Raw genomic sequence first — 51,785 nt, 5'->3', positions numbered from 1 at the left:
TTAAACATACGGATCGGACTCTCCGCAGTACGTCCATTGGTGTGGCAGTACTTCTCGAGCAGTTCATCATAAATGAAACTGAAGTCTATTAGATCGTTGATCTTTCGAAGTAAATTGTCTTTGGGAATGATCAAATCATACAATCCTGAGTAGGCACTGAATTGAATCTTTTGTTGATGAGCTAACATTGGGCACCTTTTAAAACCTACTTTTAAGGTACAAAAAAAGAGCAGATAACCATAGTTCTTCTGCTCTTTTTGGACTCCAAATATTTAAAAGGACTTTTTCAGTGCCCTCAACGCTTGTTGCATCCCCTTTTTTTAAGCCCCCATCGTCTCCGACATCATTAGTTAGTTTTCCTTTTGGAAGGTCTCGAAATGAGAAGGGAATAAGTAGGGCTAAAGTTGGGAATGAATAGGGGGTTACTTTACCCTTGCCTTACCCTTGGTTTAGGGTTGCTTTACCCCTAGGGTAAGTCAAGGGTAAAGCAACCCTAAGGCAACCCTAAACCAAGGGTAAAGCAACCCCCTATTTTAGCACTACTTATTCCCAACTCATTAGCTACTCGTTCTTTTTGTCTTATACTGTCTCTTGTACTGATATTACTTGTTGATTTAGGCTAATTCCAACTAGCTTGAAGCTAGTTATTCCTGATTTTGTTTGTTTACCGAGGAAAACATTCCTGAAACCATTTGATTTTGAAAAATACTTTCCTGAAATCAGTTGTGACAAACCATTTGACGTAAGCGTTGTTCTTATATAAAAGAAACATAACATTATGGAGCATCCTATGGAAATGAATACCCTGAGTGAGATTTTAGAGAAATTGAGACTTAAAGGCCTTGACAAAGAAATAAAAATGACTGACCACGGCAAAATGCAAAGTGATCTGAAAATTTATAGTCCAGAAGATTTAACCATTATCAAAACATATCGTTTTGAAGGGGATTCCGATCCCGCAGACAATTCTGTTCTTTATTTGCTAGAAGATAAGGATGGACAAATCGGATATATCATGGACGCCTACGGAATGTATAGTTCACAGGAGAATACGGGGTTTGATGATTTCCTCAAAAAGATACCTACGGCCGATAGAGATTTACAAGAACTGTTTAGCTAAACAGTTCTTGTATTATATTTTAATAATCTACATGGTAATCCTTGGCAAAAGCCTCGCCAGCCCATGCCCGCTTACTTGTCCAGGCTACTGGTTTGGCAGTCCAGAAGTCATGACTAGCTGGCAATCCCAATGGTAAAAAAGACAATGTAGCCATGTATAAACTTCCAGTTGAAGTATAATAATCTGCTATTTCAGATTGGTGACCACAAAAACCTAGTTGCAACCAGTCATTTTTATCAAAAGTACCTGGTGTTCCGTACATGTTCTGCTTCACTTTAGTCAATGCACAACGTACCTGAGCGGGTTTAATGGATTCAGGTAGTTTTTCCATCAATGCAACCTGACTTAATGCCTGGAATGCACCAGTCCGGTAAGTAATAGATCGACCAATTGCAGGATAGGTTCCCTCCGGAGAAATCATTCGCTCCTGCCCTACGGCATAACGTTGCATACGTTTTAAAGCAAGATCATAGACTTTCTGTTCGACCAATTTTTTATCAGCCATCACCGCCAGGGTATCCACCATCATGGGGTGGATCACAAAAGAATTATAGTAATCGAAGGCAAGGTTCGGGCCATCGCCATACCAGCCGTCACCTTTATACCATTCATTCAATTTTTTAGGCCCTTCATTTAGGCGTTCGGCATCATAATCTTCTCCAACGGAAAGCAGGAAGGCTTCTGTAATCGAACCGAATAACAGCCAGTTGCTTTTAAATGGTTTTCTGTTTCTTAATGATTTAAAGGCGCTAATGATCCTTTGTTTAGTTTCTGCTTCAAGCGGTTCCCATAATGCTTTTGGCGCTCTTAAAAAAGATTGCGCCAGGTAAGCAGCATCAACAATTGGTTGATAGTCTTTGGCGAAGTTTAAGGCATCTGGGCTGCCAGGTGCAAAACATTTATTCAAGCCATTAACGGCGTCGGCTCTTAATTTTTTTCTTGCTATCCCTTCTGCACTCTCATCATCGGGCAAGGCCAACCATGGGGCAATGCCGGCATAAGTACGACCTACTGCTTCAAGGTAAGTCACTGATAGCGAACGGGAATCGAAAGTAGGTGATTTTTCAACCGGCATATTTTTGATCAATGTACCATTGGCCAGATTACTGACTACAGGACTAGCAATTTTATTCAATAATTTCCACCAATACTCACGGTCGTTTATGGCATACCCTATCGATGTTTTTGACTTGTCTGTAGCGGCTAAAATATTTTTCGGACTCATTGCGCCAATAATTCCAGCCAATGAAAAAGCACCTATAAATTTTCTTCTTTCCATATAATTATGCTATAAATACCAGTTTTTGTAACGCATTAAAGCCTCTAAATAATAATAATCGGCATAAGTTAGAGGCACATCTACTTCTGACCTAAGCGGCAATGCACCTGTACTGTGCATCAGTAGAAAGCCTCCATTTTGGCCAGCCTTAGCACGATAAGCATCAGAGGATAGTGAAGTAATCATTTCCTCCGCAGCATCAATATAAACTTGAGCGTCTTTCTTTTCTGTATATTGTCCAAGCTCTAACAATGCTGAAGCAATCACAGCCGCAGCAGATGCATCCCTATAAGTATTTGGAATACCAGGGGCATCAAAATCCCAATAGGGAACTTTATCGGCAGGCATATTAGGGTGGTTCAATATAAAAGAGGCAATGTTTTTCGCCAGGTTTAAATATCGCTTTTCTTTTGTAAACCTGTACATCATAGTATAGCCATATAAGGCCCAGCCTTGCCCACGACTCCATGCCGAAGCATCGAATGCACCCTGGGCTGTCCCCCTCTTAACCACAGCCCCAGTTTTCATGTCATAATCTACCACATGGTACGAGCTATAATCTGGTCTGAAATGATTTTTCATTGAAGTATTGGCATGGTTGATCGCAATCTTTTTATACTTAGCATCGCCACCATGATCAGTTACCCAAGCCAGCAATTCCAAATTCATCAGGTTGTCGATAATCACAGGCCCTTTCCATTTTTTACTGGAATTCCAGGATTGAATTACTTTTGCATTGGGGCGGTAACGTGTAATTAATGAAGCCGCAGCCGTATCAATTGTTGGTCTATATTTCGGGCTTTTAGTAATGCGGTAAGCATTGCCAAAACTGCAAAACATCATAAAGCCCAGGTCATGATTGCCGGTATAGTGTTTTTCCTTTTCCAGTGTGGCCAACCTCAATTCCGCTTCTTTTAAAGTAGTCGGATCTTTGGTATATTCATAAATATAAAGCAATGACCCCGGGTAAAAACCACTGGTCCACCATTTGGTATCACTGGTTTCGACCTTATTGGTTTTAAGATTATAAGTTTTTGGCATTACCTGCGCCGGGACATTTTTAGCGAGCACTTTATATTGCTGTTCGGCAAATCTAAATTGCTCATCAATGAGCTCTTTCATCTGCACCTTGTTCCCGTTTGCCTGCTGCGCACTGGCCAAACCTGCGGTAGCCAGTAAGCAGACAGTAAACAATAGTTTTCTCATAGTTTCCTTGTGTGTTCTTGTATTCCTTTGTGTGTATTTTGTTTTGGGGCTTATGTTTTCGCTTTGTCGTAAACATTACCGCTATTGTCCGAGCTGTTTTTTGTTTCTAAAACGATGACAAAAGGCTGGTCTCCGCCTTGTTTTTTAAGGTGAATAAAATACTCGTTGGTATGGATCTCCTCGGTTGATAAACTTTGTGTAGGCGTAGCCAATGCGTACGCCTTCGTAATGCCCATTTTTGCAGGTAGCTTTACACGGTAAGCGCCTGAAACTGGGGCATTGAATACAACCATGTACAGTTTATTGCCTCCTGTCTTTTTGGTGAAATAACCCCAATCTTGTTTTTCTAATCCGGCGTACTGGCAGTTGTAAATGGCTTCTTTGTTGATTTTCATCCAATTGCCGATTTGTGTTGCCAACTGTTTTTCTTCTTTTCTAATGGCCCCATCACCTTGTGGACCAAAATTGAGCACGAAATTTCCTCCCAGAGAAACAGACTTGGCAGTCATTTCGATCAGTTCATTGGCAGTTTTGATGTGTCCTTTCCAGGCCTTGTTATAACCCCATTGGTTTTCCGGCACAGTCATTACACAGTCCCAATCGTTGCCATGCACATCTTCTATTTTGTTCGGTAATTTACGTTCCCAACCTTGCTCGTAATCGCCCATTAACACGTTATTCGCATCGAAATGGCGCTTGCCTTTTTCATCTGCACGGAAACGACTTCCAATGATGAGTCCTGGTCTGAGTTTACGCATTTCCGTTTCCAGTTGATCTGCAAATTCAGCCTGTTTTACCCATGATTTATCCCAGGTTCCATCAAACCATAAGCCTTTAGCCGTTGGATACATGGTAAGCAGTTCTATCAGCTGATTGCGGGTAAATTGTTTAAAGCCCTCAAAGGCAACGCTATCTTCTTTTGTTTTGATGTCATAACGCCATCCCGGATGGTTCCAATCCATTACAGAGAAGTAAAGGATTACATCTATTCCTGCCTTATCATAGGCATCAACCAAAGGTTTCATAATGTCTTTTTTCCATGGAGAATTGGCAACCGTATATGAGGTATATTTACTTGGCCATAAGCAAAAACCATCATGGTGTTTGGTCGTGATGGTTACATATTTTGCGCCCATCTGTTTGGCTGTCGTCGCCCATTCGTCTGCATTAAAATTTACAGGGTTAAACTTGTAAATTAGCGAATCGTAAGTAGATTTCGGGATACCATTCCATGAACGGATCCATTCGGCAGCACCGTTATATTGTTTGCCATTCCATTCTCCGCCCGGGATTGCATATAAGCCCCAGTGAATGAACTGCCCTAAACCATAGCCACGCCATTTTTGCATTACCTCATCGGTACGTTTACCAATACGGTGACTACCGTGTTTTAATTCGATTTTAGCCGCAACAGGTGTTGCTTGCTGCGCTTTTATAGAAGCCGGACTAAACCATAGCCCTGTGCATATGCATGCGAGTAAGATCCTTTTCATTATTGATTTCCGATTTTATTTATAGCTTTCTTTTTACCCTCTGTAAATTATCCAACATACTTAAACTCAAGATCAACAGGGCATCTAAAACAGCCAACACAATGATATACCATTGATAAGATTCCATGTTTTAAGTTTTAAGCAGGCATGTATAGACATGCCTGCGGTTTGTAATTCAGATCAGTTTTTATGAATTGTGCTTTTAATTATTGAATGGTTGATGACTTCATAATTCTTATACTGTTGTTTCCCTGATCAGCGATGATGAAGGCCCCCGTATAAGTATTGTATTTGATACCCCAAGGACTCGTGAATCTGGCAGTTGTAGCTGGGCCATCAATCTTTCCCGGGTCGCCGGTCACCCCATTGGTTACTGCAGTGGTAAAGGTTGCCGATCCCGCTAAATAACTAAAGGTAGAGGCTCCGTTTCCTGCGCCACTTGCGCCGACTTCGGTTGCCAGTTGCGAAATCATGTGTGCCTGGTCATTGGCTATAAAAACTTTACCTGCCTGGCTAATAAATAGCCCTGATGGATTATTATAATTATTGTCAAGGATACCCTTTAAGCCTGTTCTAGCCCCTGCCGGTGTAAATTTTATCAGCTGGCTTCCCGTAGATCCAAAAGTATTCCCAAATGCACCAACATATAACTGGGTTTTTGCAGGGTTTAAAGCAAGCGCTACTGGTGCATAAACTACACTGGTCGAAACAGTAGTTACTTTATTGTTGCTATTTAGTTCAATTTTTCGGATCCGGTTTCCACCATAATCACCCACATATAATATCCCCGCAGCTTCATCAAGTGCAAGTCCACTCGGTCTGTTCAAGGTGGCAGCTGTTCCATCGGCATCCAATGTGCCCGAGGTACCCGATCCAGCAATAGTAGTGACTGTGGCAACCATTGTAGCAGGGGAAATACTAACTTTCCTTACTTTATGTCCGCTGTTATCAGAAACATACAGCGTTGTTCCTGCGTCATCTAACGCTAATCCCCAAGGTTTATTAAAGGTTGCGCTTGTGCCTGTTCCATTCGCAGTTCCGGCTGTACCACTTCCTACAAGGACTGTAGTATTTCCAGTCTTGCTTACTCGTACAATTCTATTATTATTCTGATCACAGATGTAAATATTACCTCGTTTATCCATTGCTACATCGGTTGGGCTAGCAAGTGTTATAGCATTATTAAGGTTAATTGTACCAACCTGTAAATCTGTAGTGATTGGCTCAGCGTATTTTACAGGATTTAAGACTAATGGGAGATCTACCGTCTTCGCAGCAATACCAATGTTTTGTGCGGTAATTGATTTATTAGCAAAGTATGGATCATTAATAACTTCAAACTTCATCTCTCCCGAAAAAGGAATGCCAACGCTCAATTTACCCTCCTCATCGGTTGGTGCGGTAGTCACTTCTGTAAATGTAGTTTGTCCAGTACGCTTGTAGCTCACCTTAACACTAATACCTGGTAAAATCTGTGAATTGGCCTGATCAAATACTTTGACTTCAACAGGAGCCATTGGTGTAAGTGCTTTTGAAAGCAAAGTAATAACTCTATTTTTTTCGTAGGCTAACCTTGTAATAAATTGGTCTGGTAAATTATAAACATCATCCGAGGTATATACCCTCACTTCTCCGGAATAAGGGGCATTAAGGACTAGTTTCCCATTGACATCTGTAACTCCAGCTAGCCCAATATCTCTAAATTCTGTCTCCCCGGTTAGTTTCAATTGTACTGCGATGCTTACATTGGCTAATGGCGCTTGATTGTCTTTATCCAATACGGTAACTTCTAATGGTACGGTTAAGGGCTTTAATTCCGTTTTTAAGGCTACCGCAGCTCCCCTTACATTTTTAAGATTGGTTACAACGGTATCAGGGAAATACTTAATGGTATCGGCTACTGCCACTCTAACCTCATTTGGATAAGGAAGAGAAACCATCAATTTACCCGCAGGATCGGCATTTTCCGGGCCGGAAGAGAGCCATTCGGTTGTCTCCGGCACACGGCTACTGATAGAAAGCGCTAAACCGGGAATTGGAACCGCGGTCGTGCTATTGGTTACTTCAATACTTAAAGGTGCCATTCCATATTTTGGCGTGGTATGTAATGCTACGCTTCCACCATTTTCAGTTACAAACTCAAGTATTTGTTCTGCTTTATGGTAATAAGTAGTATCCACTTCTATTTTCAAAAAGTTTGGATAAGGAAGGCTATAACTACTAATCTGACCCTTTTCATCGGTGCGAACAGTATCAACCCTTACGTAATCGTCCTTTGGCGAGGTCTTACGACTAATGATCACCTTTACACCAACCACTGGAAGTTGGTCATCATCGTTAACCACAGCAATGTTAAGTGGCGCGGTTAACACCGAATGTTCCTGAAAAGCATCAGTGGTTAACTTTTTGCAGGCCATAAATACGACCAACAAAATGACAACCTGAACAGCGTAATAAAAATATCTTTTCATACTGGTTTGTTTTTGGTTTTAATGGCTGCAAGCGCTTTGCATTTGCAGCCAATGGTTCTTGTTTTTAACGCTATTTTATAAATTCAGACTCGAAGCTCTCTAGGAATACCTTTCCATCAAGCCCCCATTTATCGTTGATACTAACGCCATACCAGTAATAGATCTGCGGGGCAATGTCTGTGTTCTGAACTACCAAACTTGTTCTATTCGCCGGAGGTGGTGTACAGCTCCAACGTCCCATAGTGCTCCAGGCTGTTGTATTTGTAATCGTCATATCTTTTCCTACCGCGAGGGGGCTTTTATTAACAAAGAATTTACCGCTTCCCTCAGAACATGGCCAGTATCCGATTAAATTATTGTAGTATGGATCAGCGTTGGTCAATTCACCCTGACAGGCAAAATCGGCTATTGCGGCATCAGAAAGAGCTGTATTATAGATGGCAACATTACTTACAATCTCAGAGCATACTCCTATTGAGCTTGCTATGGCACCTGCTGTAAGACCACCAGTTGCATTACCGAAGGTTCTTCCAGTTATATCTGTTGGAGCCGCAGTCGGAGCGCCATCTACAAAAAATTGACCATAACGTTTCCCATCCTTTGTAAATATTTTAAAGGCTAAGGTGTACCATATATTTAGCTGAGAAGCTGAGGGCGCATAAAAATAAGTTAGGGTTCCATCTCCTAGTATAACTCTAAACTTCTGACTAGGCGATTCAACCATGAATTCCCAGCCGTTACAACTGCTATAAGCATGATTTATCTTTGAAAATAATACAGAATGTGATCCATTAGCCGTAGGTTTAGATTTTAGATAAACTTTAAACTGCACCGTAAAGTCGGCCGTTTTTCCCGGATTATAAATAGACGCGTCCGCAGCCGGTAATGTGGCTACAGTTTGCTTATTGGCTAGTGTGATTGCATCCGTAACAGGTAGAGATAGAATCTCTTCACCCTTAAAACCTGCACAATAATAAAGCGTAAAGATATTTCGCTCTCTTTTACTACCTGATGTAAAGCCCTTATTTAGCCCTCCATGGGAGGAAGTAATCACCACTAACCACTCCTCACTTGCATAATTTTTTCGGGTTTTAATGGTCTCCAATAACTCGCCGATATAACCGTCTGTTGTTAAAACAGCTGCTTTATATTCGGGCACATCAGCAGAGAACCCATAACTAAGTCCTGCTTTGTTCACGTCGTTAAAGTTAACGATCACCAGATCATCGGTTATTGATTTCAACTTTACTACTGCTGTATCCTTAGCGGCAAGATCGCTTGCAACTTGTACTGGTTCATCAGCATAAATAAACAGTTTATTGTTTAATGCTGCCCATGAGGTGATACCTACGGATTTCCTTACTTTTCCTGAAGACTGAAGTCTTTCTATCAAAGTAGGGTAAGCTGTATTACTGCCATCATGTTCGTGACCATCATCAACAGGAGGCACATCAAATGACTCATCTATGATTTGGTGCTTGCTTGTACCCACACCAGTCATAATATTTTTCCAATTTCCGGCATCGGTTGGTACAATATCCGAAAGGCCATCCCAACTGTACTTACTATTGGTTAGCATAGCGGTTATTTTTGGCGGGGCAATTGCTTTTACGTCAACACCAGTTGCTCCATCTACTACCACCAACAATACTTTTCTTCTCTTCTTAGTTACGTCCTGCTGTTCTTCATTTACGAAAGGCGGATCGTAGTATTTCTTGCAGCCCGGCAAACTAAACAGTACCAGCACCATTGCAATGGTTAAGGCTGTTAAGGAGCCCAGGCTAAGAGGAGATTTTTTTATATTTTTCATGACTATGAATTTATGTCTGCTTTTATTTACTTGGATCGAACAACCATACCTGTTCGGTTAACAATGGAAACTGTGCTGCAATCTTATTTTTGGAGACAGAACTAGGATATAAACCCCATTGTGTCATGAAAGGCTTCATATCTTTTTTAGTCCATTCAGAAAGTCGCTCATAAAAGAAATCCTTTTTATCCTGGTCATTGTTAGCTCCAAACCGGGCCATACGAGCCTGGGTGCAGAGATAGGTCATAAAATCATAACCATATCTTTCAAAGATCTGAATGAACATCCCCATGCGGGCATCACCACTAGCACTAGTAAACAGCTTTTTATCATCTGTATTAGCAATCGAAGCAAAAGCTATCGTTTCCGGCATTGCACGATAGATATTACTATGTTTATAGCCGTTCCTATTGGTGATCTTTAAAGAGAAAAAGTTGCAAGATACTTCACCTAGGTCAGGCCAGCTCCATGTAGAGGTCATTTGCATGTTATGCCCTAATTCGTGATAAGTACCCCAGTTAGCGCCAATCACCTGACTTAAAGTAACGGCCTGTTTAAAGTAGTTGTCATTGGCCAATGCCATTACAGGGTATCCTGAATGCTGGGCCACACCTGGAGCAAGCTGAAGTTCATGTACAATACGCCATGGAAGTGTAGGGTTCCTATTTCTCAAGTCAGTTGTCGTTTCAGATAAACCATACCATTCCCAATAGCTTTTCAGGATCTCCTGATCCCAGGCAGTCATTAGTGCTGTTGGACTTTCAATTGGAAATTTCGCCAATTTATTTACCGGCAGGGTAAATATCATGCGCTTGCTACGCAGTTCGAACCAAGGCACCTGGGTTTTAGCAATCATGGCTTTCCATTCGGCATCAGTAGTCTCGCCCAATACAAAGTCCGGAGATTTTACTGATCCTGAAAAGAACAAATCGACCTTACGACCAAGTGATCTTTCCGGATTAATCCAAATGGTTCCGCCATATAGATTCCTCACATAGTTTACTCCTGGAAATAATTGTACTCTTGTATAAATAATAGGAGGTCGTAGCATAGGATCGAAGCCGCCTACATTTTCGGTATGTGCACCGACCTGTACAGCTAATCCATAAGTATTAGCCGGCACCTTGATCGTAATCAATTCTCCCGGAGGCGCATACATTCCTGTACTGATAAATCCACCCGGAGCTACATTGATTCTCAAGTCTGATGATATAACCTGTACATAATCCAAATCTAGCGTTACCTTATACTCCTTAAGTCTTGGTTCTTCAATACCTACCATGCCAGGAAATACCCTTGCGGCATTGAACTGAGACTTGTCTACTTTAAACATTGATGTGTCTAATACCAGGTCTACCGTATCTGCCGGATGATTATTGTCCGTTGTTCCTTCGGGATACTGAATACCATAGTTTTTGGTACAGCTCATCATCACCCCCAAAAGGAGTAACATCCCAATGCTTTTAAAAAGTGTTGTTTGTTTCATCATTTTTCGGGGATTAAGGTTTAACATCATTATAAATAGGTATCCAGGTTTTTCCATCCAGCCCCATGTTTAGGCTTTTAATATTCATCCAGCCATAGATTACACTCGGAATATCAATTCCATTGGGGATTCTGGTATAAATATCTTCAGGAAGATCCACACAGAATTTTGGTGAATAATCACTGAATGCCGCCCACTCATATTTGTTTTTCAGTATGAAATCATTTTTGAAAGGACTTTGATCTTTGAAAAACCCACTAGATCCATCCGTTGCAGGCCAATACCCTATTAGGTTATTGTAATAAGGATGCTTGGGGCTCATTGCTCCTTTACAAGCATAAGCAAGGATCACATTATCAGGTATGGCGACATTAAAGATTTTGATGTCGGTAATCAGTTGTTTTGTTGTATTTCCAAACCCGGATCTGTATCCAGCCACCAGTTCTTCATTGTTATTTTGACTCGCCCTGGTGGTAATATCCTGCGCGGTTGCATAAGCTTTTACCCCATCTTGATAGATCATCACCCATCTTTTGTTGTTTTCGGTATAAATTTTAAACCCAAGGGTATACCATTCACCAACTTCAAGCGCAGGTTGATTGGAAACCATATATGATGCCGGCATACCGCCGAATCGCCAACCGCCGTTGATACCTGAATGAATAACCCACCATCCTGTAGTGGAGTTTGCTGGGCTACTTGTTTTAAAAAGAATAGGGGCATTACTTGAACCCGTAGACCTTCTGAGTACTTTAATTTTAAATTCAACCGTAAAGTCGCCTGTTGTACCAAAATTATATTTAGCCGCTTTATCAGCAGGAATATTTGCGGTAGAATCATTTGCCAATGGCACCGCTTTTCCTTCATAAGGTAATTCTGTTGTATTTGGCTTTGCGTAGTATTGGTATGAAAAACGAGGATTGTAAAAAATGGCAAAGCTGTTTAACAAAGGATTGCTAAATAAGGTCCCGTCATTTTGCCCCGGTGGCACATTCAGGCTCCCTCCACGGTTTGAAGCCACAACAACCAACCAGTTTTCCTTCTCGTAATTCGGGCGTTGCCTTAAGGCATTCATAGCCTCACCGACGTAAGCATCAACGGTTAACACCGCAGTGCTGTACTGAGGAATGCTAGCTGCATATCCGTATTGCTGGCCCGCACGCTCAACCCCATTAAACTCGGCCAACACTACGCTAGCCTGTTCATTTTTTAATTCGGCAAGGAGCGCTGTTTTTACCGCAGCATCGTCATTATTAAAGTTTTGGTTTACATCAGCATTGCTAACCAGGTTTTGACTAAAGGCGAGTGTAGCCGAAAATGCAGCGGTACGCAAATTTGCGTTGTTCTGTTTGATCTGCTTAAAGAACATGGGATAATTTGTCAGATTATTCCCGCTAAAATCTGCCTGCGTTACTTTATGCTTTATTTTATTTACCCCGGTAAGCATGTCGGCCCAGCTTGTTGAAGCGAGTCCATTAACATCACTTATTCCACTAAAAGTTTGCATGGCGTTTTCGCTGAGCTCAGTTAGCGTAGGCGCTTGAATCGTATTGATTGCCGAACCACGTGCCCCATCAATGATAATGTATAATACTTTTGGCACCCTGTTCCCTTGCTGCTCTAGTCCTTTCTCAGAAAGGTCCAGTTTATTGTCAAAGGCTTTATTACAGGACACGATGGTAAAGAGAACCAAAGCAATTAGCGACAGGTTCAATCTCCGTGTATGTTTTTGATATAGTCGAGTTGTAGTCATTTCTTTAAGTATTAATGGTTATGGACGTAAAATGAACCTTACAATGTTGCCAGCAGCTTTATTGTCGAATTTGGAGATATATCCAACCACCACTACAGCTGGGAAGCCTAGTGGCGATGTGGTTTCATAGATATCATTCACTATTCCTTCGAACATCCCGGTATTGTTATAACCTTCAGCCAGGGTCCCATTAGCATTCAAAATCATAAAGCCTTGTCTAACGACATCATTATACTTATTGAAAGTTCCACTAACCAGAATCTTTCCATCTGATAGCTGTGCAGCGAAGCCGATGCTTCCACCTTCCAGTTTACCCAGGCTAAAGGATTCATCAATCGTACCATTACTATTCATCATCGCTACGCCATTGGCTGGTTTTCCGTTGAACGTTTTAAATGCACCGCAAATCAAATACTTGCCCGTAGTTGAATTGTAACGAATGGCAACTATTGCACCATCTGCAACTGCCTGGAAGCTTGGATCGACCATGCCATTGTTGTCAACACGTACAATATTATTTGCACCAATTCCCTGAAATTTTGTAAAGGCTCCAACTATAACGACCTTACCGTCGCTCTGCATGGCAGCATCATAGAAATATCCGTTAGGTCGTTCATAGCTGGTTTTGGTTGCTGGGTTATAGTTATAAGTTAAATCCAATGCCCCACTAGGTTCCATTCGCAATAAATTTCCCATTTCCGTAAAGCCTAACACTTTGGTATCCCGGGTTGAACGCTCATAAAAATGCTCGTAATAACTACCAAAACCACCTACAGCAATCACCTTATTGTTATAACTAAACACTCTACTAACCGGCCCCATTAATGCTCCATTAAATGCGGCAACAGTATCGAAGCTATTTTTAGGTTGCAATGGGGTTAAATTAACCACCTCTACAATCGTCGAATCCAGTGAACCATTGGCGTTTAACCTGGTAATGTTTCCAATACTTTTCCGGTTATTGAAAGTGCTAAATGCACCACCCACCATGTACTGTCCGTTAGCTAGCCTAACCATAGAAGTTAAACCACCCCCGGCACCTGTGCCAAAAGCTGCCGTAGGGATGTATTGTCCATCAGGAGAAGTAAGCACAATACCACTAATTGGAATCTTTTTAGAAGTACTTTTTTCGTAATCTGTAAAATAGCCCATCAGCATCATATTGCCATTGTTTAATGGCATAATTTGATTGATGACTCCGTTTGTCCCGATCAGCGTTTTGAAGGTCGGATCTATCCCGGTTTTACCGGAAACGGTAAATTCCGGACCAAAGAAAATTTGCCCATCAATAACAATGGTAAGTCCACCAGAGCTGGCCCCCACAGGAACTTTCAGCTTAATGGCTTTATCCGTAACCTCGGTAACCGTTGCTTCGGTTTCATTCAAATAGCACTTAATTTTATCTTTATATGGTACCAAACCTGTGATCTGGTAAACTACATCAATACCACTAGCCCCGGAAGCAGGCTTAGGCAGCGAATTAGAAAAACGAATGCCTAATGGTTCTTTTCCTCCTGCATACGGATCGATTTGTAGATCACCGCTTTTTTTGCATGACGAGAATCCAACAAGCAGCATGATGCACAGGAAACACCACTTTTTAGTACTCATCATTTGATTTTTATTATTGATTTTATACAACATATTTTTATCTCCTATACAGTTAATTTCCGATACCATTTTCAGTCGCCAACGATACAAACCTTCTCGCACTGAATCCGAAATAATGATTGGTAAATTTGAGTGCATGAACAATTCCATTTGTTGGGTTAATGTCTGAAGAAGACACCAGCGTATTTATCCAAAAGCTTTTAGGCTTGGAAAGATCGGGGATGTAGGAAATCATGAGCTGACGATAACCGGCATACTTAATGGTAACCTGGTCTTCTTTAGGGCCATTCACGGCGTCGTGATACACCACACCAATGTTCATCGGCATATTGTTAAGCGCCAGATAGCCCTGTCCAGAATAGGTGTCGAGTGCTGCAGTATCCACTTGTCTAAAATCCTTTAAGCGGCTGGTTCCTTTAAAGACATACATGGACAATACCTCTTTCCAGACTTTTGGTTTAATATCTGAAAGTGTTTTTACGGTATCCTTGCCGGTAAAATAGAGATAGAAATTAAGCTCCCTGATGCTTGCGCCAATACAAGGATCTGGTGGGGCAAAAAAAGTAATGTTTTCATTTTTGAATACATCTTCCATTCCAGCCAGTTTAATTACTTGAGCAAGGGTATCAAAGTGCAATGGCTTTGATTCGAGGTACTGCATAATGTTGCCATCAAACTTGGCATTGGTTATTCCCGTGTCTAAATAATGTGCGTTCTTTTTACAGCCCACAGCAATACATAGTACTGCTGTCATGAGTACAACAAGTCCGGTAATGCGATTTATATTTTTATACATATCTGTTTTGTTTAATGATTAAACCTATTGCCAATAGTTGTTAAGTACCATGTATGGATTATTGGTTAGTGCTTTACTGGCAATTGGCCAGGTCCAGGCACCTGCAATAAATGCTGAGTAAGCCATTGGACGATAGGAATACTTTGGATCCATGATTTTTTTAGTACGCACCAAGTCATAATAATAATGTCCCTCACCCATTAGTTCCTTACAACGTTCCCAATAGATAGCGTCTTTAAGTTTACCGTCTCCCGGATTTGCAGGGAATAAGTCGGCTCCAGCTCTTGAGCGGATTCGGTTTAACAGATCTTGCGCAGCAGCATCTTGTCCACCCAACTCTGCCAGTGCTTCTGCATGGAGCAGGATTACATCTGCCAAACGGAAGATAATTGGGTTATCATCATCACCTTGTGTAGGTGCAGCGCGGTTAAAGAATTTATAGATAATGGCTTTACCGCTTTCATCGTAGATGTCGGCTATATCAAACCAAATATTTTTACGCTTATCGGTTCCTCCCTCCGGATATAATGTTTTCATGTAACCAGTACGGTATGCTAACTCACTAACTGTTCTATCGGTAGAGGTTAAGAAAGGCAAATGCGCCACACTATTAGAAAACTTATGTCTACGATCTACACTTACCTCACCGTAGTTACTGCTCAATTGAATTTCGAATAAACCTTCTTGAGAACGACCAAACATCACCAGATAAGTTTGTTCAATTGGCAATAAAGCATAGGCACCTTGTTCTGCCATCCCTATGTTTTCAATATCAAGCCCTAGCACATCTACAGCTTTATAATAAGTTGTTGCATTGGTTGGATCAAAACCGGCACACCACATATTCATGTGCATCATCAAAGCATCGGCACTACCACGCATTGCTCTTACCGCACGGTTTGCAGGATCTTTATAAGTCCAGGGCAGGTCATCTTTTACCTTTTGTAAATCTTCTATGCAGCTTTTAAATACGGTTACTAGCGGAGTACGACCCAAGGGAACCTGGTTGTAGGCATTGGTGTAATAAGGTACATCACCATACAGCCTAACCAGGAAGAAATAAGCCATACAACGCATAAACACAGCTTCGGCACGGTACTGTTTTTTTATTTTGTCACTAAAAGCAGGATCATCAATACGATCTACCTCTTTGTACAAAATATTGGCCGACTGCACCACTTTATAAAATGGAGTCCAATCTGGGATCATATCGTAACGTGCACGAGCCTGATACCATTCCAATTCGGCATTATAACCTGGTCTGGTACGTGTTGCATCTGCTGCCAAAGTTCTCTTCAGGTCGTTACCCGACATATAATCGAAATCATATCGCTTGGGAAAGGTCCCGCCGGCCTTGGTTGGGGCATTGCGAAAATCGCCCGTAGCCAGCAGGATGTTAGACATGGTTGCTGTACGGAACAGTCTATACACATCTTTCGTAAAATCTTCTGCGTCTTTTGCTGTTTTCCAATAATTGTTGCCTGAAAGGCTGGTTACTGGTTCAACATTTAAAAACTTTTTACAGCCTGGATTTGCAATCAGCACCACCAGTAAGGGAATAATATATAAGATCCTTTTCATCATCAATTTCATTTTAGAACTGTACATTTAAACCAAGTGAGTAACTACGTCTACTTGGATAACCTTTAGAGTTATCGCGGCCCAGGTCCGTCACGTTTTCAGGATCAGGTCCGGAGTAATTTGTGAATGTATACAGGTTATTTCCTGTACAATAGATCCTCATAGAGGTAATACCTAAGCGTTCCGCGAACTTCCTATCAAAAGTATAAGCCAGTGTGAGCGTATTGATTTTCAGGTAAGATCCATCTTCCTGGAACAAGGTCTGATCAAAGCGGAATGGCCTGTAGATATCGTAACGCGGATAGTCATAAGGATTTGGATACATCGCATTGCTTGCTGCTGATCTCCAATAATCGTATCTATCTAAAGGCACTAAGTTGTTTTGTTTAACGGGATCAGCAAAATTCTGGAATCGCTCTGCTAATGCATTGTTTAAAATGTCTCTTTTTAAGGTATAAGACATGTTTAGGTTCATGGAATAGTTTTTATAAGAGAAAAAAGAGGATATCCCTCCGGTAACTTGTGGAAAGGAGTTACCAGCAATAACCAGATCTCGTTCGTCCAAAATATAATCGCCATTAATATCCGCCCAATGTGGATCACCTCCCTGGAAAAAAGTAGTATTTTTTCCGTCGCTAGTGCGATACCGCATCCCAGTAACCGGATCTACTGCCACATCATCCGTACTTGCATACACCCCTTTGGTGTTGTAAAGTACGTTCGACAAGCTGTTTCTACCCAAGCGGTAGAGGATATTTTGTTTGGTTGCCTCATCGGTAATAACGATAGACCGCACGCCATCCGGCAGCTTGGTTAATACATCTTTATTGATTGCTCCATTGAATGAAACCGTCCAGTTTACCTTACTTTCTTTAGCCAATGGGCGAACGGTCAATGACAGTTCATAACCATAGTTAACCAGACTAACTTCATTGGTTTTAATACTTTCGAAAGCATTGTGATCTGCCAGTTTTTTGTCTCTTAACTGGTTATCAACCATTTTATAATAAGTATCAAAAGTAATCTGGTATTTTCCATCCATCAAACCTAATTCAAGACCGGTATTGAACTGGGTGGTAACTGTTGGGGTTAACAGCGTATTGGGCAGTTGTTTGAAACCTAAACCAATGGCTTGAGATCCGTTATAGGATCCGCTATAGTTATAGGCACCAAAAGCATCAAATACGGTACCTGCCGGAACAATGTTTTTACCCCAGCTGGTACGTATTGAACCAAAATCTATCCATTTTATGTTTTTGAACCAGTTTTCTTTGTTAAAGTTCCACCTTACAGCTACCGCCGGATTTTTAGACCATGGCACATCCGGGCCACTACTCGATAAACCATCGAGGCGGAATGAAGCATCTATTACATATTTTTTATCGAAATTGTAAGAAAATGAACCAGCTATCGCTGCTGATCTTGAATCTGCATAACTATTTAAAATACCGCCCTTAGAGTCGGCAGCATTAAAACCTCCCGGTCCCTGATACTGATCACTTGGTGTACGTACCTGGTTAATTACCTGCGCCTGGTAGTTGCGAATGTACATCTCGCTGAAAACGAAGAAATTTACGTTATGGAAATTATTAAACGTTTCCGTATAGTTAACCATGTTACGATTGTACAGTGTGCTTTTGCGATCGCTATAGGTATAAAGACTTGATTTGTTATTATTTAAGATGGCCGGCTTAAAGGTATCTTCAGTACCAGTGTTGTAATCGTAGTTTACGGTACTCGTAACAGCTACTGTCTTAAGAAATTGGTACCTGGCCTCCAGATTGGTTTTTATGTTCCCGGATTTGTTGTTATTATCTACAATCATTACCCCGGTTGCATCTCCTGCCCCACTAAATAAAGAAGGTGGCGGTAAAAGTGATGACGCCGAACTTCCGCTGGCCACACCTCCTTGCTGTACGCCATTTCCACTTCCCTTTTTACTGATACCCAGTGCCGTAGACACGTTGGTAAATAATCGAAATTTCTCGTTAGGCTGATACAATACGTTCATCCCCAATGAGTATCTGGTTAAGCCTGTATTTTCGACAATGCCATTTTCATTGTAATAACCGACGTTTACTTTGTAATTGAATTTCTGATCACCACCGGATGCATTGATATTGTGTGTTTGGTTAAGGGTGGTTCTGTAAAAAACGCTTTGCCAATCGGTTGAGTTGTTGTAAAATGCATTTAAACTATCGGCCAAAAAAGGTGTATTGTCAATTAACTGTCTCGCATCATATAGACCTTTTGCATAATTATAGATCTGCCATAAGCGCATATCACGTTCTGTTTTTCCACCAATTACTTCTTTCAATTTCGGTGGGGTGTTGACAAAGAAGTTAGTGGTGTATTGGATGATCGGGGTTTTAGATTTCCCTCTTTTGGTCGTAATTAAGATTACTCCATAGGCACCCTGAGATCCATATAATGAAGTTGCCTGTGCATCTTTTAACACAGAAACCTCTTCAATATCCTCTGGTGGGATCAATGAAAGTGGGCTGATGCCCGGACCACCTTGAGAAAAACCATATTCGTAATTTGAGTTGGCATCTAAAGGCACCCCATCAATTACAAACAATGGAGAAGTTGGTGTTAGGAAGGCATCACTACCTGAACCCTGGATATCTATACTGGATAAACCACGGACGAAGATTGATCCGCGTGCGCCGGGACTACCAGTATTATTCTGAATATTTAAACCAGCCACTTTACCCTGCAGTAATTCCATTACGTTGGCTACGGGCACATCCTGAAGCGCCTTGCCACTAATGGTGGTGATTGCTCCGGTAGAGACTTCTTTGGTTTTTGCAGAATATCCTACAATTACAACCTTATCTTCGAGGGTATTTGTAGATTCCTGGAGCACAATACGCATACTTTGCTTATCGTTGGCTTTTAGTTTTTGTACCTTAAAACCGATATAGGTAAAGGTAAGCTCCGTGTTTTCGGGTACGGTAACTGTAAATGAACCATTACCTGCGGTAGAACCTACCGATTTAAGGGGATTACCCGTAGCAATATTTACACCGGGTAATCCAAGGTTAGTTGATTTTTCAAATACAATACCTTTTACGGTTACCATCTTTTGTGCATACGCCATTGTTCTGGAAGTAGAGACCAGGATAAGGAGCAGTAAAAATTTAGAAAGGTACTTCATAGTCCTATTTTGTTTTAGCGTGTTCAGCTTAAATCTATTTTGATCTGTGTACATCATTCATTTTCGAATCTTGGGTTATCCCGGTTAAACCAAAAAATGATTTCCCAATCTCCCTGCTGGTAGATGTTGAAGTTGAAAAGAAATCCAGCGATCTGCTTTATACCCCCAAAACCCAGGCGCTCATAAGCAAAAGAGAGAGAAGCCTGCTTACCATCAAGGGTAGTATATGGTGTTGGAATAGATACCAATGGGATTGGATAAGCCACCTTATATCTTACATAGGTGTCTGTTTTCTCCATATCGAAACCATGTACCAATGTATTCCAATTGGTTAGGTTAAATTTGTTTGGATTAATTGCATTGAATACTGTATCCTGAAAACGAAAGGTTAATGAGTTTCCTTCTCCTACCTTTTTCATATAGACGTTCATATCCATTGGCATTAAAACAGTATTTGTACGCTCTCCAATCATATTGAATATTCCCGTTGGCGTAATCTGTCTATTTAAATCTCCACCCGTGATTGGGTCTTTAGAGTTTGGCTCACTAGCCCTTTCTTTATAGGGTTGCAGCTTCATATTGTTAAAATACCTGCGACCGCCATTATTGGTCACTTCTACATCGAAAGTATATCCAGAATCTGGAAGGGATGTTAAAATCCGGTCATTTGCCGCCGCCCACATAATAAACTCTCCTGAGTGCTCTCTGATCTCAAACAGTGGATGTTTTTCAACAACTCTCTTCCCTTCAATTTCGGCCAAAGTTTTCTCCGTTCCGGTATAAGCCTTTTTCCAAACCAATACATCGAAAGGCTTGATCAGCTCGGGAGCAATTAGTCCATCGCTATTTCTTGGGTTAACAATTTTGAAGGTTAGTGGTAAGGTAGAGCTTTGCGCATCAAAATTATTGGACATTAAGGTTGTACGTCCTAACACGGGCATGTACACCGTTTGAGTAAATCGTGCCTCCGTATTAAATGTATCGCGATCTGTAGGAAGGAATTTTTTACAGGCGCCCAGCAATCCGATCAGCAGAATTACAGGGGCTATGGCCAGTGTATATTTTTTATTTATCATGATCTTGGTAACTGAATTCATAATTATTATTTATTGAGCCTAAGGGTAAATTCACTAAACCCAAATTCATGTGAGGGCGTGAGCACATGGATCACCGCATTATGCGTAAAAATGTTTACCGCCTGCGTGGTTGTTCTTTGCCATTCTACGATATACTGAGAACCTTTAACATCGCTGTATTTGATGGTTTTTGGGCCACCATGTACAAAGCCATAAGCATTTGAATTGACCTCCATGGCATGCATTCCATAATCGTATTTAATGGTTTGCATAGATGCACCATCAGTAAGTAGTAAACTATCAGTAGAGAACCTGCCACTGATAAAATACCTATTCAATAGTGTATCGAGCTGATCCAAATTGGCATTACCTAAATTTATATTGGACTTTTTCTGTGTAGTACGCAGGTTATTGAGGTTTAACAACGCCAATGTAAAACTGCGGTTGGTTGGAGCAAAAATGGTAAAGTCGGACGGCGTAATTAGCGTATCCTTTAGCCAGGTAATGCGATCTGCTACTTTTAGCAGTGAATCGTATACTCCTGGCTGCGCCTTTAAGTACTCGTATGCATTGCCATCAAATTCGTTAACCTGATTATCGAAATCATAAGCTCCTTTGTCCTTTTTACAGGCTAAAACAAATAGCATTGCTGTAAACAGGATCAACAAACCTTTTATTAAGTGTATATTCTTTTTCATATGATTACCTCCAATATTCGTTTTGAACCAGTAAAGAATTGCGGCTAAGGACATCCTGACTGATTGGCCAGAAAATCCCGTTGGTACTGATTAATTTATTGAATTGCGTATCGCTCTTTTTAATTCGGTTATAACGTACCTGGTCGTACCATCTCCAGCCTTCGCCCATGAGCTCTCTTCTGCGTTCCTTAAATATGGCATCAAGGACTCCCGAATTAGGACCTGTATATCTAGGTAACCCCCTTGAAAGACGTACATTATCTAACGCATCTATTGCCGGATCCATATTGTCTAAAACAGCCATGGACTCCGCATATAGCAACGCAATCTCTTCCAAACGGGTAAAAACGATGGCAGAGCTGAACAGCCCGAGCGAGCCATCTGTTGAAGCATTACGGATACATTTAACTTTACTAAAGATGGTATTGGAGCTGCCAAACCCGGTAAAATAATCGGTTACGGCTCTACCATTAGCAGCGTTTATGGAGAAACGTTCATCTTTATCTTCATCAAAAATCGATAGGATTGTTTGATCAGGCATAAACATTTGGGGTACTGGTCGTACCACAAGCGGTGCAGCAAGGGTAAGGTCTTCTATGTGTCCATCAAGACTAGCCTCCCTATCGCTCCAGGCAAAGGGCAATCCAAAAATCTGATTGGTGTTTTTATCGTAAAAAAAGCCATCTACCCTAGTTAGCAATGCCGTGGTCATATAACTTGAACCAGCTTTGCTTGCATTGTCAAGTACAAAACGCGCATATCCCGATGCATCTATATAACGTTCGTTCCAAACTGCAACATGTGCCAGAATAGCATAAGCGGAGACTTTAGTTAGCAATACACCATTCCAGGCTGCAATTCCTTGTCCGTAATACAACCCCGGAAAAACGGGATCAAATATATCCCCGTATTTGTAAGGCAAATCTTGTACTGCTTTTAACAGTTCACTTTCGGCATAGCCCAATACGTCTTCTTTTGGCGTGCGTTTGGCTTGTTCAAAAGAACCATCGTTAACAGATTTAATTAAGGGCACATCACCCCAAATACGGGTCATGTAGAAATAGGCGAAAGCGCGTAATGCATGCATCTGGGCGATATCAACCTGGTAATTTTTTTCGGTATACTGCTTATCCAAAGCCATCACTTCGTGTGCACGATCGATAAAGAGATTGGCACTGTTGATTACGGCATAAAACCTTCGCCAGCTGCTTAATGACTGTACAACTGGATACGGTGCATTTAGATTGCTGCCTATAATTGCTTTCAAATCTAGTCTGGAAGTGGCCTGAAAATCGCCATTACGCAATTCGCCGTAAAGCCAGTGTGCGTTTTTATCAGCCATTGCTGCTCTTAGTAAACCATAGGTTCCCAGCAGTGCCGAACGGGTATCGGTAATTGATTTCCAGTTGTTTTTTTCGTTTACCAGGTGTGTTGAATCTATATCCAACTTTTTATTGCAGCCCGACATCAGCACCGTCAGGATTAATGCTCCTGAAAAAATGCGGAAGAAACTTATTTTTGTATTAAACCTCATATTTTTCATATCTATAAATCAACCTTAATACCTAATATGTATGTTTTTGGCATGGATAATCCGTAGCCTGTATCAATGCCTGTATAGCCAACAACTTCAGGATCACCACCTGTATATGGGGTAATGGTAAATAAATTGGTCGCGGTCATGTAAACCAGGAATTTACTTTGCGCTCTTTTTCTTGGATTTAAGAAACTGAGTCGAGCCAGATCGTAGCTTAAGGATACGGAGCGTAATTTTAGGTATGATCCGTTTTCAATAAAGATATCCTGATCCGAACGATACGACTGTACGGCACTCCATGGATTGTATACCGGATATTTTGAGGCATCAAAATTAGTTTGCCAAAAAGTAATCTCATCTACAGCGGCAATGTCGTTCGTTCCTTTTCTGTTGATGAAGTCGAAGCGACCGGCAACGGCCTGATTGAGGATATTACGACCAAGGGCAAAGTAAAAATTGAAGTTCAATCCAAAATCGCCATAAGTAAACTGGTTGGAGAAATTACCCGTAAACTTAGGGATGTAATTACCTAGTGGTACTTTATCAGATTCGTTAATGGTATAATCGCCATTCAGGTCTTTCCATCTTGGATCTCCACCATGGAAAGGCAATCCTTTATAGTTAAAAATCTGAAACGTTTTAGGATCTACAGGTACTTCTACATCCGAATTAAATACGCCATGGGTTTGCAATACCCAGAATTTGTCTATAGCCTGACCTACTACCAATTTCTGCGTTCCAATAAGGATTTCAGACATTCCGCCAGGCAAGGCTTTCAGTTTATTTTGGTTATAGGCAGCATTGAAACTACTGGTCCAACTCAATTGACCTTTTGTTCCTTTCAATACCTCGGCTTGCAGGATCAGTTCAGCTCCGCTGTTGTTTACATCCATCCCACTTTGGTAAGCGGCTGTGTAACCCGACTCGGCATTTACCGGCATAGGCAACAGCATACGGTTGTTATTTTTTGAATATAGCTCGAAACGCGTTTGCAAGCGGTTGTTAAAGAAGCCTGCATCTATACCCACATTTGTTTCTTGCACGTAAGACCATGGGATATCATAACCAATCCATCCTGTAGTATATGGCCTGGACAACGTCCCGAACCCTCCGTAAGAATAGAATGCAGGATTTCCAGACCAGCCTAGGTCTACATTATATTGAGGACCCGCGGCAAAATGATCATCTGAAATTAGCTTCCCTATACGGCTCCATGATGCAGATAGCAATAGTTTAGAAAAAGTTGAATTGTCTTTTAATAAAGTATTTTTCAGGTTATAATCTGCACTGATTGCCGGCGAAAAGAACCAGCGTGCGCTCGGCTGCATATTAGAAGAACCGTCGGTACGGGCTACAGCCGTAAGGCTTAAATCTTCCTTAAAATTATATGTGGCCTTGGCATACAACGAGCTCAGGTTAGATTTCTGACGATCGGTAAAGCGCGAAACAATAAAATCTTTAGGAAGCAGGTATTGATCGCTTTTAGGATCTCCGTTTACCACATTGATCTTGATGTAATCACTTGATCCTTTGTAGCCAAATGCGTAGTTGTATTTGTTTACATCAGCCTGGAAGGAATGGCCTGCTTCGAGGTTTAAACTTTGTTGCTCGTTGAGGTGATATTTATATCTCAATATATTATCAATCACTACACGTTGGTTGTAACCAAAATAATTAGAGACAAAATTGTTCCCATCAAACATGGTTGAAGGGTAAAACACATCGCGTAAACCTTCGTTATAGTCGAAGCCGATACGGGAAATAAAATCAATATCTTTTATTTTGGCATTTAGCGAGAAATAACCTTGAACAGCGTTGTTTTTATTCTTATCTATTGCTCTGTTTTTGTATTCATCTAATAAACTACCGTAAATGAGTTTATTGGGCGATATGGGGCTTGAAAGATCAGGAACGTATTGCATTTCGGCAAAACGATCTCTGAATGACTTGTTTCTATCTCGATCGAGCCTTGTGGCATTGATCATGCTGGAAACTGTAAGCCATTTTAATGGCAACATATTGATAAAGAATGATGCTACGTATTTATCTAGCTTGGTATCATCTGCATTTCCGGCACTTTTGGTGTTTCCTGCGAAAAAACGGAAGTTTGAACGGCTTGTCCCCCCTGTTATGCTTCCGTTAATGTTGTGTACCGGGCTATTTTTATAGTAAAGATCTGTCCAGTTGGAGGGGCCGTAATAATTTTCATTGGTCGCATCTCTAAGGTATGCCGGATAATTATCCATGTCCGCTGGGCTGGCGAATTTATTATAAAATGGCATCCTAAAATCATTTTCGTTTTTAGCATTGGCAGGTGTTACCTGATCTTTCTGCACCATTCCATAATAACTATTGAAGCTGATTTGGTTCAATCCTTCCTGCGCATTTTTGGTGGTGATAAAGATGGCTCCATTAGCTGCTCTAGGCCCATAAACTGCTGCCGCAGCGCCCCCTTTAATTACATTGATGGATTCTATATTATCTAAATCAATGGTAGAAAGTAGATTGGTTGCCGGTCCAATGGGCAGGTAGCTGAACCGTTGCACATCGAACATAAAGGGATTATCCTGAATCAGCGGAATACCATTGAGGTATACTGTAGGCTGAACCTGATAAATGTCTTTTCTGGATAAGAGCGGCATTGGCAATCCTCTAATCATCATGCTCTGTTCTGTTGTACCAGGTTCGCCGCTGGTTTCTTGTACGTATACTCCGGCTACACTGCCTTTAATCACTTGCTGAAGAGAACTAAAGGGAATCAGGCCTAATTGTTTTAAAGGCAATGAATCGACATTCTTTACTGATACAAAGCGTCTCAATTTTACGCTTCCGGAATCCGCTGCCACCGTATCCTTTTTGGAACGACTTGTAGTATCCTGAAAGCCGAATCCACTTAGCGGAAAACCAAGACCAACAAGAAAAAAAGACACAAGGAGACATTGACAGGGGATTAGTCGATGTTTATTCATACATGTTTGGTTTAGGTATTACTTAGTTTGTTTTGTCGGAACAGTTATAAACTTATTATTAGCTGGTTAGGGCGTTATGGTCTAGTATGGGTTAAATATGATTTAGCATACCGCCTTCAGAATATTACATTGTTCAGACACTCAAAACTGTGATATTATTCCTTTAAAAAAGATGAAAATTCTAAATAAAAAGGTAGAAAAATCATTAACAAAGGCAGATATTTCTATCTTTAGCGCAATAAACATCTAATTATTAGGGATTAATATGAATCTGGTTAAATGGAGACTGATTACTTTATGCTTTTCCTTTGCTGTAATTTTTCATTCGGTCCATGCGCAACATCCGCTTTCTTTTAGTAACCATACAATTGAAAATGGGCTTTCGCAAAACTCAGTAATTTCGGTTACTCAGGATAAATCAGACTTTATGTGGTTCGGTACACGGCAGGGGCTAAACCGATATGATGGCCACCAGTTTAAAAACTATATCAATCATCCAGCAGACCGAAGCAGTCTCTCCAATAATGAGGTTCAAGCTTTATTGACTGATACTGAAGGAACCTTATGGGTAGGAACAGCTAATGGACTAAATAGATATGATTCCGGAACCGATACTTTTATACAGATCCCAACCCGGTCAAAGCGAGGCCTAAGCCAAGGTGGTATCGAATGCCTTTATGAAGACCCTGACAAAAATTTATGGGTGGGGACTTTAGGTGAGCTTAACCTTTTAACAGACAAAAACAAAAACACTTTTAAGTCTTTCAAGTTTAAGGGGACAAAAGAGGAGAGTGTTCAAGGCATTTACGCCATTTTTAAAGATACTCGCGGCAACCTCTGGATTGGAACCGGTAGCGGGTTGTTATGCATGCGTTTAAAAAATGGCCACTACCAATATGAACGGTTTAAATACGATTCGGAAAATAAATCTGGGATCAGTTCAAATTATGTCACCTGTATTAATACTGACGCCCAAAACAATTTATGGATAGGAACGGGCAATGGGGTATGCTTATATAATTACTCGACCAAATCCTTTACTGTTTATAGCCATGACAATAATAACCCGAATTCTATTGTCCATAACGATGTCAGAACCATAACCAGAGATAAACAGGGAATGCTTTGGATTGGCACTCAGGAAGGATTAAGCATTCTAGATCCGGTAAGCAAAACCTTTACTAATTATCAGCATGATCCTGAGTTAAAAAATAGCATCAGTCACAACTCTGTGCACAGTATATATCAGGATGGTAACCAGACCATGTGGGTAGGCACCTATTTTGGTGGTGTTAATTATAGTCACCTGATTGCTACGAAATTTAAAGCTTACCACAACAGCAAGTTAAAATCCAGCATCAGCAGCAACATCCTCAGCTCTATAGTGGAGGATGAACGCAACAACTTGTGGATCGCAACTGAGGGTGGTGGTTTAGATTACCTGGACAGAAAGACCAATACTTATACGAGCTACAAAACAAACCCTAACGATCCAAACAGTATCACCTCTAACCTGATTAAAATCATGTGCAAAGAGAATTCGGGCAAAGGTGAGCTCATTATTGGGACGCATTATGGTGGGTTAAATATTTTTAATCCCAAAACAGGAAAGTTTAAACGCATTATCAATGTAAAAGACGCTAAAAATTCTCCCGGTACTGCCGAAATTGTGGCTTTGCGACAGGATAGTTATGGCACGATATGGATTGGCTCTCAAAATGGGCTATCCATTTTAAGGAGACAGCATGGAATTTTCCCCGATCACACCACAAAGAGTGTTCTAGGTAAGTATTTAAAAAAGAAAAAAGGTATACAGGTTCTTTTTGAGGATCAAAAGAAAAATCTATGGCTAGGCACATCTGCCGGTTTGTATCGGTATAATTTTAGCACCAGACTTTTAAGTCCTTTTACAAAGAATGAGAATGATAGCACCCGGTTGAAGTCTGATTATATCAATTGTGTGGTTCAAACAGCTAAGGGCTTGATCTGCGTAGGTACTTATTTTGGGGGCATCAGTATATATAACGAGCAGACAAACCATTTTAAAACTTATACGGAAGTGGATGGTCTGGCCAATAACAATGTACTTGGTATTGTTGAGGATGATGCAGGCCATCTATGGATCAGTACGGCCAATGGCTTATCGCAGTTAAATTTAAACACCGGAAAGTTTAGAAATTATACAAAGAGTGATGGACTGGCAGGGAACGAGTTTAATGCCAGGTCTTACTTTAAAGATAGTAAAGGCGAGATCTTTTTAGGGGGACTAAATGGCCTCAGTTCTTTTCATCCTAAAGAAATTGAAACGAATAACTATAAAGCACCTCTTGTTTTTACGGGCCTAAAATTATTTAACCAACCTGTAGAGGTGGGCGGGCCTGATCAGCTTTTAAAGGAACAAATTCTGAATACCAAAGAGATCACCTTTAAACACGATCAGAATCACTTTACCTTGGGCTTTGCATTATTAAATTACATCAAGCCCGACAAAAATAAATATGCCTACAAATTAGAGGGCTACGATGAGCAGTGGAACTATACCAGCAACCCGAGTGCCATATACACCAATTTACCTTCCGGCAACTATCATTTTATCGTTAAGGGTTTAAATAATGATGGAATAGCGGGGAGCAACCAAGCCAGCATTGAGATAAAGATTCTGCCACCGATATGGGCCAGCTGGTGGGCATATGTACTTTATGCACTTATATTTTCTACCATCTTGTTCCTTACGGTAAGGTATCTTTTTATCCGGGCATTACTCAAAAGGTCGGAGGATGTACAAAAGATGAAATTGAACTTCTTCACTTATGTGTCTCATGAAATACGCACTCCCCTAACCTTGATTCTTGGGCCACTTGAGCATCTGCTAAAAACAACAAAGGACAATCCTGAAATTAACAAGCAGATACTTCCTATTAAAAATAACGCAGACCGACTAATGAGGCTCATCACAGAGCTAATGGACTTTAGAAAAGCTGAGACCGGTCATTTAAAATTACACGTTGCCAGTGGCAATATTATAGAGTTTACACAGGAGATTTTTCATGCTTTTCAGCATCTAGCTGACACTCGCAATATTCATTATACGTTTGAGCATAAGCAGGAGTTTATTGAACTGTATTTCGATAAGGTCCAGTTAGAGAAAGTGCTATTTAACTTGCTTTCTAATGCGTTTAAATTTACAAAAGACCAAGGCAGCATCCACGTTTCTATTGAAGAGCGCGCGCAAGAGGTGATCCTAAAAGTTAGAGATAATGGAAAAGGCATTCCACAGGAGAGTCAGCAGAAGTTGTTTAGCGACTTTTTTCAAGTTGATGAGCAGGGATCGGGACATATTGGCTCTGGTATAGGTCTGGCACTGTCTAAAAGCATTGTAGAATCTCATCAGGGAAGTATAGGTATTGAGAGTACTCCTGCAACATCAGTTCAACCTGGTGATACTTGCTTTACCTTAACGCTTAAAAAAGGCAAAAGTCATTTTAAAAACACTGAGTTAATAGATACACAATACCACCATTCGGAAAATACAATTTATACCGTTCCTGTTGCTGTGGAGGCAATTGAAAAGGAGACAAGGATTACCACAGCCGAAACGATTTTAATTGTTGAGGACAATCCAGAGATCAGGCAGATGCTTATAGGCTTGCTAGAAAACGACTATCGCGTTCATGAAAGTGTAGATGGATTAGATGGTTGGGAAACAGCAACGGAGTTGCTTCCTGATTTGATTATTTGTGATGTGATGATGCCGGTAATGGATGGATTGGAACTGTGCAAAAAGCTAAAAACTGATGAGCGTACCAGCCATATCCCAGTAATTTTACTTACTGCAAAATCATCTCAGATTCATCAGGTAGATGGATTAGAAACTGGTGCCGACTGCTACATCACCAAACCTTTCAATATTGATTTATTAAAGCTAAACATCAGAAACCTACTCCAATCGAGGGCAACGATGCGACAAAAGTTTAGTAAAGAGGTCAGCCTACAGCCTCAAAACATTAAGGTTAGCACTGTAGAGCATACTTTTATGATTAAGATCGTGCAGTATATAGAGGATCATATGTCTGACCAGGATTTTAGTGTTCCGGAGTTGGCAGCCAATATTGGCATGAGCCAGCCTGTATTGTATAAAAAAATCAGAGCGATTACAGATCTATCTGTGAATGATTTTATCAAAACAATCCGCTTAAAAAAGGCGGCCCAACTCTTTGCTCAAAAAACGTACAATGTATCGGAAGTTTCGTACCTGGTTGGTTTTAATGATCCGAAATACTTCAGCCGTGAATTTAAAAAACAGTTCGGCCATACGCCTAAGGCTTACGTTAACGCTTTAACAGAGCAGCAATCATAGGGCTCTAATCGCTTTCAAACGGCACTTTACCGTTTTATTTATAATAATTCTAAATAAATTTCATAAGTCTCGAATTACTTTATAGATTAGCTTAATTTTTAATCATTCTAAATAGAAAAGAATATGAAATCATTATTACTTGCATTATTATTTACGCTAGGCACAAGTCAATTATTTGCACATGCTTTATGGATAGAGACTGCTTCATCAGGAAAAACTGGGCAGGCCCAGGAGGTAAAGGTATATTATGGAGAATACGCGACTAACGAACGCGAAGAAACAGCCAAATGGTACTCCAATGTTAAAGACTTTACTTTATGGCTAACAGCTCCGGGGAAAGAAAAAATTAAACTGACAACCACTCCTGGAACTAATTTTTACAGCGCAAGCTTTGCTCCCGAAGGAAATGGGCAATACGTATTGACTGTTAGCCATGAAGCCGCAGAGCTTGGCGGAACTACAAAGTATGAATTTATAGCCGCTGCCATCGTAACAGTTGGTAAACCAAGCGCTGTAGATGTTGCTACCATTCCAGTATCTCTTAAGGTGCATACTGTTGAGGCTAAAACCTACAAGGTTAATGCTCCTATACAAATAAAAGCTATAGCAAACGGTAAGCCTCTTGCTAAGACAACAGTATCGGTATTTTCTCCTGAAGGTTGGAGCAAAGAAGTAACAACTGATGAAAACGGAGTGATAACTTTTAGCCCGATCTGGCCTGGGAGATATGTTCTTGAAGTATCAGCTCGTGAAAAGACTGAAGGCACACATAATGGCAAAGCCTATACTGCCGCATGGCAAGGGGCGACTTCAAGTTTTGAAGTGAGCAAATAGCATTAAGTCCTGCCTGCACACATACTTTGGTTAGAGTGTGTGCAGTGCAGGCGCTAATTTTTATTGTCCAAATCGCTTTTCCTGTAGCAAATCATAATGTTTTACATAATCCGGGTGTTCTGTCTTCATCAGCCTATCCCAGATCCTTAAATACAATCCGTAATTACCTCTGAATTTTTGATGATGCAGATTATGAAAGGTAGAAGTATTAATGATTTCGAATAGAAAAGTCTTTCTGAACCCTTTAGGCATAATTTCGTAGCCCAAATGCCCATAAACGTTAATTACAAAAGAAGAAAACGCAAACAGTCCAATCGTTAATGGATGTAATGGCATAGAAAACACCAACACAATGATGACTGCGCCCTCTGCTATGGCTTCCAGGAAATGGAAGGAATAAGAGGTCCAGGGAGAAGGATTTGTAGATTGGTGGTGCACCAAGTGTGTTGCTTTAAACAACTTTTTATGGTGTAATATCCGGTGCATCCAGTAAAAATAGGTGTCATGCACGACTAAGGTTAGCAAAAGGCTCACTGGAATCCACCATAAAGGGTAAGCATGTAAATCAGTATAGATAAAGGTATGCGGCCTAAGTCTGTCAGACAATGCAATAATTGAGGTGACTGCCAGCATGATGCTTGATATAGAGGAGTGCAGGATTTCTCTCAGAAAATCGGCCTTACCTGCCAGCCTGCTTTGAATTTTATTTCGCAGCAGGCTTTTGGGGAAGAGCAGGTAAAAAACTAAAAAAAAGATGCCTGCAATGATAAAATAGCGGCCAATAGTAAGGAGAAACGCCCAGCTAATGGTTTGAAAAAGATGGTTCATCATTATTTACGTTTTCTGCGGATTAATAAAATAAGGCCTACTAAGAATATGACACCTGGAATGATGAAATAATACAAGATTTGTATCGGTTTTACATAGTCCTTAATCAGCGTAGTCATATTATCTTTTGAAGCTGGGCGACTGGTATCGATTGGAAACTCTCCATAGGAGAACCATCGGAATATACTCATCGCAAAATTGACATTTAAGGTTTGCAGATTGTTCCGACTCAATTCTGTATTGCTGAAAAAGTCCGCATCAGCAGATACGATGATCCGTTGTTCCTTATTCTTCACATTCCTGGTGAGCATCAATGCTGTAGGGAAACTTCCCTCCTGATCACCCTTGATGTGATCAACTACCAATGTTGCTGAGTCTAGGACAAACTTGCCTTTCTTGATCCAGCTCGTTTGGGCATCAGACATTAATAGCGGATGAACGCTAAAGCCTCCCTGTGGTACGTAGCTTAACGCGCCAGCATTAGGCATAGAAACTACCATTTTATACATATAAAACTGTTGCAAACTTTTGTCCATAGCTACAGCGCCCGCAGCCAGACTTGGTGTAACCAGATCAAAAGAATAATCCCTGCTTTTTTGAACAATGGTTCCGTTTAGCATTTGAACACCCAATGAATCCAGCAAGGAATTAACAACGTTCTGTTTACCCGGTTCTCCGGCAATCATCAGGTTTCCACCGTCAGCAATATATTTTTGAAGCTTTGTTTTGGCAACCGCAGTAAACTCCACCCTTGGATCAGCAATGATCAAGGCAGCAATATCTTTCGGAATCTCATTACGTTCCAAAGAAACGCTGTCTACATCAAAACCCTGATTAACCAATGAACTTCTGGAATACTTACTATTAGCCAATACCTTGTAATCCCGATCGCCCATTTTATCCATACTGCGTTGATAACCATCTGTAGCAAAAACAAGCTTAGGTGCGGTAACAATCAATCGCTTTAAAGCAGCTCCGGTTTCGGCTTCAGATGGCCAAAATTGATTATCAGGGGCAGGAAATGTCCGTAAAAAAGTAGTCTTCCCTTTATATTTCAATTGCATCACCAAACGGGCACTTTCTCCACGCAAATCAACCTGCGCTTTAAGTTCTTGCGGACTCAAAAAATCAGTAATATCGATTTGTTGCAAATCAGCCATGATAGTTACGTACTTATTGAAGCTTACTTTCTGTTCAATCAATTGTGGCGTAACGCCAGGAACACTGTCATAATAATAAACCCATTTCAGCTTAATGTTAGGTTTAAATCGCAGATAAGATTCCCAACGGGCAATATTAGAAATGCGTTCAATAGGCGCTCCTCTAAAATAAGAATCGTCTAATCCATTAACGTAGGTAGTTACTTCAATGGGCTCCTCACCCATATTTTTAAGGATCTCCTGTGAGACTTTAGTAATGGTATTTGTTTTAGTGGCCGTGGCATCATAATATCCGATCATCGGCTGACGCGAACTGACATAGGCAATGCTTAAACCGACCAATAAGATCAGTGCATATCGGCTAGCCTGTTGTAAAAACGATCTGGACAGCCGTTCCAGTTCCAATTTTGTAATGGTAAATGCCAGAAACATTCCCGAAATCACCACATAATAAATCACATCACGGGTATTTAACAATCCTGCAATCATACGCTCGGTACGACTAGGCATGGAAAGACTATGCGTCAAATCACGGATAAAATCAAGATCCTGTCCAAGCGTTCCTATGTAATTCATAAAAGCCAGCATCACAAACGTGCTAATCGCGGCTACTGCCTGATAAGTGGTTAAGCTAGATACAAAAATCCCTATCGCTGCATAAGCGCTTAACAACAGGAAAATAGCCAACAGCCCAACCAAGGCATGTGGATAATCAAAATTAACGAAGAACACGGCGCCAATCAACATAAACAAAACGAGTATGCCTATAATCACCAGGTTATAAATGAGCATGGAAATAAACTTCCCATAAATCACCTGGCTTAGTTTTACCGGGGAAGAATAAAGTAATTTTATACTTCCACTACTGGTTTCCTTGCTGATAATCCCCATGGTAATCAAAGGAATGTAGAGGTACAGGTATTCCAAAATTTGGGTCAGGAGATTCGTTTTATCCGGAACATTGGCATAAATTGTAGTTAAAAAACCAAATGTCCCTCCTTGCACCAGTCCGGGGATGCCTGGCATAAAAGCCAGGTTTAACTGTGTAATGAGCACAATGATCAATAACCAGGCTATTGGTGAATAAAATAGCAGGCTGAGCTCCAGCCTGGCTATTTGTATAATTTTCTTCATATTTCGTATATCAATGGTTAGTTTTTTCTGGCATCAATACCAGCTTTACATAGTTTTTATCCTGAATGTAAGTGGCTGCCACCTGCTTAATAGATTGAACCGTCATATTATTTATCGCGGTTTCATAGTCAAAAAACTGTGTTAAGGGCTCTTTATTGATGTTCCTTGAAACCAGGTAATCCAACCAGTATCCGTTATTTGTTGAACCGCTTTGCAGTCCTGATTTACTTACCGCTTTAAATTTTTGTAGGTTTTCGGCAGAGGGGCCTGATGTTCTCATTTTATTTAATTCATCCTGTGCCGAGACAATCAATTGATCTACATTCTGCGGGGCACAATCAAAGGAAATGGTCAGACTAAACCTGCTTTTCAGGTATTTGGTCATGCTCATTTGTACGTTTGGTGTATAAGTACCACCCTCCTGATCGCGAAGTCGCTGCGTAATGCTAATCTTCAGGGCATCGGCAATGGCATTCATCTTAAACGTATTGTCAAAACTGTAATCAAAAGGACCAGAATAAACCAGCATCACGCTTGATTTCTGTGCCGTACCTTTGTATACGGTCTTAGCAATCCGGCCTGCAGGAATGTTAATGTTCAGGTCGCGAGCTTTTTCTTTCAATCCTTTTGCAGGCAATGAACCCAGGTATTTCTCCAATAAAGGTTTCATCGTTTCCAAATCTATGTTCCCCACAAAAAAGAAATTAAAACCGGAAGCGTCAGAGAAACGCTCTTTGTAAATCTCATAGGCTCTATCCAGCTTAACGGCATTTATGCTGTTTATGCTTCGAGGCTGTTTGCGGACATGATAGTTGCCCAACACCAAGCTTACCGCATCCATAAATACCTGGGCCGGATTACTTCCCTTATTGGCCAATTGTTCTTTGGTGCGACCAATCAATACATCGAATGCTTCCTGGTCCTTTCGGGGTTCCGTAAAATAAGCATTGAGCAGTTCAAGCGTGGTTGCCAGCTCTTCTTTAGAGCTACCACCGCTAAATCCCTGATAAAGATCATTCACAAAAGGACTTACCTGTACCTGCCTACCAGTAAACAATTTACTAAGCTGCTCGGCATTATAGTTTCCTGCACCCGAAACCGACACTACATTTGCGGCATTAATGGCATTTTGATGATCTGCATCTGGATATAGAGAAGCTCCACCCTCGGCAAGCCCTTTAAACAAGATCTGATCATTCTGGAAATTGGTTTTCTTTAACCATACAGTTACACCATTGCTCAGCGTAATCTTCTGCACGCCGATTTTTCCAAAATCTTCCAAGCTAGTAATCTTACCTGGAACGGGTGTTTTTTTCAACAATGGAAGGTCCTGTATTTCATCCACAAATGGACTTAAGGGAGCCGTATAAACTGCATCTATCCAACTCAATACAGTAGCCTCATCTGGTAGAAAAGCTTTATTTTCTTCAGAAGATTTCACGATGATATCGCGATCGGTATCCTTCAGATAAGATTTCAATAAGTCGTTAATTTCTGTTAGGGTAATATCAGGCAATAGCTGACTGGTTAGTTCATATTCCTTAGCAATTCCGGGAGCAATATTGCCTGTCAGGAAATGTTGTAGATAAGGTTTGATCAGCACTTCGGAAGCCGTTTTATCATGCTCTTTCAGTGCATCAGCCATTCTTTGCTGGTAGCTCTTTTTCACGCGGTCCAGTTCAGTTTGCAAAAAGCCCTGCTCCTGCATCCGGCGCAGCTCTAGCCAAACACCCTGTAACGATGGCTGTGTCTCGGCGGGCTTGGTGCCTAGGTTAACTGAGAAAGCAGAAAGTCCACCGGTTAATGAAGTAAATGTGGCGAATGGCATTTGCCTGAACCTCGCATTGATCATTTGTCCCAATAGGTTTTTCAGCAGCGCGTTGCGGTAGTCTGATGTGGTAGCCATTACAGCTTGCTTCTGTTTCATTAAAATCTCTACACCAATACCACCAAATTCCGGGTCTATGAACTGCATATACTGGTTTTTACCAGTCAATTCTGCGCGATATATTGGGCGCTCTTTCTCTTTTTCCGGGTTTTTCAGGTCCGCAAACTTCGCTTTGATGGCTTTCTCCATCTGATCGGCATCAATATCCCCTACAACAATTAAAGCCTGTAAATTTGGACGGTACCAATCTTTATAAAAACTACGGATTTCTTCTGGTGTGACCTTCGAAATAACTTCCTCTGTTCCAATCGGCAAACGCGATCCATATCGGGATCCATTGCTACACAACTGTATGCTTTTTTCTTCGTAACGTTGCTGCATACCCTGGCGGACACGCTTTTCTTCTAAAATCACATGACGCTCCTTTTCCACATCTTCTGCTTCTATATTCGCATCTTGTGCCCAGTCCCGCATAATCTGTAAACCGTTGTTAAGCAGTTCAGGATTATCAGATGGCAATGGCAGCTGGTATACAGTTTCATCAGGGCCAGTATTGGCATTGATGTCTGCACCAAAACGCACCCCTGATTTTTCCAGGTAATTGGAGAGTTCCTTTTTAGGAAAATGTTTAGTCCCGTTAAAACTCATGTGCTCTATAAAATGGGCTACTCCTCTTTGCTGATCTGTTTCCAGAATAGAACCTGCCTTTACGGCCAGGTACATCATGACCCTTTTTTCCGGGCTTTTATTTTTGCGGATGTAATAGGTAAATCCATTGGCCAGCTTCCCGGTCCTCAATTCAGGATCAAGAGACAAGGCCTGGTTATCCAGCTGAGTTTTACAAGCCAAAAACATACAAAAGGCCCCAACAGACAGTAAGCCTAAAAATCTATATTTAATTAACATATTGTTCTGCTTTAATAATCTCTACAATCTTTTCATTTTCGATGATGATCATACCTTGTCTGTCGGTAGTGATTCCACTGGCCAGTGTATATGGATAGGTAGGTACACCATCTTTCATTACCGTAGGCAAGAAAGAGAATTGTACATTATCCGATACTTTGCCTAAGGCTTCCCCAACTTCAATGATGTGGGTGGATACCACAAAGAAGCTGTTCCTGTTCTCAGAGAAAGCTTTCGTAACCGCCAAAGTAGCGTCGTAAGCATCCTTCACATTCGTTCCTTTAAACAACTCATCAAACAATACGTATAAGTCTTCCGATTCACTGACTGCTTTAGCAACCGTTTTTGTACGCAATACTTCTGCATAAAAATGACTGTAGCCCATATCCAGGTTATCCGACACGTTAATTGAAGAGAACAGTCCATCTTTTACCGAAAACTCCATACGTCTCGCCGCTATCGGGAAACCCATGTGCGCCAGGTAAACAGCAATTCCCATAGATTTCATAAAAGTAGATTTACCCGCCATATTGGCCCCGGTGAGGAACAACATATTGCGTTCGCGTGTTAAATGTAAGTTATTGCTTACCCCATTTTTTAAGGCAGGATGGCGGAAACCTTCCATATCTAATAACATCTGTGCGACTGGTAAGGCTTTGGCATATACAAAACCCTGATCTGCCGCTACAGCGGCTACGCCGACATACACATCCAGCTCATAAATCAATTTCAATAAGCCTTCCATCTGACTGATCATCGCATGACGGATCACATAGTCATTGCGGATCAGCTGCATCAGCGAAAGCTGACCTTCAGGAGCATCTAATATCCCTTGTAATCTTGAATCTTGTAACACTCTCAATGCGGTATCTAAATCACCCTGATATACTGAAACACCTGCTTTTCCTTTCAGTTCAGAGAAGAAATCTCTAAAAGCCTGCAACACTTCAATGGTTACCGATTGTCCGGCTTGCAGCTGCAACAATTCGGCATTGTGAAAAAGCACTTGTTTAAATTTCTTGGCGAAAATCCCCCAGGCTACTCTTGGCAAAGCAGCGCCAGCTCCTCCAGCCAGGTAATCTTCCATCGATTCCACCTGCGAACGGATCACCGGAAAAATGATGTTATGTTGCTGAATAAAAGCAAACAGCGCACTACGCTTATTGATCTGCTCCACGTTATTCAGCGGACGGGCAAACATGCCTTCCAGCACCTTTTCTCCGCCCCGGGTTTGCAGGTGATTGAATAAGCTATAAACGGATTGTTGTTTAAACTTACCCTGCAGGTTCAAATCTTCTACTGTTTGCTTATCTGCGAGAAAGTTAGGATGCTGTTGTTTCGTTTGCTTTTCATCTTTGATGAGTTCTATTACCCCTTCGTTATTGATGATGATCATCCCATGACGGTCATCCGTAATCCCTTCGGTAAGCGTATAGGTATAAACGGGCTTACCGTTCTCCATACGTGTGGGCAAATACCGGAAGATCATGTTATTGCATCTTTCTCTTAACACCGACCCAGCTTCCATAATGTGCGTTGAAATCACAAATAAGGAATGTGGCTTTTTAGCAAAAGCTTCCATGATGGCAATGGTGCCTTCATAAGCATCCTTCACATTGGTCCCTCTAAACAACTCATCAAATACCACAAAGAGATTTTTACCTGCGCCAAGCTCTACCGCTACTTTCTTTACCCGTAGTACTTCCGCATAGAAATGACTGGCCCCCATGGCCAGGTTATCCGGCAGGTTGATGGTGGTATACATACCATCGCACACAGAGAACTCCATTTGCTTTGCCGCAATAGGAAAACCCAGATGTGCCAGGTACATGGCAATGCTCAGCGATTTCATGAAAGTCGATTTACCCCCCATATTGGCCCCCGTTAGGAACACAATGTTACTTTCGGGCGTCATTTCTAATGAATTGGCAACTGGTTTATGTAATAAGGGATGATAAACACCCTGTAAGCTCAACCGGTTGGCATCGCGCTTTAATGCTGTGGCAAATATATAATCTCTTTCGCTGGCCACCCGGGCAATGGAAATGTATACATCCAGGTGATAAATGTGCTGGAGTATTTTTTCCATCAAGGCACGTTGCTGGAATCGCAAAATATTATCATATTCTACAATTTTGCCAGAAGAGATTTTGCCTTTGCCATGATCAGCAAAAATGAGTTCCAGCTCTTTGGCTTTCAACAAAGTGATCACCAGCTCCACTTGCTTGGCATAAGGATTAGCCGACACTTTAGGCTCAATCTCCAGCATAAACCTTTTCAGTCCCTTCAAAATTTCGATCAGAGCCTCTACGCTTTGTCCGGCTGCTTTAAAATCGGCCATACTAAAGCCCTGGTTAGATAGGCGGCTACGTGGATCTGTATTTCCTAAATATCGTTCGGCTTCTTCAAAGCGATTCCCTTGTAAAGGAAATTCCGTTTTACTTTCCTGGAAATACCGTAAAATGGCCACCCGATCGTTAATCGACTGATCATCCGAAAGTGGGTTCCGGAACATATCTTCCAGCAAGGAAGCTCCGCCCTGGGTATAAGTTTTATTAAAAATATGGTAGATTGAATCGCTCCCCGATTTGGAGAAAACATTCAAATCGTCGATGGTTTGTTTATCGGTTATAAAGCTCATAATTATTTACGTTTTCTGCGGATCAAAAGCACCATGCCCAGTAGGACAATCGCACCCGGGATCAGGCCATAATACACTATCTTTACAGTTTTCACTCCTGCTTTATTCAGCTTCAGTTTGTTGTCTTTCGAGGGCGGACGCGACATATCAACCGGGAACTCATTGTTAGAGAACCAGGTAAAAATGGCTATAGCAAGAGTTCCGTTAGCTGTTTGCAAGTTTGATCTTCCCAGCTCTTTGTTACTGAAGAAATCTGCATCTCCCGCTACCACAATCCGTTGTTCTTTATGCGTCATTTTCCTTGTTAGCATCAATGCCCCAGGAAAGGCACCTTGTTGGTCACCGTTTTTTGCTTCAAAAACCAATGCAGCCGAATCCAGTACAAAAGATCCTTTTTTAATCCAGCTATATTTGGCATCTGTGGTTAGAATGGCTTGGGTTTTAAAAGCCGATTGAGGGTCAAAACTTAATGCGGCTACACCCGGCATCGATATGATCTCTTTCTTTTGATAAGGATTATTTAAGCCGGAGTACATGGATAAAGCCTCTTTAGTTAGCCTAGGCGTAACCAGGTTATAGGAATAATCCCTGCTACGCTGTACAAGGGTTCCATCGAGCATTTTAACACCCAGTGAATCCAGTAAAGGGTTAACTACTGATTGTTTGCCCGGTTCACCTACAATCAACAGGTTTCCGCCATCAGCAACATACTTCTTGATTTTAGTCAAAGCAGCCGGACTATAGGCTACCTTTGGATCACCAATAATGAGCGCAGCAATGCCACTTGGTATTTCATGGTTTTCTATAGCAATACTATCTACATCAAATCCCTGGTTGATCAATGAAGCCCGTGCCGTCTTGATATTAAAAAACATTTTATAGTCGCGATCGCCCACTTTGTCTACACTTCGCTGATAGCCATCTGTAGCAAAAACAAGCTTAGGCGGTATAACAATCAAACGTTTCAGTGCCGCCGCCGTTTCGGGTTCTCCGGGCCAGAAGTCACTATCATCGAAAGTTCTTAGAAAAGTGGTTTTATTCTTGTATTTGACCTGCATCACCAAGCGTCCATTTTCTCCACTCAGGTTTACTTGTTTGCGGATCAGCTCAGGTTCTAGAAAATCGTTCGTATCCAATTCTAAAGCTTTTACCCTTTCCTTAAACAGGGTTTTTAAACTTTTTCCCGGATTGGCTGCATAAAATTGTGGGGCAGGGATACTGTCATAATAATAAACCCATTTGAGCTTAATATTCGATTTAAAACGTAAATAAGCCTCCCAACGCGCAATATCAAGAATCCGTAGACCAGGGTCAGCATTGGAGTAAGTATAATCCATGACATTGATGTACTCGGTCACCTCCACCGGTTCATCCCCCATATCTTTCAGTATTTTCTGGGTAGCCTTAACGATGGTATTCACTTTCGTATCTGTGGCATCATAATAAGCAATTAGGGGTTGGCGAGAGCTGAGATAAGCTACCGCGAGGCCCACAATCACAATCAAACCGTAGCGGCTTAGCTGTCGCAAAAATGGTCTTGTTTGCCTCGCGAAGTCGAGTCTGGTAATGGTAAAAGCCAGGAACATTCCGGAAATAACCAGATAGTAAATGACATCTCGGCTATTCATCAAACCATTGATCATCAAATTTGTGCGACTCCCAATGGCCAAACTATGGGTCAGGTCACGGACAAAATCAATTCGCTGTCCAAAACTGCCGATATAGTTTAAAGATCCCAGAATCATAAAAGTACTAATGGCTGCTACCACTTGGTAGGTAGTCAAGCTGGACATAAAAATCCCAATAGCAGCATAAGCGCTCAACAAGAGGAAACAGGTAAACATCGCAACCAGGGGATGCGGATAGTCAAAATTTTCAATAAACAGGACTCCAAAAATAAAAAATAGCCCCATTACACCTATAATAACCAAGTTAAAAGCCAGCATGGAAACAAACTTTCCAAAAATGATCTCACTGAGCTTTACCGGTGAAGAATACAATAACTTAATGCTGCCACTATTGGTTTCCCTGCTGATGATACCCATGGTAATCAGGGGTGTATACAGGTACAGACTTTTGAGAATTAAAGCATAAATGCCTCCTGCTCCTACATTTGTAGCAGTATAGAACCGATTGGTTAAAAAATCAAGTTCTAAACCGAAGTGTTGCAGGTGCTGCAATTGACCCACCATTACGCCAAACGTAAGCACCATCTGCACAAAGAGCACCATGATGAGTAACCAGGCAATCGGGGAATAAAATAGCAGGCTGAGTTCCAGTCTGGCTATCTGTATTATTTTTTTCATTGTGTGTGATAATACTTAATTAGAGATTCTGGACAATTGGGCAAAGGTTTCATCCAGGGAATTCTTTTCCATATTTAGCTCACGCAAGCGCCAGCCTTGCTTTGCACTTTCCAGGACAATGGTTTCAGAAATGTTGCGATCACCATTAAAATAGATGCGCAATTGCTTTTCAGTCAGCATTTCTATTCTTACAATACCTTCAATAGCCATTAAAGCTTCTGCCGGAGGTGCATTTTCCATCACTACCAACATGCTGTGCGGAGCGATATAGTTGTCGAAAGCCTCCATGGTATCCGCAAAAACGATCCTGCCACTTTCAATCATCACGATATCCTTGCAGAGGTACTGTACTTCGGTTAGGATATGGGTAGAAAGGATTACCGCACGCTCTGCAGCAATGTCCTTGATCAGTGCACGCACTTCAAGAATCTGGTTTGGATCAAGGCCATTGGTTGGCTCATCAAATACCACAAGCTTAGGGTGATGAATAATGGCCTGAGCGATGCCTACCCTTTGTTTATAGCCACCGGATAAGTTTTTGATCAATCTTTTATTGATATGAGTTAATCCGCAGCGTTCTTTTACCTCTTCCAATGCTTTTTTCAGCTGACTTTTTTCCACCGAGCGCAAGATTGCGGTATGCACCAGATATTCATCCACAGTCAAATCCATGTACAAGGGCGGGGTTTGTGGTAAAAAACCAATTTCCTGCTTAGCGCGTTCCGGTTCTTTACTGAGGTCGATACCGTTGATGATCACAGATCCGGTTGTTGGTGTCAATACTCCGCATAGAATATTCATGGTGGTAGATTTACCAGCGCCATTAGAACCTAGCAGGCCTACAATTCCGCTGCGTGGAATTTCGATGTTAATGTCTCTGATAGCCCAGCTGGTACTGTAACGGTGCGACAGTCCGCTGATACGAACAATTGGTTCCATATTTTTTGATTTAGATGTGTTTTTGATGTACAGGTGACCGGGTGTTTTTTTGACTTTTTAGACAAAAACATCCCTGATCACCTGTTTATGGGTAATTGAATTGATGCGCTAACCTGATGATTTTACGCGCTTTCTATTGCTATGTTAATAGTTGTTGATCATGAATGTTTTTTGTTGCTGTGCCGGATCAGCAGTACCTGGAATACCAATCAGGGCCAGGGTAAAATTCCTGTAGCGCCATAAATTCTCAGTTGCCTTAGCGGCACCTTCCAGTGTATAAACAGCAAGTACCTGTTGGGTTTCCTGATCCCGGAATTCAAAAGTATAGGTACCTGTTTTAGCCAGTGCAGCATATTTTTTATATCCGCTTATCCCTTTATAAATCAATCCTTCGACCTCTTTTCGCTCACCATTGCTGATCAGGTACACATTAACCGCTTTGCTTTGGTAAGAAAGATTAGTAAATCTAACTCCAAATGTACTATCTGGCTGATTGTGAAATGGAGGCAATGTGGTATCCAGTAAATAATCTGGGTGACTAACCGTACCTGTGAGCAATAAGGAATTTATACTTCCCTTGGCGATCTGAAGTTTTAAATCAAACAAAGGCAGACTTGTAACGGTAGTATCCGGAAATTGAAACAAACGAATTCTTTGTGTGGGGTTTTCTACATTGAGTTTACCATCATTACTTTCAAGAATCCCATACTTCAAGGCGCTAGCTCTGTCATATAAGTAATAGCTTGGATTTGCGCCCTCATTTAAATTGATGATAAGTGGCTTGCTACCCGCAACAGCATTAGCCACTATTAATGAAGAGGTAACCGGTAATGGCTCTTCTTTTTTACAGGATAAAAATGCTATGGAAAGCAGCATACTCAATAGCAGGGTATTTATTTTAAAGTTCCTCATGTTCTTTTCATTTAAATGTTAATAGCCTGGATTCTGGCTCAGGTTATTGTTTGCCCTGATCTCTGCATCTGGAATTGGATACAGGAATTGTTCATCCCCTAACCAGGGTTGTTTCCTTTGGAGAACCGAAAGCACATCATGTGCCCGCCCTGTTCTTTTCAGATCGAACCAGCGATGTCCCCATTCTGCAAAAAGTTCTGTTCTACGTTCCTTTTCAATCGCAGCAATCACTTCAGCTTTGGAAAGTGTTGCTGGCAGGTCATCCAAACCAGCCCGGTGACGAATCACATTGAGATCATCAATGGCAAGCCCCAGCCCAGCGGCACCTAAAGCACGGGCTTCGGCCCTAATCAGGTATTGTTCAGCCAGTCTCAATACCATGTAATATTCGGTTAGTGGATCATAAATATTATTAACCCCTTTTTTATATTTATAAGGTGAATAAAGCATCTTTCCATCCTTAATGAGACGAAGGGTCCAGTCTATTTTTCGTTTGTCGTTGTTTTCAAAATCCTGTATCAATTCGTCAGAAAATAGAAAACTTCCTATGCCTATGATTGAAAAATTCGGAAGAAAACCATAGCCCTCCGGTGTGGTAGTCCCCGTTCCGGTACCTGTTGGGTCACTTTGCTGTAATTGCCAGATGGCTTCTGTACTATTCTTCAAAAACACCTCATTCAAGTCCTCTTTTAACTGGAACAAGTTGGATTGGCCGATGACTTCGCTAGCCATTGCTGCTGCATTTTGATAATCACCTATAAACAAATAAACCCTGGCCAGCAAAGCTGTGGCTGCCCATTTATTTGGGCGAATCCGGTCACTAGTTTTTGAACTGGAAAAATCCAGACCTAGACCTGACCTTGCATCCTCAAGGTCTTTGACCATTTGTGCATAAACTTCAGCTTTAGGCGTACGTTTCATCCGGGCAGTCTGGTTAAAATCTACAGTAAGTACCAGCGGTACATCTCCAAAAAAATTGACCAAATAGAAGTAAGAGAAAGCCCGTATAAACTTAGCTTCAGCAGTCAGTCTGATCCGTGTCGGACCTTTAAGTGTGGCTGCTGTTGAAGCTGCAATACCTTCAATGACATCATTTGCACCATAGATTGCTTTATATGTCGTAGTCCATAATGGATGACTCTCTACCTTAACCAAACTGGTTGGGTTAGGACCAGGAGAATACGAAACAAATTCATCAGAAGAGGAACCTCCGTACATAGTACTACTACCACAGGCAAAACCGCTATAAAGATTTCCACCTCCAAGTCCCAAATTAATCATCTGAGAATACACTCCGACCATGGCCGAATTTGCCTGGTCATCGGTTGCAAATACTTTACTCGTCGTTATGGTATTAACCGGATCAGGAACAGTAATCATCTTTTTGCAGGAAAAACAAAACAATACCATTAAAGCAATCAGACAGCCATAGGTATTTATATTTCTTTTAATTATCATCTCTTTAGCAATTAAAAATTTAACGATAGACCAAACAAAATGGTTCTGGCCGGTGGAAGTGCTCCAAATTGTATATCAGGATCCATCCCTTTAGAGCTACTGATTAAAAAGATATTCTGAGCATTCATCTTCAAGCTTAAAGATTCGGCCCCAAGCTTTTTAACAAATTTCTCATCAAAGGCATAAGAAATAGCCACATTAGATAAGCGAACATAAGAACAGTTTTCATATGTCGCATCAGAATTGGTATAATTAGCAAAATTAATATCTTGTAAAGTAGTCGGTTTTGGATACTTTGCCAGGTCACCTGGTTGTTTCCAGTAATTACCAATCACATCATTCGGTAAATTCAGCATCCCGCCTATCCCCGTACCAGGGCTAAGACCTGGTTTCATTCCCATTTGGTTCCTGAAATCAAAAAAACAGCTGATACTTAAATTATTATAACTAAAATCAGTGCCTAGTCCCCCGTTAAATCTAGGCGTAAGGTTTAATCGCACATAACGGTCGTCTAAACCTGTCCCAGGTGCACTAATAACGCGGTCATCCAATCGACCATTACGATTATAATCTTCAAAAGTATATTGACCCGTAAGCGGATTTACACCGGTATAATGAAAAAGATAGAGGTCGTTCACACTTTCTCCTATTTTATACTTATCGGCATAAGGAGAATGTTCAATATCGGGATAAGCCAGCAATGTATTAAAGTTACGGGAGCCATTGAACCTTAGGTTCCAAGAGATCTTATCGGTACGGATGACTTTTGCATTGATCGTAATCTCCCAACCACTGTTCTCAATCAATGCAGGCCAATTGGCAGATACGAAGTCAAATCCAGTATATATCGGTGTAGGATATTTTGTTAACTGGTTACCGCATCGATCACGATAAAGTGCCGCTTCGAGGGTGATTTTATCTTCCAAAAAGGCCATTTCTAAGCCTCCTTCCAGCTTTTTATTCACCTGCCATCTGTACTTCTGATTTACAGCTTGGGTGCTCACTAAAGGTGTACCGCCATCATAGTCAGGTAAGAGTTGATAACCTGTCTCACCTTTCGTCCACCTGGTTAAATATTGATAATCCCCTATACCATCACTACCGGTCAATCCATAACTTCCCCTTAGCTTCATAAAACTAACAAAAGATGGAACTATACTTTTATACCATTCTTCACTAGAGAGGGTCCATGCGACAGCAGCAGAACCGAAATTACCAAACTGCGTTCCTGGCGCAAAGCGAGATGATCCATCTCTCCGGCCGTTCAGGCTAAAAATATATTTTCCGTTTGCTATGTTGTAATTGATCCTGCCAAATACAGCTGCGTATTTGTAAAAGCCCTGGTCTTCCTTGGTATCGGTAAATGGAGCGAGCGAAATGGAGCCAAGAAGATCATCGCTTTCATAGCCAAATCCAAATGTTCTGAAGCCGCTGGTTGCTGTTTTCTGAAAACTTCCTCCTGCTAAAACACTCAGTTGACCTGGCCCCAGCTTTGTATTATAATTGATCTGCGGCTCAACAATCAGGTTGTAATTGTTATTTGTCCCTGTAAATAATCCTCCTTTCGGGTTTAATGAAGGGTCTTGGGCAGTTATTGCCGTAGTGGCCTTATTGGCATTGCTCGTTTTCTGGTAACCAAATTTGGTTGAAAATGACAAGTTATTAAGTATGGCATAGCTGATGTCCAGGCTGCTGGTCAGGAAGTGTGTATCTGAAGAAGATGGCATTTCTAGTGCAGAAAAAGGGAAATTAATGCTCATATCGGCCTTACTCCAGGGCTCATAATTGAGCAAGCCATTTTCATTATAAATATCGGGCGCATTAGGCGCCAGGGTAACCACACTTGGTGTCATCGTATTGTGAACGGATGTATAGGTATACATCGCACTCAAGCCAACTTTAAGCTTCCTGCTTAAATTGCTATGTCCTATATTGAATGAAAGACCTCCTCGCTGGTTACCACCCGTACTGTTCAGTATCTCTGTCTGTTTTCCGTAATTTCCGCTCAGTGTGAACTGGGTTTGCGTATCTCCACCAGATAGGTTTACAGATGCATTGGTCTGTTTACCTACTTTGCCCCAAAGCTTTTTTTGCCAATCGGTATACTTAGTAGTATCCCACAACATCAAATCTGGTGCATTAAATATTGTAGGTGTGATGTTGTCGTTTTTTAAAGCCGCTCTTCTCACCTCCAGGTATTGCTGCGTATTGAGCATATTCCAGCGTTGAGTCACGGTACTAAAGCCCTGTTCCACATTCACCGAAAATTTAGTAGCTCCTGGCTTTCCTTTCTTGGTAGTGATCAGGATCACCCCTCTTGCACCTCTTGAACCATAAATTGCCGTAGCGTCTGCGTCCTTTAATACTTCTATGCTTTCTATATCCTTCGGATTGATGTTATAAAAAGGACTTTGGCCTCCACTTGGAGAATATCCATTTTGAATTACGCCTGAAGATCCCCGATCATAATTAGATAGGTTAGTTAATTCCAGATTGTTCATTGGAACACCATCAATAATATACAGAGGATCTGAAACAAAATCAGGGCTGATGGACTGACGCCCCCTGATTTCGATCTTTACAGGGCTGCCTGCATATCCGCTAACCTGTGAAACGATCAATCCCGGCACTCTGCCCTGCAAGGCCATTAAAGGGTTTTGTACGGGTTGCTTCTCGATGTCAGCAGCAGAAACGGTTACAATATTCCCGGTCGACAAGCGTTTGTTGGTTTTTCCGTAAGCCATTACCTGCACTTCATCCAGTTTAGAAGTACTCAGTTCCAGCTTTACACCCAATAGGTTGGAATTTGCCTTCACCTCCTTGGTGATATAACCCATAAAGGAAATTTGTAAAATGGCATCCTCAGGAATATTTTTTAAGGTGAATTGTCCGCCAGCACCGGTTGTCGTACTACGCTTTCCGTCTTTAACGGTTACAGTTGCACCTGCCAATGGATTGTTTTGAGCATCAACAACAACTCCAAATATATCAATCCCAGCAAAAACAGCCACTACCTGATCTATCAGGCTTGGTGTTTTGGCCTGTACTACAATTGATTTTTTTACGATGGAATACGTTAAAGGGAGTCCTTTAAAAACTTCTTTAAGCGCAACTTCCAAAGAAGCGTTCTGTAATTTTACATCGACTTTAATTTTGGTCAGGTCTTCATTTTTCCAGAAGAAGCTATAACCTGTTTGCTTTTCTATGGTAGAAAAAACAGTGGTCAGGGTCGCATCTTTTTGTTGAATATTTATGTTTTGCGAGTACCCAATAGCCGATACCTGCACACAAGCGATGGTGATTATGAAAAAAATTAGTTTCATTACCATAGTGATTTTACGCATTCGCCGCCCTGATTTCATGGGAGCTTTTGCATATGAGTATAAATTCATACGTTTGTATTGCTTGGGTTTGGATTAGTTTTCAAGAATTATTCATCATTCCGATTTTATCGGAAAGGGTAACCCAGGCAACAGTCCGGAGAAAAGTGTCGAAGCCTTCTCCGGGCTTTTTATGCGTAGGTACCCCATAGTAAGCCTAGCCGCTTTTTTGTAGAGGTTTCATCATTTTGGTTGGTTTTTAGGTTATTTATTATTTAGTTGATTCCATTTTAGTATTTAATGCCCGGCATTAGTCTCCCTGCGGCATCACAATAATTTTCCTTCCTTCTATTCTAAAATTGACCTTACTGATTTTTAGCACCTTAAGCACCTCAGAAAGGGTATAACTTCTGTCAATTTTTCCATAAAACTGTTCATCCTTAACGTTGCCTTCATATACAACTTCTACATCGTACCAACGGGCTATTTGACGCATTGAAGTTCTCATATCAGTATGGTCAAACTTAAACAGCCCATCCTTCCATGCTACAGCATCTTCGCCGTCCACATTCGTCACATTAATCTTGCTATCAGTTGTTAAAATCGCCTGTTGATTAGGTTTAAGTAGGCTGCCATTGACATTCACGCTGCCCTCCAGAAGCGTAGTCTTTACGCTTGGTTCATCCGAATAAGAATTGATGTTAAAGTGTGTTCCCAGCACCTCTACAGTCTGCCCCTTGCTAATTACTTTAAACGGCTTTGCTTTGTTATGCGCTACTTCAAAATAACCTTCGCCCTCAAGCTCTACTATTCTATCCTTCCCTTTAAATCCCGTTGGGTATTTCAAGGAAGAAGCCGCATTCAAAATTACTTTTGTTCCATCCGATAAGATCAATGAGTATTGACCGCCTCTAGGCGTTGCTATCGTATTAAATACTGATTCAGTCGCATTCGCAGTTTTACCATCATATACCAGCTGTCCTTCCCCAGTTTTTCTAATAATAGCATCATCTTCATTGGCCAACTCCCCATTTTTAGCATCTGTCAATACTATTTTTTGACCATTTGCGAGTGTTAAAATTGCTTTGTTGGAGCCTCGGGCTATATCGTTACGATTTGCCAGAATTCCTGCCGAATTGAAGCTATCAGATTCGGTTACAAAGTACAGCAATCCAACACCAACAGTTAAAATTAACGAAGCTGCAATAGCAATACGAGGCCACAGTTTAAAGCGTTTGGTTTTAACGATATGCTGATTAAGACCTGCACGATCAAGTGTACCTATTCTTATCTCACCTTCTATCCGTTCAAAATCAATCTCATTATCCTCAAGATGAAGGTTATAGGATTTTTGCATATACCAGTTTTCAAGCAAGGCCTTTTCTTCAGCCGTTGCTAATCCCTGATTATACCTTTGAACCAATTCTTTTGCCCTTTGCTTATCCATCTTATTTGGAATTCATTTACAGGTAAACGGGCGAAAGTAAAGTTGGGGGTAGAAGAAATTTAAAATAATTTGACATTAACGCAGTAGCAACAAAAATGCAATGCTAATACCCATATCGTTAAGCTTTGGCTTAATCACTTTTAAGGCATTCTGAACCTGTTTTTTAACTGTTTGTTCTGAGATATTCAACTTGGTGGCTATTTCTTTATGAGAAAGGTCGTCCTTTCTACTCAACTCAAAGATTTCCCGCATTTTTGGGGGTAACTTTTGAATCTCTCTTTCCAGAATTTCAAGAATCCTCTTTTCATCAATAGTATCTACCTGAGCATTGCTCGAATCGGAAATAAAGCTGGCTATCTCACCAATATAGTCTGCGCGCACCTTATTCTTACCAATAAGGTCAAATACTTTATTCCTCGCAGCGATATACAACAAGCCTGAAACATTCGTCGCACTCTTTATTGATGCAGCCCTAAGCCATAAATTACCAAAAACTTCCTGAACAACATCCTTAGCATCGTCCTCGTCCCTTAGCATCTTATACACATGTGCATAAATAAGCTTCCAGTGTCTATTGTAGATCTCAGTAAACGCATGTTGATCTCCATCTTTCAATAAAGTGGTCAACTCGGTATCCGGAAGCTTACTATAAACAGTCATCACTTATCTCTCGTACTAAAGTCTTTTGAATTTAAAAACAATGTTAACAAATTACATTGAAAATCCCTCTTTAAACTTTCTTCCATTTGTTTTATTGCTACATAATCCATCTTGTTTCTGAAGCAAGAGCTAACGGAGTGCATTAAACCTCGTATTTCACTTCATATAATTGGTCATCGACAAGGCATTTAATCGATTTAAAGAAAGGAAAAGGCTATTGACGGAAAAAGCTTATGATACTAGGCTAATTATAAGGAAGAGGAACCATGACATAGTAATTAAAACCTTTTAGAGAAAGTAGATCTCCCTCAGCAAATCGCAGAGCGTATTTAGCCAATGGAATCCTATTAAATCATCAACTTATGAGTCATAGGATCTCAAATCAAAACCACAATTAGAAAAGGCCGTTAGCCCATTATGGAAGGAGTTTAAAAAATGTTATAAACAAGAAAAGCCGATAGTCATTAAGACTACCGGCTTTCTTTTAAGATTTGGCACCGACCTACTCTCCCACGTGTTACCGCAGTACCATCGGCTCTGGTGGGCTTAACTTCTCTGTTCGGAATGGGAAGAGGTGGACACCACCGATATAGGCACCTAAATATTTTTAAGTATTTAGTATATATCGTTTCGCTTTTGTGCTCAGCTTGCGCCTTGCTCGATTTGTTACTAAACAAATGACATATTATTGAAAGAAGTTATTATGAAGAACAAACAACAGTTTATTGCTCTTGAAAGCTTCGGATGATTAGTATTACTCGACTTTGATCTCACAACCTTTACATCTGTAACCTATCAACGTAGTAGTCTGCTACGGTCCTATATGGAATTCTCATCTCGTGGCTAGTTTCGCACTTAGATGCTTTCAGCGCTTATCTATTCCCAGCGTAGCTACTCTGCAATGCCCCTGGCGGAACAACAGATTCACTAGAGGCTAGTCCAACCCGGT

29 protein-coding genes, 2 rRNA genes and 1 pseudogene are annotated in these 51,785 nt (G+C 41.1%); 3 read left to right on the top strand and 29 right to left on the bottom strand.

Annotated features, from left to right (window positions below; all coding sequences use genetic code 11):
- Nucleotides 1-188 (bottom strand): annotated as a pseudogene (locus EZ444_RS25455) (IS5/IS1182 family transposase); the annotation flags it as partial.
- Between the two features lie 602 nt (nt 189-790).
- Between EZ444_RS25455 and EZ444_RS25450 the strand changes: the two are divergent.
- Nucleotides 791-1,120, top strand: coding sequence for a hypothetical protein (locus EZ444_RS25450; RefSeq protein ID WP_225874850.1), 330 nt, complete (start codon nt 791-793; stop codon nt 1,118-1,120).
- A gap of 19 nt (nt 1,121-1,139) precedes the next feature.
- Here EZ444_RS25450 and EZ444_RS25445 read toward each other — a convergent pair whose 3' ends face one another.
- The 15 genes from EZ444_RS25445 to EZ444_RS25375 all read right to left on the bottom strand — a co-directional run bounded on the left by EZ444_RS25445 (nt 1,140) and on the right by EZ444_RS25375 (nt 26,046).
- Nucleotides 1,140-2,399, bottom strand: coding sequence for a DUF2264 domain-containing protein (locus tag EZ444_RS25445; protein ID WP_131612688.1), 1,260 nt, complete (start codon nt 2,397-2,399; stop codon nt 1,140-1,142).
- Nucleotides 2,400-2,408: 9 nt separating this feature from the next.
- Entirely contained in the window at nt 2,409-3,605 is a 1,197-nt protein-coding gene (locus EZ444_RS25440; protein ID WP_131612686.1) for a glycoside hydrolase family 88 protein, read from the bottom strand.
- A gap of 50 nt (nt 3,606-3,655) precedes the next feature.
- Nucleotides 3,656-5,098 carry an alpha-L-fucosidase gene (locus tag EZ444_RS25435; protein ID WP_131612684.1) on the bottom strand — a complete coding sequence of 481 codons (1,443 nt, stop codon included), beginning with the start codon at nt 5,096-5,098 and terminating at the stop codon, nt 3,656-3,658.
- Between the two features lie 206 nt (nt 5,099-5,304).
- Entirely contained in the window at nt 5,305-7,569 is a 2,265-nt protein-coding gene (locus EZ444_RS25430) for an NHL domain-containing protein (protein ID WP_131612682.1), read from the bottom strand.
- A gap of 70 nt (nt 7,570-7,639) precedes the next feature.
- Nucleotides 7,640-9,379, bottom strand: a complete 1,740-nt coding sequence (locus EZ444_RS25425; RefSeq protein ID WP_131612680.1) for a LamG-like jellyroll fold domain-containing protein — start codon at nt 9,377-9,379, stop codon at nt 7,640-7,642.
- Between the two features lie 22 nt (nt 9,380-9,401).
- On the bottom strand, nt 9,402-10,868 hold the full coding sequence (locus EZ444_RS25420) for a M60 family metallopeptidase (RefSeq protein ID WP_165503728.1): 1,467 nt from the start codon (nt 10,866-10,868) through the stop codon (nt 9,402-9,404).
- Between the two features lie 10 nt (nt 10,869-10,878).
- The gene (locus tag EZ444_RS25415) at nt 10,879-12,618 is read right to left on the bottom strand and encodes an alkaline phosphatase family protein (protein ID WP_131612675.1); all 1,740 of its coding nucleotides are present in this window, start codon (nt 12,616-12,618) and stop codon (nt 10,879-10,881) included.
- An 18-nt stretch (nt 12,619-12,636) separates the two neighbouring features.
- Nucleotides 12,637-14,232 (bottom strand): DUF5008 domain-containing protein, encoded by a 1,596-nt coding sequence (locus tag EZ444_RS25410; protein ID WP_165503727.1) that lies wholly within the window; start codon nt 14,230-14,232, stop codon nt 12,637-12,639.
- A 49-nt stretch (nt 14,233-14,281) separates the two neighbouring features.
- Nucleotides 14,282-15,025: a fasciclin domain-containing protein gene (locus tag EZ444_RS25405; protein ID WP_225874849.1), complete on the bottom strand. Its 744-nt coding sequence runs from the start codon at nt 15,023-15,025 to the stop codon at nt 14,282-14,284.
- 24 nt (nt 15,026-15,049) lie between these two features.
- Complete coding sequence (locus EZ444_RS25400) at nt 15,050-16,609, bottom strand: RagB/SusD family nutrient uptake outer membrane protein (protein WP_225874848.1); 1,560 nt, start codon at nt 16,607-16,609, stop codon at nt 15,050-15,052.
- A 10-nt stretch (nt 16,610-16,619) separates the two neighbouring features.
- A complete protein-coding gene (locus EZ444_RS25395; protein WP_225874847.1) occupies nt 16,620-19,766 on the bottom strand; it encodes a SusC/RagA family TonB-linked outer membrane protein in 3,147 nt (1,048 codons plus the stop codon).
- Between the two features lie 53 nt (nt 19,767-19,819).
- On the bottom strand, nt 19,820-20,863 hold the full coding sequence (locus EZ444_RS25390) for a DUF5007 domain-containing protein (RefSeq protein ID WP_131612669.1): 1,044 nt from the start codon (nt 20,861-20,863) through the stop codon (nt 19,820-19,822).
- A 5-nt stretch (nt 20,864-20,868) separates the two neighbouring features.
- Nucleotides 20,869-21,540: a fasciclin domain-containing protein gene (locus EZ444_RS25385; protein WP_165503726.1), complete on the bottom strand. Its 672-nt coding sequence runs from the start codon at nt 21,538-21,540 to the stop codon at nt 20,869-20,871.
- Between the two features lie 4 nt (nt 21,541-21,544).
- Nucleotides 21,545-23,074 carry a RagB/SusD family nutrient uptake outer membrane protein gene (locus EZ444_RS25380; protein ID WP_225874846.1) on the bottom strand — a complete coding sequence of 510 codons (1,530 nt, stop codon included), beginning with the start codon at nt 23,072-23,074 and terminating at the stop codon, nt 21,545-21,547.
- 11 nt (nt 23,075-23,085) lie between these two features.
- A complete protein-coding gene (locus EZ444_RS25375) occupies nt 23,086-26,046 on the bottom strand; it encodes a SusC/RagA family TonB-linked outer membrane protein (protein WP_131612663.1) in 2,961 nt (986 codons plus the stop codon).
- Between the two features lie 265 nt (nt 26,047-26,311).
- On the opposite strand from EZ444_RS25375, the gene EZ444_RS25370 reads away from it, so the two are divergent.
- Entirely contained in the window at nt 26,312-30,403 is a 4,092-nt protein-coding gene (locus EZ444_RS25370; protein WP_131612661.1) for a hybrid sensor histidine kinase/response regulator transcription factor, read from the top strand.
- Nucleotides 30,404-30,526: 123 nt separating this feature from the next.
- On the top strand, nt 30,527-31,237 hold the full coding sequence (locus EZ444_RS25365; RefSeq protein ID WP_131612659.1) for a DUF4198 domain-containing protein: 711 nt from the start codon (nt 30,527-30,529) through the stop codon (nt 31,235-31,237).
- Nucleotides 31,238-31,297: 60 nt separating this feature from the next.
- On the opposite strand, the gene EZ444_RS25360 is transcribed toward EZ444_RS25365, so the two are convergent.
- The 13 genes from EZ444_RS25360 to EZ444_RS25300 all read right to left on the bottom strand — a co-directional run.
- On the bottom strand, nt 31,298-32,068 hold the full coding sequence (locus EZ444_RS25360; protein ID WP_225874845.1) for a sterol desaturase family protein: 771 nt from the start codon (nt 32,066-32,068) through the stop codon (nt 31,298-31,300).
- The gene (locus EZ444_RS25355; protein WP_131612657.1) at nt 32,068-34,359 is read right to left on the bottom strand and encodes a Gldg family protein; all 2,292 of its coding nucleotides are present in this window, start codon (nt 34,357-34,359) and stop codon (nt 32,068-32,070) included. The genes EZ444_RS25360 and EZ444_RS25355 overlap by 1 nt, the downstream gene beginning before the upstream one ends.
- Nucleotides 34,360-34,369: 10 nt before the next feature.
- The gene (locus EZ444_RS25350; protein WP_131612655.1) at nt 34,370-37,153 is read right to left on the bottom strand and encodes a M16 family metallopeptidase; all 2,784 of its coding nucleotides are present in this window, start codon (nt 37,151-37,153) and stop codon (nt 34,370-34,372) included.
- A complete protein-coding gene (locus EZ444_RS27700; RefSeq protein ID WP_225874844.1) occupies nt 37,143-39,794 on the bottom strand; it encodes a MutS-related protein in 2,652 nt (883 codons plus the stop codon). Before EZ444_RS27700 ends, EZ444_RS25350 begins: the two co-directional genes overlap by 11 nt.
- Before the next feature lie 2 nt (nt 39,795-39,796).
- Nucleotides 39,797-42,100 (bottom strand): Gldg family protein, encoded by a 2,304-nt coding sequence (locus tag EZ444_RS25340; RefSeq protein WP_131612653.1) that lies wholly within the window; start codon nt 42,098-42,100, stop codon nt 39,797-39,799.
- Between the two features lie 15 nt (nt 42,101-42,115).
- Nucleotides 42,116-43,039: an ABC transporter ATP-binding protein gene (locus tag EZ444_RS25335; protein ID WP_131612651.1), complete on the bottom strand. Its 924-nt coding sequence runs from the start codon at nt 43,037-43,039 to the stop codon at nt 42,116-42,118.
- A gap of 144 nt (nt 43,040-43,183) precedes the next feature.
- The gene (locus EZ444_RS25330; RefSeq protein WP_131612649.1) at nt 43,184-43,951 is read right to left on the bottom strand and encodes a DUF4397 domain-containing protein; all 768 of its coding nucleotides are present in this window, start codon (nt 43,949-43,951) and stop codon (nt 43,184-43,186) included.
- Nucleotides 43,952-43,969: 18 nt separating this feature from the next.
- A complete protein-coding gene (locus EZ444_RS25325; RefSeq protein WP_131612647.1) occupies nt 43,970-45,409 on the bottom strand; it encodes a RagB/SusD family nutrient uptake outer membrane protein in 1,440 nt (479 codons plus the stop codon).
- A gap of 11 nt (nt 45,410-45,420) precedes the next feature.
- Nucleotides 45,421-48,732 carry a SusC/RagA family TonB-linked outer membrane protein gene (locus tag EZ444_RS25320; RefSeq protein ID WP_165503725.1) on the bottom strand — a complete coding sequence of 1,104 codons (3,312 nt, stop codon included), beginning with the start codon at nt 48,730-48,732 and terminating at the stop codon, nt 45,421-45,423.
- A gap of 307 nt (nt 48,733-49,039) precedes the next feature.
- On the bottom strand, nt 49,040-50,176 hold the full coding sequence (locus tag EZ444_RS25315; protein ID WP_131612643.1) for a FecR family protein: 1,137 nt from the start codon (nt 50,174-50,176) through the stop codon (nt 49,040-49,042).
- A gap of 75 nt (nt 50,177-50,251) precedes the next feature.
- On the bottom strand, nt 50,252-50,836 hold the full coding sequence (locus EZ444_RS25310) for an RNA polymerase sigma factor (protein ID WP_090778135.1): 585 nt from the start codon (nt 50,834-50,836) through the stop codon (nt 50,252-50,254).
- A 489-nt stretch (nt 50,837-51,325) separates the two neighbouring features.
- Nucleotides 51,326-51,437: ribosomal RNA gene (gene rrf / locus EZ444_RS25305) — 5S ribosomal RNA — on the bottom strand.
- Between the two features lie 127 nt (nt 51,438-51,564).
- A 23S ribosomal RNA gene (locus EZ444_RS25300) occupies nt 51,565-51,785 on the bottom strand; the annotation flags it as partial.

The organism is Pedobacter hiemivivus, assembly GCF_004331685.1.
In the GTDB taxonomy this organism is placed as follows: Bacteria; Bacteroidota; Bacteroidia; order Sphingobacteriales; family Sphingobacteriaceae; genus Pedobacter; species Pedobacter hiemivivus.
This window is presented reverse-complemented; position numbering and strand designations above follow the sequence as displayed.

Bases quoted from the DNA above. Each gene is read 5' to 3' on its own strand.
- EZ444_RS25370 (WP_131612661.1), top strand. From the start codon at position 26,312: ATGAATCTGGTTAAATGGAGACTGATTACTTTATGCTTTTCCTTTGCT.
- EZ444_RS25390 (WP_131612669.1), bottom strand. From the start codon at position 20,863: ATGAATTCAGTTACCAAGATCATGATAAATAAAAAATATACACTGGCC.
- EZ444_RS25420 (WP_165503728.1), bottom strand. From the start codon at position 10,868: ATGATGAAACAAACAACACTTTTTAAAAGCATTGGGATGTTACTCCTT.
- EZ444_RS27700 (WP_225874844.1), bottom strand. From the start codon at position 39,794: ATGAGCTTTATAACCGATAAACAAACCATCGACGATTTGAATGTTTTC.
- EZ444_RS25365 (WP_131612659.1), top strand. From the start codon at position 30,527: ATGAAATCATTATTACTTGCATTATTATTTACGCTAGGCACAAGTCAA.
- EZ444_RS25330 (WP_131612649.1), bottom strand. From the start codon at position 43,951: ATGAGGAACTTTAAAATAAATACCCTGCTATTGAGTATGCTGCTTTCC.
- EZ444_RS25450 (WP_225874850.1), top strand. From the start codon at position 791: ATGGAAATGAATACCCTGAGTGAGATTTTAGAGAAATTGAGACTTAAA.
- EZ444_RS25395 (WP_225874847.1), bottom strand. From the start codon at position 19,766: ATGAAGTACCTTTCTAAATTTTTACTGCTCCTTATCCTGGTCTCTACT.
- EZ444_RS25350 (WP_131612655.1), bottom strand. From the start codon at position 37,153: ATGTTAATTAAATATAGATTTTTAGGCTTACTGTCTGTTGGGGCCTTT.
- EZ444_RS25360 (WP_225874845.1), bottom strand. From the start codon at position 32,068: ATGATGAACCATCTTTTTCAAACCATTAGCTGGGCGTTTCTCCTTACT.
- EZ444_RS25435 (WP_131612684.1), bottom strand. From the start codon at position 5,098: ATGAAAAGGATCTTACTCGCATGCATATGCACAGGGCTATGGTTTAGT.
- EZ444_RS25385 (WP_165503726.1), bottom strand. From the start codon at position 21,540: ATGAAAAAGAATATACACTTAATAAAAGGTTTGTTGATCCTGTTTACA.
- EZ444_RS25400 (WP_225874848.1), bottom strand. From the start codon at position 16,609: ATGATGAAAAGGATCTTATATATTATTCCCTTACTGGTGGTGCTGATT.
- EZ444_RS25355 (WP_131612657.1), bottom strand. From the start codon at position 34,359: ATGAAGAAAATTATACAAATAGCCAGGCTGGAGCTCAGCCTGCTATTT.
- EZ444_RS25340 (WP_131612653.1), bottom strand. From the start codon at position 42,100: ATGAAAAAAATAATACAGATAGCCAGACTGGAACTCAGCCTGCTATTT.
- EZ444_RS25415 (WP_131612675.1), bottom strand. From the start codon at position 12,618: ATGACTACAACTCGACTATATCAAAAACATACACGGAGATTGAACCTG.
- EZ444_RS25445 (WP_131612688.1), bottom strand. From the start codon at position 2,399: ATGGAAAGAAGAAAATTTATAGGTGCTTTTTCATTGGCTGGAATTATT.
- EZ444_RS25315 (WP_131612643.1), bottom strand. From the start codon at position 50,176: ATGGATAAGCAAAGGGCAAAAGAATTGGTTCAAAGGTATAATCAGGGA.
- EZ444_RS25310 (WP_090778135.1), bottom strand. From the start codon at position 50,836: ATGACTGTTTATAGTAAGCTTCCGGATACCGAGTTGACCACTTTATTG.
- EZ444_RS25425 (WP_131612680.1), bottom strand. From the start codon at position 9,379: ATGAAAAATATAAAAAAATCTCCTCTTAGCCTGGGCTCCTTAACAGCC.
- EZ444_RS25325 (WP_131612647.1), bottom strand. From the start codon at position 45,409: ATGATAATTAAAAGAAATATAAATACCTATGGCTGTCTGATTGCTTTA.
- EZ444_RS25380 (WP_225874846.1), bottom strand. From the start codon at position 23,074: ATGAGGTTTAATACAAAAATAAGTTTCTTCCGCATTTTTTCAGGAGCA.
- EZ444_RS25430 (WP_131612682.1), bottom strand. From the start codon at position 7,569: ATGAAAAGATATTTTTATTACGCTGTTCAGGTTGTCATTTTGTTGGTC.
- EZ444_RS25375 (WP_131612663.1), bottom strand. From the start codon at position 26,046: ATGAATAAACATCGACTAATCCCCTGTCAATGTCTCCTTGTGTCTTTT.
- EZ444_RS25410 (WP_165503727.1), bottom strand. From the start codon at position 14,232: ATGATGAGTACTAAAAAGTGGTGTTTCCTGTGCATCATGCTGCTTGTT.
- EZ444_RS25335 (WP_131612651.1), bottom strand. From the start codon at position 43,039: ATGGAACCAATTGTTCGTATCAGCGGACTGTCGCACCGTTACAGTACC.
- EZ444_RS25320 (WP_165503725.1), bottom strand. From the start codon at position 48,732: ATGAAACTAATTTTTTTCATAATCACCATCGCTTGTGTGCAGGTATCG.
- EZ444_RS25405 (WP_225874849.1), bottom strand. From the start codon at position 15,025: ATGTATAAAAATATAAATCGCATTACCGGACTTGTTGTACTCATGACA.
- EZ444_RS25440 (WP_131612686.1), bottom strand. From the start codon at position 3,605: ATGAGAAAACTATTGTTTACTGTCTGCTTACTGGCTACCGCAGGTTTG.